Annotated in this window: 61 protein-coding genes and 4 riboswitches (1 of these 65 running past the window's edge); of the genes, 10 read left to right on the top strand and 51 right to left on the bottom strand. The window is 37.7% G+C overall.

All coding sequences use genetic code 11. The features are described 5' to 3' along the window. Window positions 1–22: 22 nt before the first annotated feature. From GSH73_RS03345 to GSH73_RS03330, 4 genes are read right to left on the bottom strand one after another with little or no spacing between them, the layout of a single operon-like run. A complete protein-coding gene (locus GSH73_RS03345) occupies window positions 23–1,342 on the bottom strand; it encodes a PTS sugar transporter subunit IIC (RefSeq protein WP_014759392.1) in 1,320 nt (439 codons plus the stop codon). 11 nt (window positions 1,343–1,353) lie between these two features. Beyond that, the gene (locus GSH73_RS03340; protein ID WP_013787521.1) at window positions 1,354–1,680 is read right to left on the bottom strand and encodes a PTS sugar transporter subunit IIB; all 327 of its coding nucleotides are present in this window, start codon (window positions 1,678–1,680) and stop codon (window positions 1,354–1,356) included. A gap of 6 nt (window positions 1,681–1,686) precedes the next feature. Continuing rightward, window positions 1,687–1,929, bottom strand: a complete 243-nt coding sequence (locus tag GSH73_RS03335) for a hypothetical protein (RefSeq protein ID WP_014759393.1) — start codon at window positions 1,927–1,929, stop codon at window positions 1,687–1,689. A gap of 1 nt (window position 1,930) precedes the next feature. Then, window positions 1,931–4,015: a BglG family transcription antiterminator gene (locus tag GSH73_RS03330; protein ID WP_014759394.1), complete on the bottom strand. Its 2,085-nt coding sequence runs from the start codon at window positions 4,013–4,015 to the stop codon at window positions 1,931–1,933. A gap of 213 nt (window positions 4,016–4,228) precedes the next feature. Continuing rightward, window positions 4,229–4,329, top strand: a riboswitch (SAM riboswitch). Between the two features lie 74 nt (window positions 4,330–4,403). Here GSH73_RS03330 and GSH73_RS03325 point away from each other — a divergent pair. From GSH73_RS03325 to GSH73_RS03315, 3 genes are read left to right on the top strand one after another with little or no spacing between them, the layout of a single operon-like run. After that, window positions 4,404–5,426 carry a methionine ABC transporter ATP-binding protein gene (locus GSH73_RS03325; protein ID WP_014759395.1) on the top strand — a complete coding sequence of 341 codons (1,023 nt, stop codon included), beginning with the start codon at window positions 4,404–4,406 and terminating at the stop codon, window positions 5,424–5,426. Next, window positions 5,413–6,090 (top strand): methionine ABC transporter permease, encoded by a 678-nt coding sequence (locus GSH73_RS03320; protein WP_014759396.1) that lies wholly within the window; start codon window positions 5,413–5,415, stop codon window positions 6,088–6,090. The genes GSH73_RS03325 and GSH73_RS03320 overlap by 14 nt, the downstream gene beginning before the upstream one ends. Window positions 6,091–6,104: 14 nt before the next feature. Next, the gene (locus GSH73_RS03315) at window positions 6,105–6,950 is read left to right on the top strand and encodes a MetQ/NlpA family ABC transporter substrate-binding protein (RefSeq protein WP_014759397.1); all 846 of its coding nucleotides are present in this window, start codon (window positions 6,105–6,107) and stop codon (window positions 6,948–6,950) included. 32 nt (window positions 6,951–6,982) lie between these two features. On the opposite strand, the gene spoVB is transcribed toward GSH73_RS03315, so the two are convergent. The 22 genes from spoVB to GSH73_RS03205 all read right to left on the bottom strand — a co-directional run bounded on the left by spoVB (window position 6,983) and on the right by GSH73_RS03205 (window position 28,697). After that, a complete protein-coding gene (gene spoVB, locus GSH73_RS03310; protein ID WP_014759398.1) occupies window positions 6,983–8,542 on the bottom strand; it encodes a stage V sporulation protein B in 1,560 nt (519 codons plus the stop codon). A 50-nt stretch (window positions 8,543–8,592) separates the two neighbouring features. Next, complete coding sequence (locus tag GSH73_RS03305; RefSeq protein ID WP_014759399.1) at window positions 8,593–9,033, bottom strand: S-ribosylhomocysteine lyase; 441 nt, start codon at window positions 9,031–9,033, stop codon at window positions 8,593–8,595. A 143-nt stretch (window positions 9,034–9,176) separates the two neighbouring features. Continuing rightward, window positions 9,177–9,356 carry a hypothetical protein gene (locus GSH73_RS03300; RefSeq protein WP_014759400.1) on the bottom strand — a complete coding sequence of 60 codons (180 nt, stop codon included), beginning with the start codon at window positions 9,354–9,356 and terminating at the stop codon, window positions 9,177–9,179. A gap of 244 nt (window positions 9,357–9,600) precedes the next feature. Then, the gene (locus tag GSH73_RS03295) at window positions 9,601–10,836 is read right to left on the bottom strand and encodes a M20 metallopeptidase family protein (RefSeq protein ID WP_014759401.1); all 1,236 of its coding nucleotides are present in this window, start codon (window positions 10,834–10,836) and stop codon (window positions 9,601–9,603) included. A gap of 21 nt (window positions 10,837–10,857) precedes the next feature. Next, the gene (gene murI / locus GSH73_RS03290) at window positions 10,858–11,649 is read right to left on the bottom strand and encodes a glutamate racemase (protein WP_014759402.1); all 792 of its coding nucleotides are present in this window, start codon (window positions 11,647–11,649) and stop codon (window positions 10,858–10,860) included. Window positions 11,650–11,757: 108 nt separating this feature from the next. Then, entirely contained in the window at window positions 11,758–13,008 is a 1,251-nt protein-coding gene (gene purD / locus GSH73_RS03285) for a phosphoribosylamine--glycine ligase (protein WP_014759403.1), read from the bottom strand. Window positions 13,009–13,039: 31 nt separating this feature from the next. Continuing rightward, a complete protein-coding gene (purH, locus tag GSH73_RS03280) occupies window positions 13,040–14,566 on the bottom strand; it encodes a bifunctional phosphoribosylaminoimidazolecarboxamide formyltransferase/IMP cyclohydrolase (RefSeq protein WP_014759404.1) in 1,527 nt (508 codons plus the stop codon). Window positions 14,567–14,577: 11 nt separating this feature from the next. Continuing rightward, window positions 14,578–15,186 carry a phosphoribosylglycinamide formyltransferase gene (purN, locus tag GSH73_RS03275; RefSeq protein WP_014759405.1) on the bottom strand — a complete coding sequence of 203 codons (609 nt, stop codon included), beginning with the start codon at window positions 15,184–15,186 and terminating at the stop codon, window positions 14,578–14,580. Next, window positions 15,183–16,193, bottom strand: a complete 1,011-nt coding sequence (gene purM / locus GSH73_RS03270) for a phosphoribosylformylglycinamidine cyclo-ligase (protein WP_014759406.1) — start codon at window positions 16,191–16,193, stop codon at window positions 15,183–15,185. The genes purN and purM overlap by 4 nt, the downstream gene beginning before the upstream one ends. A 16-nt stretch (window positions 16,194–16,209) precedes the next feature. Next, a complete protein-coding gene (purF, locus tag GSH73_RS03265; protein ID WP_014759407.1) occupies window positions 16,210–17,607 on the bottom strand; it encodes an amidophosphoribosyltransferase in 1,398 nt (465 codons plus the stop codon). 9 nt (window positions 17,608–17,616) lie between these two features. Next, window positions 17,617–18,324: a phosphoribosylaminoimidazolesuccinocarboxamide synthase gene (gene purC / locus GSH73_RS03260; RefSeq protein WP_014759408.1), complete on the bottom strand. Its 708-nt coding sequence runs from the start codon at window positions 18,322–18,324 to the stop codon at window positions 17,617–17,619. Beyond that, the gene (gene purE, locus GSH73_RS03255; protein WP_014759409.1) at window positions 18,324–18,815 is read right to left on the bottom strand and encodes a 5-(carboxyamino)imidazole ribonucleotide mutase; all 492 of its coding nucleotides are present in this window, start codon (window positions 18,813–18,815) and stop codon (window positions 18,324–18,326) included. The genes purC and purE overlap by 1 nt, the downstream gene beginning before the upstream one ends. A 79-nt stretch (window positions 18,816–18,894) precedes the next feature. Further along, window positions 18,895–20,343: an NCS2 family permease gene (locus GSH73_RS03250; RefSeq protein WP_014759410.1), complete on the bottom strand. Its 1,449-nt coding sequence runs from the start codon at window positions 20,341–20,343 to the stop codon at window positions 18,895–18,897. A 190-nt stretch (window positions 20,344–20,533) separates the two neighbouring features. Then, a riboswitch (purine riboswitch) is annotated at window positions 20,534–20,635 on the bottom strand. A gap of 144 nt (window positions 20,636–20,779) precedes the next feature. Then, window positions 20,780–21,085: a type II toxin-antitoxin system RelE/ParE family toxin gene (locus GSH73_RS03245; RefSeq protein ID WP_014759411.1), complete on the bottom strand. Its 306-nt coding sequence runs from the start codon at window positions 21,083–21,085 to the stop codon at window positions 20,780–20,782. Continuing rightward, a complete protein-coding gene (locus GSH73_RS03240; RefSeq protein WP_014759412.1) occupies window positions 21,078–21,365 on the bottom strand; it encodes a type II toxin-antitoxin system Phd/YefM family antitoxin in 288 nt (95 codons plus the stop codon). The genes GSH73_RS03245 and GSH73_RS03240 overlap by 8 nt, the downstream gene beginning before the upstream one ends. 73 nt (window positions 21,366–21,438) lie before the next feature. Then, window positions 21,439–22,977, bottom strand: coding sequence for a glutamine-hydrolyzing GMP synthase (gene guaA / locus GSH73_RS03235; protein ID WP_014759413.1), 1,539 nt, complete (start codon window positions 22,975–22,977; stop codon window positions 21,439–21,441). Window positions 22,978–22,989: 12 nt separating this feature from the next. Then, window positions 22,990–24,444, bottom strand: a complete 1,455-nt coding sequence (guaB, locus tag GSH73_RS03230; RefSeq protein ID WP_014759414.1) for an IMP dehydrogenase — start codon at window positions 24,442–24,444, stop codon at window positions 22,990–22,992. 83 nt (window positions 24,445–24,527) lie between these two features. After that, a riboswitch (purine riboswitch) is annotated at window positions 24,528–24,625 on the bottom strand. Between the two features lie 78 nt (window positions 24,626–24,703). Beyond that, entirely contained in the window at window positions 24,704–26,329 is a 1,626-nt protein-coding gene (groL, locus tag GSH73_RS03225) for a chaperonin GroEL (protein WP_014759415.1), read from the bottom strand. A gap of 13 nt (window positions 26,330–26,342) precedes the next feature. After that, window positions 26,343–26,627 (bottom strand): co-chaperone GroES, encoded by a 285-nt coding sequence (gene groES, locus GSH73_RS03220; protein WP_013787499.1) that lies wholly within the window; start codon window positions 26,625–26,627, stop codon window positions 26,343–26,345. A 198-nt stretch (window positions 26,628–26,825) separates the two neighbouring features. Next, on the bottom strand, window positions 26,826–27,830 hold the full coding sequence (locus GSH73_RS03215) for a hypothetical protein (protein ID WP_014759416.1): 1,005 nt from the start codon (window positions 27,828–27,830) through the stop codon (window positions 26,826–26,828). Between the two features lie 372 nt (window positions 27,831–28,202). Beyond that, the gene (locus GSH73_RS03210) at window positions 28,203–28,394 is read right to left on the bottom strand and encodes a hypothetical protein (protein ID WP_014759418.1); all 192 of its coding nucleotides are present in this window, start codon (window positions 28,392–28,394) and stop codon (window positions 28,203–28,205) included. A 117-nt stretch (window positions 28,395–28,511) separates the two neighbouring features. Further along, a complete protein-coding gene (locus GSH73_RS03205) occupies window positions 28,512–28,697 on the bottom strand; it encodes a hypothetical protein (RefSeq protein WP_013787494.1) in 186 nt (61 codons plus the stop codon). Between the two features lie 297 nt (window positions 28,698–28,994). Here GSH73_RS03205 and GSH73_RS03200 point away from each other — a divergent pair, with 297 nt between their 5' ends. After that, window positions 28,995–30,236, top strand: a complete 1,242-nt coding sequence (locus GSH73_RS03200; RefSeq protein WP_014759419.1) for a S8 family peptidase — start codon at window positions 28,995–28,997, stop codon at window positions 30,234–30,236. A gap of 16 nt (window positions 30,237–30,252) precedes the next feature. Here GSH73_RS03200 and GSH73_RS03195 read toward each other — a convergent pair whose 3' ends face one another. The 4 genes from GSH73_RS03195 to GSH73_RS03180 all read right to left on the bottom strand — a co-directional run bounded on the left by GSH73_RS03195 (window position 30,253) and on the right by GSH73_RS03180 (window position 33,528). After that, window positions 30,253–30,771 (bottom strand): hypothetical protein, encoded by a 519-nt coding sequence (locus tag GSH73_RS03195; protein WP_014759420.1) that lies wholly within the window; start codon window positions 30,769–30,771, stop codon window positions 30,253–30,255. A 73-nt stretch (window positions 30,772–30,844) separates the two neighbouring features. Next, window positions 30,845–31,636, bottom strand: coding sequence for an ABC transporter ATP-binding protein (locus GSH73_RS03190; protein ID WP_014759421.1), 792 nt, complete (start codon window positions 31,634–31,636; stop codon window positions 30,845–30,847). Between the two features lie 15 nt (window positions 31,637–31,651). Beyond that, a complete protein-coding gene (locus GSH73_RS03185; RefSeq protein ID WP_014759422.1) occupies window positions 31,652–32,512 on the bottom strand; it encodes an ABC transporter permease in 861 nt (286 codons plus the stop codon). 26 nt (window positions 32,513–32,538) lie between these two features. Continuing rightward, window positions 32,539–33,528 carry an ABC transporter substrate-binding protein gene (locus GSH73_RS03180; RefSeq protein WP_014759423.1) on the bottom strand — a complete coding sequence of 330 codons (990 nt, stop codon included), beginning with the start codon at window positions 33,526–33,528 and terminating at the stop codon, window positions 32,539–32,541. A 306-nt stretch (window positions 33,529–33,834) separates the two neighbouring features. On the opposite strand from GSH73_RS03180, the gene GSH73_RS03175 reads away from it, so the two are divergent. From GSH73_RS03175 to GSH73_RS03155, 5 genes are all read left to right on the top strand, one after another. Next, on the top strand, window positions 33,835–35,016 hold the full coding sequence (locus GSH73_RS03175; RefSeq protein WP_014759424.1) for an ABC transporter substrate-binding protein: 1,182 nt from the start codon (window positions 33,835–33,837) through the stop codon (window positions 35,014–35,016). Between the two features lie 89 nt (window positions 35,017–35,105). Next, window positions 35,106–35,990, top strand: a complete 885-nt coding sequence (locus GSH73_RS03170) for a branched-chain amino acid ABC transporter permease (protein WP_014759425.1) — start codon at window positions 35,106–35,108, stop codon at window positions 35,988–35,990. 9 nt (window positions 35,991–35,999) lie between these two features. Further along, window positions 36,000–36,938, top strand: a complete 939-nt coding sequence (locus GSH73_RS03165; protein WP_160175255.1) for a branched-chain amino acid ABC transporter permease — start codon at window positions 36,000–36,002, stop codon at window positions 36,936–36,938. Next, entirely contained in the window at window positions 36,919–37,719 is an 801-nt protein-coding gene (locus tag GSH73_RS03160) for an ABC transporter ATP-binding protein (RefSeq protein ID WP_014759427.1), read from the top strand. Before GSH73_RS03165 ends, GSH73_RS03160 begins: the two co-directional genes overlap by 20 nt. Before the next feature lie 3 nt (window positions 37,720–37,722). After that, window positions 37,723–38,424, top strand: a complete 702-nt coding sequence (locus GSH73_RS03155) for an ABC transporter ATP-binding protein (RefSeq protein ID WP_014759428.1) — start codon at window positions 37,723–37,725, stop codon at window positions 38,422–38,424. Between the two features lie 128 nt (window positions 38,425–38,552). On the opposite strand, the gene GSH73_RS03150 is transcribed toward GSH73_RS03155, so the two are convergent. The 11 genes from GSH73_RS03150 to GSH73_RS03100 form a co-directional block, all read right to left on the bottom strand. Continuing rightward, window positions 38,553–38,969, bottom strand: a complete 417-nt coding sequence (locus GSH73_RS03150) for a HutP family protein (protein WP_014759429.1) — start codon at window positions 38,967–38,969, stop codon at window positions 38,553–38,555. A gap of 36 nt (window positions 38,970–39,005) precedes the next feature. Continuing rightward, window positions 39,006–39,692 (bottom strand): DUF554 domain-containing protein, encoded by a 687-nt coding sequence (locus tag GSH73_RS03145; protein WP_014759430.1) that lies wholly within the window; start codon window positions 39,690–39,692, stop codon window positions 39,006–39,008. Continuing rightward, complete coding sequence (locus tag GSH73_RS03140; protein ID WP_038069821.1) at window positions 39,693–40,589, bottom strand: DNA-3-methyladenine glycosylase family protein; 897 nt, start codon at window positions 40,587–40,589, stop codon at window positions 39,693–39,695. Window positions 40,590–40,688: 99 nt separating this feature from the next. After that, window positions 40,689–41,537 carry an Asp23/Gls24 family envelope stress response protein gene (locus tag GSH73_RS03135; RefSeq protein WP_014759432.1) on the bottom strand — a complete coding sequence of 283 codons (849 nt, stop codon included), beginning with the start codon at window positions 41,535–41,537 and terminating at the stop codon, window positions 40,689–40,691. A 75-nt stretch (window positions 41,538–41,612) separates the two neighbouring features. Continuing rightward, the gene (locus GSH73_RS03130) at window positions 41,613–41,756 is read right to left on the bottom strand and encodes a hypothetical protein (protein WP_014759433.1); all 144 of its coding nucleotides are present in this window, start codon (window positions 41,754–41,756) and stop codon (window positions 41,613–41,615) included. Window positions 41,757–41,907: 151 nt separating this feature from the next. Further along, window positions 41,908–42,738, bottom strand: a complete 831-nt coding sequence (locus GSH73_RS03125) for a sensor histidine kinase (RefSeq protein WP_014759434.1) — start codon at window positions 42,736–42,738, stop codon at window positions 41,908–41,910. Window positions 42,739–42,769: 31 nt separating this feature from the next. Then, window positions 42,770–43,501 carry a LytR/AlgR family response regulator transcription factor gene (locus tag GSH73_RS03120; RefSeq protein WP_014759435.1) on the bottom strand — a complete coding sequence of 244 codons (732 nt, stop codon included), beginning with the start codon at window positions 43,499–43,501 and terminating at the stop codon, window positions 42,770–42,772. 244 nt (window positions 43,502–43,745) lie between these two features. Continuing rightward, complete coding sequence (locus GSH73_RS03115) at window positions 43,746–45,014, bottom strand: Nramp family divalent metal transporter (protein ID WP_014759436.1); 1,269 nt, start codon at window positions 45,012–45,014, stop codon at window positions 43,746–43,748. Window positions 45,015–45,058: 44 nt separating this feature from the next. Then, the gene (locus tag GSH73_RS03110) at window positions 45,059–45,718 is read right to left on the bottom strand and encodes a redox-sensing transcriptional repressor Rex (RefSeq protein WP_014759437.1); all 660 of its coding nucleotides are present in this window, start codon (window positions 45,716–45,718) and stop codon (window positions 45,059–45,061) included. Between the two features lie 79 nt (window positions 45,719–45,797). Beyond that, the gene (locus GSH73_RS03105; protein WP_014759438.1) at window positions 45,798–46,523 is read right to left on the bottom strand and encodes an OmpA/MotB family protein; all 726 of its coding nucleotides are present in this window, start codon (window positions 46,521–46,523) and stop codon (window positions 45,798–45,800) included. Then, window positions 46,510–47,328, bottom strand: coding sequence for a flagellar motor protein (locus GSH73_RS03100; protein ID WP_013787470.1), 819 nt, complete (start codon window positions 47,326–47,328; stop codon window positions 46,510–46,512). Before GSH73_RS03100 ends, GSH73_RS03105 begins: the two co-directional genes overlap by 14 nt. Window positions 47,329–47,454: 126 nt before the next feature. Here GSH73_RS03100 and abc-f point away from each other — a divergent pair, with 126 nt between their 5' ends. Beyond that, entirely contained in the window at window positions 47,455–49,347 is a 1,893-nt protein-coding gene (gene abc-f / locus GSH73_RS03095) for a ribosomal protection-like ABC-F family protein (RefSeq protein WP_014759439.1), read from the top strand. A gap of 11 nt (window positions 49,348–49,358) precedes the next feature. Here abc-f and GSH73_RS03090 read toward each other — a convergent pair whose 3' ends face one another. From GSH73_RS03090 to GSH73_RS03045, 10 genes are all read right to left on the bottom strand, one after another. Next, window positions 49,359–50,309: a D-2-hydroxyacid dehydrogenase gene (locus GSH73_RS03090; RefSeq protein ID WP_014759440.1), complete on the bottom strand. Its 951-nt coding sequence runs from the start codon at window positions 50,307–50,309 to the stop codon at window positions 49,359–49,361. A gap of 154 nt (window positions 50,310–50,463) precedes the next feature. Continuing rightward, entirely contained in the window at window positions 50,464–51,477 is a 1,014-nt protein-coding gene (gene tsaD, locus GSH73_RS03085; protein ID WP_014759441.1) for a tRNA (adenosine(37)-N6)-threonylcarbamoyltransferase complex transferase subunit TsaD, read from the bottom strand. Between the two features lie 11 nt (window positions 51,478–51,488). After that, on the bottom strand, window positions 51,489–51,935 hold the full coding sequence (rimI, locus tag GSH73_RS03080; RefSeq protein WP_014759442.1) for a ribosomal protein S18-alanine N-acetyltransferase: 447 nt from the start codon (window positions 51,933–51,935) through the stop codon (window positions 51,489–51,491). 16 nt (window positions 51,936–51,951) lie between these two features. After that, window positions 51,952–52,632: a tRNA (adenosine(37)-N6)-threonylcarbamoyltransferase complex dimerization subunit type 1 TsaB gene (tsaB, locus tag GSH73_RS03075; RefSeq protein WP_014759443.1), complete on the bottom strand. Its 681-nt coding sequence runs from the start codon at window positions 52,630–52,632 to the stop codon at window positions 51,952–51,954. Continuing rightward, window positions 52,632–53,090 (bottom strand): tRNA (adenosine(37)-N6)-threonylcarbamoyltransferase complex ATPase subunit type 1 TsaE, encoded by a 459-nt coding sequence (tsaE, locus tag GSH73_RS03070; RefSeq protein WP_014759444.1) that lies wholly within the window; start codon window positions 53,088–53,090, stop codon window positions 52,632–52,634. Before tsaE ends, tsaB begins: the two co-directional genes overlap by 1 nt. A 122-nt stretch (window positions 53,091–53,212) precedes the next feature. Continuing rightward, window positions 53,213–53,797, bottom strand: coding sequence for an ECF transporter S component (locus GSH73_RS03065; protein WP_014759445.1), 585 nt, complete (start codon window positions 53,795–53,797; stop codon window positions 53,213–53,215). Window positions 53,798–53,858: 61 nt separating this feature from the next. Further along, window positions 53,859–53,985: riboswitch (FMN riboswitch) on the bottom strand. 64 nt (window positions 53,986–54,049) lie between these two features. Next, window positions 54,050–54,994, bottom strand: coding sequence for a carbamate kinase (arcC, locus tag GSH73_RS03060; RefSeq protein WP_014759446.1), 945 nt, complete (start codon window positions 54,992–54,994; stop codon window positions 54,050–54,052). A gap of 102 nt (window positions 54,995–55,096) precedes the next feature. Continuing rightward, the gene (argF, locus tag GSH73_RS03055) at window positions 55,097–56,038 is read right to left on the bottom strand and encodes an ornithine carbamoyltransferase (protein ID WP_014759447.1); all 942 of its coding nucleotides are present in this window, start codon (window positions 56,036–56,038) and stop codon (window positions 55,097–55,099) included. A 26-nt stretch (window positions 56,039–56,064) separates the two neighbouring features. Then, a complete protein-coding gene (locus tag GSH73_RS03050) occupies window positions 56,065–57,222 on the bottom strand; it encodes an amidohydrolase (protein WP_014759448.1) in 1,158 nt (385 codons plus the stop codon). 92 nt (window positions 57,223–57,314) lie between these two features. Beyond that, a protein-coding gene (locus tag GSH73_RS03045) for a TVP38/TMEM64 family protein (RefSeq protein ID WP_014759449.1) crosses the window boundary here: on the bottom strand, window positions 57,315–57,671 show its 3' portion. The gene runs 321 nt beyond the window's last position; 357 of the gene's 678 nt are visible here — the last part of the coding sequence; its start codon lies beyond the right edge, outside the window — the gene reads right to left on this strand; its stop codon occupies window positions 57,315–57,317.

Below are 57,671 nucleotides of genomic sequence, written 5' to 3'. Positions count from 1 at the left end.
TTTCATTCTTCTATATTTTTAATTATTTTTCCTCAAGCTCTCTTTCATTCTTCAAAAGCTGTGCTTCATACATTTTGAAGAATGGGTAGTATATGATACCTGCTACAATCAGGTTTACAAGCTGTAGAATCGGTCCTCTCCAGTCAAGACCACTTGATATGAAACCACCTATAAACACAGGAACTGTAAATGGAAGCTGGTACAATGGTCCTGTTACTAAGTGGAAATGGAATGCGATGTAGTTTATCGTCACAACCGCTGCAGGTGCAATTATAAATGGTATCATCAATATAGGATTCAAAACTATTGGAGCACCGAAAATAAGCGGTTCATTTATATTGAATATAGCAGGAATAAGCTCTGCTGTACCTATCGTCTTAAGCTGTTTTGATGCTGAGAACAAGAACATTATGACAAGAGGCCATGTTGTACCTGAACCTCCAAGGTGTGTGAACATGTGGAAGAATGGCTCTGTGACAATACCTGTCATCGGTTGATGTGCATTTAATGCTTTTACATTTGCAGCAAGCTGGCTCATCCAGAAAGGATATGCTATGGATGATACGACATTCATGCCGTGTATTCCAAGCGACCACAAAAGCATCATAAGGATGATTTCAGCTAAAGCTGCCCAGTAGCTATTTGATGCTGCAACAAGCGGCTTAAATAGCTCTATTACCAACTGTGGCAATGTGACTTTGAAGTTAGCCCATACGATCCACTCTACTATCCAAGCTGATACAACCATGACAAACATCGGCACAAGTGCCATAAAGCTTCTTACAACATAAGGTGGTACGGCTTCAGGCATTTTAATGACAAGACCTTGCTTATTGAAGAATCTAACAACAACTGCTGTCAATACACCTATGATTATAGCTACAAATAAACCTTGTCCACCAAGGTAATTTAAAACATCGCCAAAGCTTACCTTTGTAACGTCTGATGCTGGGAACGTCGTAACCAAAAATGCTAACATTGAAATGATACCTGTCATTGCTTCATCAAGATCCCAGCGAGTAGCCAAACTATATGCTGTACCAAAGGCAACCATCAAAGCCATAATGCCAAACGATAAGTTGAAAGGAATCATCAACTGACCAGCAATAGGCTTAATAGCATTAGCCCATGCCACAATAGGGCCCCAATTTGCACCTTCTGCAAGTGGTGGATTAGCTATTATCAGAAACAATGAACCTGTCAATATGACTGGCAATGCAAAACTTGAAAAAGCATCTCTTATAGATTGAAGTATGACATTTTGAGCAATCCTTGCCAGTACAGGCATCAAAGATGACTCCATCCATTTCATAAACCAATTGTTAGTAAGTCTTTCGTTCATCTTATTACCTCCTACGCATCTTTCCCATTTTTCTTAGCAAGCTCGATGATCTGATTCAATATCTTTTTTGCATCCATAAGTGCAAAAGCCTGCATATCAACGATGTCAACAGGAATGCCAAACTTCTCGGCTATTGTCTCTACTTCTTTCTTTAAATGCCTTACCTGTGGCTCTAAAAGAGCAACATCGTATTCTTCAGCTTTCTTCTTGAATTCGCCTGTGCCTCCTGCATCTACTGTCACATCTAAACCTTGTTTTTTTGCTTCATCAGTCACTTTCTTGGCTAATGCGCTTGATGTAGCACCCCAACTGCACAATATAACACCATGTATAGCCATAGTAAATTACCTCCTTTTTTTGTTTTTCTTTTTTATTTCATTTTTTAAATTTTTGTCATATAATTTAAGCATCCTTATCATGTATGCTTGTATAAGAGCAATTCCCGCAATGAAAAATGCACCAAACAAGAGAATCTCTAAGCCATGTGCAAATGTATCATTTACCATAGAATACACAGCAGTTGCAATCCACACTAAAGACAGCATCGTATAGAAAATTTTTCGCTGTTTTACCGAAATACTAAACATTTTAATCACCTACAAGATTTCTTTTTATTTCATCGTAATACTTATCCATCAAGGCTTTCTTGACAATTTCCTTCGCCTCATCAATTTTATCAATCTCATTGAGATTTTTTACCAAGTCTTTGCTTTCAATAAACGAAACACTTAAATCGCCAAGTATTTCTATCCACATCTTGTCATCATCAGGTGCGACCATTAGAAAAGCCGTTTTTATGGTTTCATACTCGTTAATCAAATTTTTCATCTTGACATCGCTTTTCACTTTTCCAAAGATGAGGATTGGCTCAATCAAATCAGATGCTGTACAGTGGTAGATTACAAATCCTTTTCCTGGAAGTATAATCTTTCCGAGGCTTTCTCTACCCAGAAGCTTATCTTCTATCTGCTTTATCTTCTCATTATTAATTCCATCATTACCAGCAAAATCTTCTAAGAAAGAATCTATGATGGCTTTCGAGTTCTTGCCATACACATCTTTAAGCTTAAGGGAATCGCACAGCTCAATTATTCTCTTGCCATACCATGCAATGTGTTCCAACTCTTTGTATCTGTCGCCTATGACTTTTTTCTCCGAAAAGTCCATTATAAAATCTGTGTTTAAGGCGTCTTTCAGCCTTTTCACATCTTCATCTAAAAGAAGCGGATTGACTATTATGGTCTCTTTGTCTTTTACATCTATTGGAATTGTAGATACAATCAAGTCAATATCATCTCTGTCTTTAAAGTCTTTGACTCTCAAGCTTGATACCGTATCTACAATGTTTAATTGCGGAAACATCTGAAGCTTTGACAGAAGCATCCTGGATGTTCCTATGCCGCTGGCACATACGACTAAGATATTGTGCCTTTTCGTCTTGTCACTTTTTCTTGCCATAGATGCACCAAAATGCATCGCAATATAGCCAATTTCGTCATCAGGCACATCAACATTAAGCTTGTCTTTAATCACATTTGCAATAGATATGCATTTTTCAAATAAACCGCTGTACCTTTCTTTGATGTCTTTTATTAACGGATTTCTAATAGCAAGGCCCATGCGAAGTCTGAAAATAGTAGGCCTTAAGTGCGTCTTTAAACCACTTAAAAGCATCGTATCGTCTTTAAAATTAGTGCCAAATTCATCTTCTGCAACACTGATCATTTCATGCAGTATTTCATTTAACAGCTCGTCATTTACGTCTTCGGTATTTGCCCTATATCTTGCGCCCTGTAAATGAATCGTTATATAACCGATTTCATCTTCAGGAATAGAAATATCAAATTCTTCTTCCAGAAATCCAGCGAGCATTTCCGCAAACTTGTACTCATCTGACTTCTTAAGCTCATAAAGGCTTTCAGTACCTATTTTTATCTTTTCGCCTTCTTTTATTCTTTTTAAAGCCAATGCCAAATGCACTGTAAGCCCCATGTAGGAGCTTTCGGCTAACTCGTAATCAAGAGACTTCTCCAATTTCTGTATGGCCTTTTCTATCTTTAGAACCGTATCGTAGTCTATAAGCCTGAGTAATCTATCATTTATGTCTTCACTAAGCTTGTTTATATTATTGTACCCTTTATTTAAAAACTCAATTAGGTCTTTTGTCTCTACATTGTCGTATAAAAAATTTATTATAGCCCTTCTTATATTGCTTTCATCGCCTTTTACGTATATGCCAACGCCAGGTTTAGTTACAATTGTAACATTTTGCTTATTTAGCCACTTATCAATCTCTTTGATGTCATAGCTTATTGTCGCAGTAGTCACATTGTACTCTTTAGCAAAGTACTCAAGCTTTACAGGTTCTTTCATCTGCAAAAGCTCAGACAATATCAATTTTCGCCTTTTGTCAGCATCAATGCTTGGCCTATACCCTATTACGTCAAATTTGAATTTTTCAATATCGCTATCAGTTCCCTCTAAGACTAATATACCATCGTCATTTTTAAGCCTTAAATTGTATCCTTTTATATACTCATTTATGGCATTTATTTCCCTGTAAACAGTCCTTTTGCTTAACTTGTATAAAACGACGATATCGTCTAGACTGGAAACTTCTTTCGAAAGAACCCTTTTGAAAATTTCTAATTGGCGCCTACTTAACTCTTTCATAAATATTTGTCCTTTCGTCTACGACAAATTATTAATAAGTTAACTTATCTTTCATCTTAATTATAACCAATTTATTAACTAAATCAACACAAACTTGTGAATACACTGTCAGATTCATTGTGACAAAAATTTAATACTGTCGAATGAAAATTTTGCTTGACTTTTCAACATCTATCCTATATAATCATTTTAACAACTAAAAACGAAATTATTCTCTTATCCAGAGAGGTGGAGGGACTGGCCCGATGAAACCCGGCAACCGGCACGTATGTGCAATGGTGCCAATTCCTGCAGCGATTGCTGAGAGATGAGAGAGGACGAAACCTCTTTCATTGGAGGTTTTTTTTATTGCTTTTTTAAATTACATTTGTGAAAAGAAGGTGAAGATTTGATCGAAATAAAAAATTTAAGCAAAGTTTACAGCACAAGCGGAAAAGACGTAGTGGCTTTAAAAGACATCAACTTAACCATAAGCGATGGTGAAATTTACGGCATAATGGGTTTAAGCGGCGCAGGAAAATCATCATTGATAAGATGCATCAACATGCTGGAAAAACCCACATCTGGCAGCATATTGATAAACGGCGTAGAAATGACAAAGCTAAAGCCAAAAGAACTGAGAAATATGAGAAAGAAGATTGGCATGATATTTCAGCATTTCAATCTTCTGATGAACTCTACAGTGTATGAAAACATAGCATTTCCTCTTAAGATCTCGAAAGTCAGCGACTCTGTCATAAAAAAGCGCGTTGATGAGTTGCTGGATGTAGTAGATTTAAAAGACAAAAAATACGCATATCCTTCGCAGTTGTCTGGAGGTCAAAAACAGCGTGTAGGCATTGCAAGGGCTTTAGCAAATAACCCAGACATAATTCTATCTGATGAAGCCACATCCGCTTTAGACCCCACCACGACAGAATCCATTTTAAATCTTTTAAAGAACATAAACAAGCAATACGGAATTACAATCGTGGTGATAACTCACGAAATGTCTGTCATAAGAAATCTGTGCGACAAAGTGGCAGTCTTAGAAGACGGTAGAATAATCGAGGAAGGAAATGTAATAGACATCTTTTCAAATCCTTCAACAGAAACGTCTAAGAGATTTTTAAAAGATATGATAGCTGAACTTCCGCCAGATATATTGCTTGATGACGAAAATCCAAACGAGGAAATCTTAAGATTATCGTTTTTTGACAGCAGCAGCAATCAGCCTGTCATATCCCACATGATAAAAAATTTTGATGTTGAAGTTAATATCATTTCTGGAAATATCGAAAGGGTGCAAAACTCACAAATAGGAAATCTCCTAATAAAAATAAGTGGTGAAGAAAACTCCATAAAAGATGCGATAAAATTCTTAGAAAATAATGGTCTTAGAATAGAGGTGCTTAAAAATGGTATCGTCTAATGCATTGCAATATCTGTTAAACTTGTGGCAGCTTATGGAAGAGCCTCTTTGGGAATCTTTATACATGGTATTTTTCTCAACGCTTTTCTCAGTAATCATAGGAATGCCTCTTGGCATAATACTCGTCATAACTGATAAAGGTCATATAAAGGAAAATCTAAAGTTAAATCAGATATTAGGTACTGTGATCAATGTCATGAGATCTGTGCCATTCATAATTCTCATAATCGCGATCTTCCCATTGGCAAGGCTTATAGTTGGCACAACTATAGGACCTACTGCAGCCATAGTGCCACTGTCCATTGCAGCGGCACCATTTGTGGCAAGAGTTATAGAGTCATCCCTAAAAGAAGTAGACTGGGGCGTCATTGAAGCATCTATATCAGTTGGCGCTTCAATACCACAGATAATATTTAAAGTCATGATTCCAGAATCATTGCCATCGCTTGTACTGGGAATAACCCTTACAGTGATAAACATCTTAGGGTATTCTGCTATGGCAGGTGCTATCGGAGGAGGTGGTTTAGGAGATCTCGCTATAAGATATGGGTATCAAAGGTTTCAGACAGATGTGCTTATTGCCACAATCATCGTCTTAATAATCTTTGTAGAAATCGTGCAAAGAATAGGAAACTATCTCGCAAAAAAAGTTGATAAAAGATGAAAGGATGGTATGTAATGAAAAAATCATTGTTATTTCTCACGCTTATATTAACATTTGCATTTATCTTATCAGGATGCACAAAGTCCAACAATGTATCCACCGCATCCAATGCAAACTCAAATGCAGATAGCTCTAATAAAACGACGAAAATAGTCGTTGGCGCAACGCCAAACCCACACGCAGAAATACTTAACGTAGTAAAGCCTATCCTTGCAAAAGAAGGCATAGATCTTGAAATAAAAGAATTTACAGATTATGTGACGCCAAATACTGCACTTGTCGACAAGCAAATCGATGCAAATTTCTTCCAGCACGTTCCGTACCTTGAGGACTTTGAAAAGAAAAATAATGTAAAATTAGTCCCATTAGTCAAAGTGCACGTGGAACCGATGGGCGCATATTCAAAAAAGATAAAATCAAAGGATGAGTTGAAAGATGGCGCAACAGTAGCTGTACCAAATGATGCTACAAACGAAGGAAGAGCACTGCTGCTACTGCAAAAAGAGGGACTAATCAAGCTAAAAGATCCAAATGGCCTTACACAGACTCCCAGAGACATCGTAGATAATCCAAAGCACCTAAAAATTGTAGAGCTTGAAGCACCTCAGCTTCCAAGGACACTTCAAGATGTGGATTTAGCCATTATAAACACTAATTTTGCATTAGAGGCAAACTTAAATCCTCTAAAGGACGCAATTTTTATGGAAGACAAAAATTCTCCTTATGCTAATGTATTAGTCGTAAGGGAGGACAATCAAAACGATCCAGCGATACAAAAGTTGGCAAAAGCCTTAAATTCTGATGAGGTCAAGAAATTTATCGAAGACAAGTACAAAGGCGCTATAGTTCCAGCTTTTTAACATGAGAAAAAACCCGTTTTAAGCGGGTTTTATTATTTATTTCTGGAAAATATCAGTCTGTTTAAGTCCTCCAAGTATGGAAGCTTCACAAGTTGACATGATATAATGTACACTAAAAATCCCGATAATACTGTAATAGACATTGTAATCCATTCGTTCGCAATTGCTGCAGTCAGATTAAAATAAACGATCGTGTCATAAATGCCCATTATAAGTGCAGCTATAAGTGGTTTTAAGAACCAATTGTTAAAATCAATTTCTAAATTAGTAAGCTTAACTAATGCTTTAAAATTTAAAAAGAAGACAAAGGCATCAGCGAATATGAAGCCGTAAATGTACCCGAAAAGCCTTAAACTTGGTATAGGCACTAATAAATACATGGCAATCACAGAGATTGCAGTCCATATAGCAGAATTTCTCAAAACTAAATTTTGCATTCCAAGCCCATTTAATATGCTTGTGACTATTGATTCAAGATACGCAAAAATGCTTCCTGCAGCTATAAGCTTAACAAGTACGCCGACGCCTGGACTTTTAGGGTAAAGCAGTGAAGCTATTTCATCAGGCAACATTACAAACAATACGGCTGCCGGTATGCCTATCATAGTAGTATACCCTATCGCTTGATTTATCCTCTGTCTTACTGTATCCCATCTTTTTAAAGATGCCGCTTCTGAAACGGCAGGAAGCACTGTAACTGATAAGCTCATTGTTATAACTGCAGGCATGTATGCAAGAGGATAAGCCATCCCAGACAGCTTACCAAACTCAGATATAGCTTCTTTGTGTGAAAGTCCCGATTTAACAAGTTTTGAAGGTATAATTAGAGATTCAAACAAGTCCAAAATGTTTACAATCATTCTTGAGATGGTAATTGGAAAAGATGTCTTTATTACTGTCTTTGCAATATCTGCCTTCTTCCATATTGTACCTTCATTTGGCATTTCCTCGTTTATGTATTTTAATTCGCGCCTGTAGTAAAATATATACATGATAAAACTTGTTACTTCTCCTATGGCTATTCCAAATACGGCTATTGCTGCAGCATACTCCAGCTTCATTCCTGTAAATACGCTGAATAAATACAATGTCAAAAAAACTCTCACTATCTGCTCAACAATCTCAGACACCGATGCAGGAACCATGTTAATTAAACCTTGGAAAAAGCCTTTGAATATAGAAGATGATGAAACCACAATCAGTACAGGTGAAAAAATCAATATTGATAGATACGCTCGTGGCTCGTGAAGCAAGTTGTTTGATATGTACTTGGCATTAAAAAATATTATAGAAGAAATTGCTATACCCATTACAATTACGATAAAAAAAGAAACTTCCATTATGCTGAAAATATTTTTTTTGTTATTTTTGGCTCTTTCTTCAGACACAAACCGGGACGTAACTGCCGTAATGCCTGATGTTATAAATGTTATCGATACAAAATAAATTGGCAGGGCTATTTGATATATGCCGGTTCCTTCAGAGCCCAGCAGATTAGAAAGAATGATTCTGAATACAAACCCAATAGTCCTATCAACTATATTGGCTATAGTTAAAATAAAAGCACCGCGAACAAAAGATCTATTGCGCATACATGACACCTCACAATAGTTTATTCGCGGCTTTTAATATATATTACTCATCAAAGTTTTTCCAAAACAGCCTTCGCATATTCTTTCGCTGTAAAAAGAGAATGGTCTCTATAATTTCCGCACTGAATCTCATTTGTAGCAGGCACATCTTCTTCTTTTGTAGCTAAGACCCTTTCCAAGACTTTTTTCAAGGCATCTTTTATCTCGTCAATTGATGTGTCTCCAAACTTTGTAAGGTAAAATCCAGTCCTGCACCCCATAGGTGAAATATCTATTATGTCGTCGAAATAATCTCTAAAGTAAGTAGCAAATAAATGCTCTAATGTATGAATGCCACCTGTAGGTATTGAATCTACATTTGGCTGTGTCAACCTTATGTCGTATTTGGTTACAACATCACCGTTAGGTCCAACTAAAGTGCCTGATTTTCTCACGTACGGTGCTTTCACCGTTCTATGATCTAATTTAAAGCTTTCAACTTTTATCTCCATTATATCACCTCGTTGATTGTTGATACATTATATTTTATCATTTTTCTTCACATTTACCAACATTAAGCCAATGGGTTCGGGGCAGAAAATAAAAATATCCGGCATAGCCGGATGTAGTGTTTTAAATGGGAGGAATCTTTCATCTATCTTAACTTGTAACTATACGCTAATTCACTGAAATCTTCATTTTTAATTGCTGTATCAACCGTATCTTTGTAGCCAAACTCACTTCTTAAAAATTCTTCGTACTCAGTATTGTCTTTCTCTATCGTTGCGGGTACAAATATCATTATAAATGCCATCAATGTAATTATAAATAACATCTTTCATCACCCACCCTTCAATACATATTATGCATCAAAAATCTAATTTTGTCAAGATTTACTTCATATAAATTATTTTTGCAAGATTTCCTGTATTTTTGCAAATATATAAACCTATTCTCAAAATTATACATCAGCATGGCTATATATGGCAAAAAATTATGCATAAATATGTATCAAAGGCGTTTTTGATTTCCAATTTATTTTTATTGGTTACAAAAATTTTTTAATAAAATTGCTAATTCTATAAAGAGTCGCTGTAATTAAACATATTTTTAAGCGTCCTCTTTTGCTTAACTGCATCTTTTGAGTCATTTTTTAAATAATTTATGGCAGTCAATACATGTATAGCTATGCCATAAGGAATGCAGCTTTCATCAACGTCAAACATGTTGTTGTGAATGGGCTTATCTATTCCCTTCTCCTTATTTCCACATCCTAATTTATAAAAGCATCCGGGAACTTTCTTCAAGTAGTATGCAAAATCTTCAACGCCAAGCGTCGGCAATACGCTTATTACATTGCTATCACCTACGATTGATGCAGCACTTCTTTTCATTATGTCTATCATACTGCTATCGTTTATAAGGCACGGATATCCTTCCACGCGATTAAATTCGGCTTTGCCTCCCATCGCTTCTGCAGTATTTTTAGCTATGTCTTCAACCCTTGAGGCTATCTTGTGGCGGTTTTCCTCATTTAGCATCCTTATTATTCCAGACATGCGCACTTTGCTGGCAATGACATTTCTGGCGTATCCGCCTTCAATGCTGCCGATAGTTATGACAAGAGGCTCTAATGGATTTGATTCTCTGCTTACGACTGCTTGAATCATGTTGATTATGTTTGCAGATATTACTATAGGGTCTACAGATTTGTGGGGTTCCGCTCCATGGCTGCTTTTGCCTATTACGTTTATGTCAAACATATCCGATGACGCGTAAGCTTTTCCATATGTGTAGCCAATTTGTCCAACATTGAGGTCTGGGTCTACGTGCAAGCCTATGATCGCATCTACTTTTGGATCATCAAAAACACCTGCATCAAGCATAGGCTTAGCTCCTCCTGTAGTCTCCTCAGCAGGTTGAAAGATAAATTTCACATTGCCATCAATTTTATCTTTCATCTTAGATATAAGCTTAGCTGCTCCAAGAGCAATTGCCGTATGCACATCATGTCCACAAGCGTGCATTTTGCCAGGTACAGCCGAAGCATAAGGCAAATCATTTTCTTCCTGTATTGGAAGTGCATCCATATCAGCTCTAATAGCTATAGTTTTCTGCCCATTGCCGTAAATCGTCCCTACAATGCCGGTCTTTGCAATTGTCCTTGTTTCGATTCCTAAACTGCCAAGATACCTCTTTACAAGCTCAGACGTCTTTGTCTCCTCAAATCCAAGCTCCGGCTCTCTGTGTATTTTTCTCCTTATCTCTACGATTTCCTCTTGAATCTTTATGGCTTCTTTTAAAATTTCATTCATGTTTCTCCCCTCTTTATAATTTTAATATTTCTCTATGTCAACGCAGCTTATGTTCTCGATATCTTCATTTAGTATGAGTTTCGCAACATCTGCAAATTTTTTCGCATCGCCGCTTACAAAATAATGAGTTTCACCGCCAGTCAAATTAAGCATATCATTTTCTTTCAAATAATTCATCACATCATATGACAATCTAATAGCCGGATCAACTATTAGCACATCTTCCCTTACGGCATTTTTGATGGCATTTAAAAGTATCGGATAATGGGTACACCCTAAGACAAGCGTGTCAATTCCCTCATCGTTTAAATTTTTTAAATATTCCTCAGCCAATTTAAACGATTCGTCACTTTCTGATAGCCCTTTTTCCACCAATGGAACAAATCCTGGACAAGCTTTTTGGAAAATGTCTGCATCTTTATTTTTAAGTTTTATAGTTTTAGCGTAGCTACCGCTTTCTACTGTCCTTGTAGTAGCTATTATACCAACTTTATTGTTCCTTGTAATGCCGGCAGCGCTTTCGGCCCCAGCTTCCAAAACACTAAAAAGAATCTCGTTATATTCACTCTTATCGATTGAAGCACACGTAGTATTGCAAGCAATAACTATTATCTTAGTGTTTTTCTCATTCATAAAATTGATTATCTGCTTTGCATACATTTCTATTTCATCTTTAGGCTTATCACCGTACGGCACTCTTTTTGTATCACCAAAATATATGTAATCCTCATTTGGCAATAGTTCCTTTAATTTCTTCAATACTGTAAGTCCGCCTACACCTGAGTCAAACACTCCTATCGGTCTTCTATCCATTTCACCACATCCTATTTTGTTGATATTCTATTATATAATATCACAAAAAGTGTGGATTGATAACAAAGATGCAAAAAACCCGCATGGCAAAACCATACGGGTTCACTTTCAAATGATGCCTATATCGCTTCTAAAATACATTCCTTCAAAGTGTATCTTCTTAAGCTCATCATACGCTTTTTCTCTTGCTTCTTCGTAAGTATTTCCCAGCGCTGTGACTTCCAAGACTCTCCCACCAGACGTTTTGTACTTGCCGTCTCTTTTTACAGTTCCTGCATGGTAGACAAAAACTCCATCTGTATTTTCAACACCTGTTATATCATGCCCTGTATCAAACTCACCAGGGTAACCTTCTGACGCTGCCACTACGCAGACAGCTTTTTTATCCTCCCATTCTATTTTCATATCACTAAGCCTTTCATCGATTATAGCCTCTACTATGTCAATAAGATCTGTCTTTAAAAGCGGAAGGACAACCTGTGTCTCAGGATCTCCAAACCTTGCATTGAATTCTAAAACTTTCGGTCCATCTTCTGTAAGTATTAGCCCAGCGTAAAGGACTCCTTTGTATACTATCCCTTCTTTTTTCAGAGAAGCTATGACTGGTTTTAATATGGTTTCCACTACAACACTAAGCAGTTTATCACCAAAGTAAGGATTTGGAGCTATGTTGCCCATGCCACCTGTATTTGGCCCTTTATCCCCATCGTAGATTCTCTTATAGTCCATAGCAGATACCATCGGGACTATCGTATTTCCATCAGTAAATGCCAACACAGAAACTTCTTTTCCGAAAAGCATCTCTTCTATTATCACTGTATCGCCAGATGTTCCAAACCGTTTTTCCTTCATAAGTATATCTAAAGCTTCTTTTGCCTCTTTATAGCTGTATACCAAAAATACTCCTTTTCCTTGCGCTAATCCGTCAGCCTTTATGACAACAGGATACCATACATCCTTTAAAAAGTTTAATGCCGCATCATATCTGTCAAAAGCCTTAAATCTGGCAGTAGGAATGTTGTACTTATGAAGCAGCAGTTTTGTAAAATATTTGCTGCCTTCTATAGCAGCGGCATCTCTTCTCGGTCCAAAAATTCTAAGTCCGCTGCTTTCAAATTCATCAACTATGCCTTTCATCAGAGGAACTTCAGGACCCACGATCGTCAAGTCTACATTGCTATCAATAGCAAATTTCTTAAGCTTCTCCACATCAGATACATTTATATCAACACATTCTGCTATATCAGAAATACCACCATTTCCGGGGGCACAATATATTCTATCTACCTTTTCGCTTTCCCTGATCTTTTTAACTATGGCATGCTCTCTGCCACCGCCACCTATAACAAGAACATTCATACTCTCTCCTCCAAACAATCGAGGCATCCATTTAATGTTTAAAATGCCTTATACCTGTGAATATCATTGAAATCCCAGCTTTATCTGCCGCATCAATGGATGCATCATCATTTATAGACCCACCTGGCTGGATAATTGATGTAATGCCTGCTTTTGATGCTTCTTCCACAACATCAGGAAATGGGAAAAACGCATCTGAAGCCAACACACTTCCCCTTGCTTTTTCACCTGCTTGTCTTATGGACTGCTCTGTAGGCCAAATGCGGTTCACCTGCCCTGCTCCAATTCCAACAGTCATGCCGTCTTTAGCCAAAACGATGGCATTTGATTTCACATGCTTCACGACTTTCCAAGCAAACCTTAAATCCTTAAGCTCCCTTTCACTTGGAGCATTTTTTGTGACGACAGTCAGTTTATCATCGTACAGGTCAACTTCATCTTTTTCCTGAACCAATATTCCGCCTTCTACCTTCTTCAAATCGTACTCTTTTACATATCCATCTGAAAGTTTGAGAATTCTAACATTTTTCTTTTTCTCAAGAATCGCCAACGCTTCTTCCTCAAAGTCAGGAGCTATTATTATCTCTAAGAATATCTTCGAAAGCTCTAAAGCCGTATTTGCATCTAATTTGCGGTTAAACGCCACAATGCCGCCAAATATTGAAACTGGATCGCATTCGTAAGCTTTCTTGAAGGCATCGTATATATTGTCTGCAACTGCAACGCCACATGGATTTGTATGCTTTACTGCCACTGCGGCAGGTTCATCAAACTCTTTAAGTAGTTCAATCGCAGCATTTGCGTCGTTTATATTGTTGAAAGAAAGCTCTTTCCCATGCAGCTTTACGCATTCAGATATTCCAAAAGATTTCAATGAGTTTTTGTAAAATGCAGCTTTTTGATGTGGATTCTCGCCATATCTCATGTCCTGCGATTTCTCAAAAGAAAAGGTTATTGTATCAGGAAACTCTACGCCATTTTTATCTAAAAGGTAATTGTATATAAGTGAATCGTATGATGCGGTGTGTCCAAATGCTTTCATCGCAAGGTAAAATCTGGTTTCTTCCTTCGTATTGCCGTATTCTTTTATCTCCTCAACAACTTTATCGTAGTCGTCAGGATCAACTAAGACTGTCACGTATCTGTAGTTTTTAGCCGCAGCTCTAATCATGGAAGGTCCGCCGATGTCTATATTCTCTATTGCATCTTCCAGCGTAACATCGTCTTTTAATATCGTCTCTTTAAAAGGATACAGATTTACTGCTACTATGTCGATAGGCTTTATACCATTTTCCTCCAACTGCCTTCTATGGTTTTCATCGTCTCTTATGGCTAAAAGTCCTCCGTGTATCTTAGGATGCAGTGTTTTGACTCTGCCATCTAAGATCTCAGGAAAACCTGTAACATCTGAGACTTTTACGGCGTTTATGCCCATATCCTTTAATAGCCTGTACGTGCCGCCAGTCGATAATATCTCATATCCCATCTCATCTAACTTCTTTGCAAAGTCCACAATTCCATCCTTTTTAGACACGCTTATCAATGCTCTCTTTGACATCATCATACCTCCTATTTTATATAAACCTTTCTTCCTTCAACTTTAAGCCTTCCTTCAGTAAACAGCTTTACAGCATAAGGCAGCAATCTGTGCTCCAGCTTCAAGACTTTAGATGCTACCGTTTCAGGTGTATCGTCATCTTCAACCTTTACCACATCTTGCATTATGATAGGCCCCGTATCTGCGCCTGAGTCAACAAAATGAACTGTGCAGCCAGTGTATTTTACACCGTAATCAACGACAGCCTTGTGGACATTTATGCCGTAGTACCCTTTGCCACAAAACGATGGTATTAAAGACGGATGTATGTTTATTATCCTATTATGATACTTATTTACGATCTCTTCGTTCAATATCGTTATGAAACCTGCCAAGATTATTCCATCTGGATTTATCTCATTGATAACATTGGCAAGCTCATTATAAAACTTGTCTTTTAACTTCTTTTTAGGGATACAATAAGCAGGTATATTGTTCATTTCAGCCCTTTTCAAAGCGTACGCTCCTTCTTTATCGCTAATAAGAGCCACAATTTCAGCGTTGATATATCCGCTTTTAATGCCATCTATGATAGACTGAAAGTCAGTGCCATTTCCTGACGCCATAACCAATAATCTCATAGCAATACCTCTTTTTCACCATTTACAATTTCTCCTATTATAAATGGTTTCTCACCCGCAGCTTTTAACCGGCTTACTGCATCGTCACATTGATGATTTGGAACAATAATGATCATCCCGATTCCCATGTTAAACGTCCTGTACATTTCTATGTCATCAATGTTTCCAATGTCTTTTATTAGGCTAAATATGTGCGGGACATCCCACGATTTTTTGTCTATTCTGGCAGATACGCCGTCTTTTAACGTCCTCGGTATATTGTCTACAAATCCTCCGCCTGTTATGTGGGCCATCCCTTTAATGTTTATGCCTTTTAAGGATTTAAAAGCTTTCACATATATTCTTGTAGGTTTTAAGATGACTTCCCCTAACGACAGTCCGTATTCTTCTATATAATCATCAGTGCTCATTTTGCCTACATCAAACAAGACTTTTCTCACCAATGAATATCCATTGGAGTGTATCCCTGATGATGCAAGTCCTATTATTACATCACCGACTTCAATATTTCTGCCGTCGATTATCTCGTCTTTTTCAACAGCGCCTACTGCAAAACCAGCAAGGTCAAATTCGCCTTCATTGTACATACCTGGAAGCTCTGCTGTCTCTCCTCCTATCAATGCACACTCCGCTTCACTGCATCCTGCTGCAATGCCTTTTATAACTTCAATGCCTACATCGCTTTGCAACTTCCCAGTAGCAAAGTAGTCAAGGAAAAATAAAGGTTTTGCACCACTGACGATTATATCATTAACACACATGGCAACTAAGTCTACACCTATAGTATCGTACTTTTTCATCATAAAAGCAATCTTTAGCTTTGTCCCAACCCCATCTGTGCCTGAAACCAGAACAGGATTCTTATAATCTGTCAGTTGGTAAAGAGCTCCAAAACCGCCTATTCCATTTAAAACACCGCCTTTTATAGTGGCTTTCGCAATAGGCTTTATCATTTCTACAAATCTATTTCCCTCATCTATATTTACACCAGCATCTTTGTAGTCCATGGCATCCTCCTTAAATTTACTTTTTTTCAAAAAGGTATTTGCTGCCTTCTTTTGGGACTTCCATAGGATACTTTCCATCAAAACATGCTGCACAGATGCTTTCTAAGCCCACACTTTCTTTTAAACCTTCTAAGCTTAAAAAGCTTAAGCTGTCTGCTCCAATGTAATCCCGGATATCCTTCACTTCCATGTATGAACCTACCAGCTCTTTCTTAGTAGGAGTATCTATTCCAAAATAACAGGAATACTTGACAGGAGGAGAACTTATCCTTACGTGTACTTCTTTTGCACCGCCTTTTTTCAAAAGCGACACAAGCCTTTTCATAGTAGTGCCTCGTACAATAGAATCGTCAATCAATACGATTCTTTTATCCTTTACCAGCTCTTTTAAGACATTTAATTTGACTCGCACACCGATTTCCCTGTCTTTCTGTTTTGGACAGATAAAAGTTCGTCCTATATACTTATTTTTAATAAGCCCCTCTCCTATTGGAATACCTGATTGAAAAGAGTATCCTCGCGAAGCCGGTACTCCAGAATCAGGAACGGGTACCACCAAATCAGCATCTACACTGCTTTCTATGGCTAATCTCTTTCCCATTTCATACCTTGCCTTATAAACGCTAACTCCTTCTAATACGCTGTCAGGCCTCGAAAAGTATATATACTCAAAAACACATGGCATCTTTTTTTCAAAAGTGTCGACTTTCACAGAGTTTAAACCATTTTTATCTATTATAACTATCTCTCCAGGCTCTACATCTCTAATAAGCTCTGCTCCAATCACATCCAGTGCGCACGATTCAGATGATAGATAGTAATTTCCATCCTTTACGCCTATGCAAAGTGGTCTGATGCCATTTTTGTCTCTTATTCCTATTAGCTTGTCTTCCATCAATATAACCAATGCGTACGAGCCTTTAATCTTTTCTATCGTCTTTACGAGAGATTCCACCAGTCCGTTGCGATAATACTTAGCTATCAAGTGAAGTATGATCTCGCTGTCAGATGTGGTCTGAAGAATCCTGCCTTCCTCTTCCAGCTCTTTTCTAAGCTCTAATGCGTTTATCAAATTGCCGTTATGCGCCAAAGCCATATATCCACTGCTAAAATTCGCAACAAATGGCTGCGCATTGCAGGCATCGCTGTTTCCAGTAGTCGAATATCTTACATGACCTATTCCTACATTTCCTTCAAGGTCATCTATGTTTTCTTTAGAAAACACTTCTAATAGAAGCCCCATACCTTTTATGCAGTTTACATAAGAGCCTTTTAGCACAGCAATTCCTGCGCTTTCCTGACCACGATGCTGCAGTGCTTGAAGTCCATAGTATATATGGTGATGTATCGGATTATTTAAGCTAAATGCTCCAAATACTCCACATTCTTCTTTTAACTTTACAGTTTCAATCATAATTTTACCTCACTGTTTTTCAAGTCGATTCAATACTTCCACATAAGCTCCTTCTACATTTCCGAGATCTCTTCTAAACCTGTCTTTGTCCAGTTTTTCCTTCGTTACGCTGTCCCAAAATCTGCACGTGTCTGGTGAAATCTCATCAGCCAAAACTATGCCATCTTTAGATTTGCCAAATTCCAATTTAAAATCTACTAAAATGATGTTTTTCGATGTGAAAAATTTTGAAAGTATATCATTGATCTTAAAAGAATATTCTTTTATAGTATCTACTTCTTCCTTTGTGGCTAATTCCATCGCTTCTATGTGGTACTCATTTATGAAAGGATCTCCAAGCTCATCGTTCTTGTAGCAGAATTCTAAAACCGTCCTTTTAAGTTTTGTTCCTTCTTCTATCCCTAATCTCTTTGATATGCTTCCTGCTGCATAATTCCTTATTAAAACTTCAATAGGATAGATTTCTACGCTTTTAACAAGCATTTCTCTGTCACTAAGTTTTTTTACAAAATGTGTTGGAATGCCTTCTTTTTCAAGTAGCTCAAACAAAATAGCAGATATTTCATTGTTTAACACGCCTTTGTTTTGAATAGTGCCTTTTTTTATGCCGTTAAATGCTGTAGCATCATCTTTGTACTCAATAATGTAATAATCTTCATCTGTAGTCTTATAGACCTTTTTCGCCTTACCTTCGTACAACATGCTTAACTTTTCCATTATAAAATCTCCCCCTGTAATTTTTTATCTTTCTCAATAACTTCCTCTGCTAAATTGTTTTTGTATTCAACGACTTTTTCCATAATCTCAGGATACTTTACCCCAAGTATCTCTACTGCCAACAACGCCGCATTGTATGCTCCGTCTATGGCAACAGTGGCAACTGGTATGCCCTGAGGCATTTGAACAGTAGACAAAAGCGAATCCAAACCATCTAATGTAGATGATTTTACAGGAACTCCAATGACAGGAAGCGGCGTCATAGATGCCATGACACCAGCTAAGTGAGCTGCTTTCCCTGCTGCCGCTATTATGACTTCGTATCCTCTATAAGCTGCATTTTTTGCAAAGTCGTGCGCCACATCTGGTGTCCTATGTGCTGAAATAACCCTTACATCATAGTCAATTCCAAACTGCTTAAAAACATCTAATGCTTTCTTCATCAATGGAAAGTCTGAATCGCTTCCCATGACAACTGCAACTTTCGCCATAACGTTAGACTCCTCCTCTATATTTGTTTTATTTGCAAAATGCAGAAAGGAATTTCTTCCTTTCTGCATTTTATCTGCTTTACCCCATAAAGAATGCAAATCTCAATAAGAACAAAAGTCCAATTATATACATTAATGGATGAACTTCTTTAGCCTTACCAACAACTATCTTCGTGATCGGATAGAAGATAAATCCTGCAGCTATGCCATTTGATATACTGTAAGTAAATGGCATGAAAGCAATTGTCATAAAAGCAGGAAATGCTTCACTAAAATCTTCAAAATTCACCTTCGTCACAGAGCCTATCATCAATGCCCCAACGATGATGAGGGCAGGAGCTGTGGCTTGCGAAGGAACTATTCCTATTATTGGCGCAAAGAATAATGACACCAAGAAAAGAATTGCAACGACAGTTGATGTCAAACCAGTCTTTCCGCCTTCACTTATGCCTGAAGCACTCTCAACATAAGTAGTTATAGTGCTTGTACCCAAGAAAGAACCTAACGTTGTACCTATGGCATCTGCAAATAATGCTCTTTCAAATTTCGTCTTAAAACCGCCATTTGACTTTTCAAAATCATCTTCTTTAAAAATCCCTGTCTTTGTACCTGTGCCAATCAATGTGCCTATTGCATCAAACATGTCAGCCAAGCTAAACGCCAGTATTACAGTTATAAGGCCTGTAAGTATCGAAATGATATTTCCATCAGTGCCAGGCTTTAATAATCCAGCAAAATCCAGCTTCATAAATGTTGGTGCCAAGCTTGGAGGCATCTGCACAATCGTCTTAAGATTAGAAACGTTCGTTATTCCCATCGGTATACCTATAATCGTCGTGGCAATTATACCTATCAGTATAGCGCCTTTAACGCCTCTGCTCATAAGTATAGCAATTATTGCAATGCCGATTACAGTAAGTATTACGCCAGGATCCTTGAAATTTCCTAAAGTTATCAAAGTATCGCTGCTTTTCGTTACAATACCGCCATTTTCCATGCCTATGATTGCAATGAAAAGCCCAATTCCTGCACCAATAGCGCTTCTCAATGACTGCGGTATCGCCTTTATTATAAGTATCCTTAACTTAGTGGCGGTAATGATGATATTTATTATGCCGCTTATAAGTGCAAGTGATAGTGCCGCTTGCCAAGAATAGTGCAATGTCAATACAACATAGAATGTAAAAAATGCGTTCATGCCCATTCCTGCTGATAAAGCAAAAGGAACATTTGCAAACAATCCCATGACTAAAGTAGCAGCTACAGACGATAATATAGTAGCGACAAAAACCGCGCCTATTACAGGGTCATTTGCTATAGACAAACCTGCTTTTACTGCTTGAGTGCCTAAAAGGCCTTTCGCATTCATACCAGCTTGCATAAGTATCGATGGATTTACAAAGATGATGTAAGCCATCGTGATAAAAGTCGTAATACCAGCAATGACCTCTGTCTTTACTGTAGTGCCATTCTCTTTAAGTTTAAAGAAGTTGTCAAGAAAGCCTCTCTTTTCATTGTTTTTTACCATTATAATCCTCCTTATGATTGAAATAAAAACGAATTTTAAAAATAAACAAGCCCGGAATGATAGATTCCAACACATAGAGTGAAACCTATCCTCCCGGGCTTTTATCCCACAGGTGTGGCAATACAATGCCTGTACCGCTCGGTCCGAACGCCTTTACTGTTTTCTACACATGGACAATAAGGCTGGAACCCTCAGGTACACTTTCACTCATAGTCAGACAATTTACGGTTGTCTGGTAGAGACTTCTGAGCCGTATTCTCAGAATTATATGAGCTATTATTTACTTGTCCTGACACAATTATAATATCAAGTTTTTCAATTCAAGTCAATAATTTTACGAATATTTTTTTGATATTTTTAAAAAATGTTCGTGTTACTCCCACTGCGTGTTTAGGTCTTTTTCATAAAGCTCATCTATTCCGCAATGTCAATCATATTATTTTATGAGCTTTGCTAAATCCATTTTAGCATATATAATCCTGTGAATCTCGACAACATCTTCTCTAACTACATAAAACACCAAATAGTTCTTTACAGGCAATACTCTATATTCATTTTTAAGAGGTTTTTCAGGTTGATACACCTTGCATGAATAGGGAAACTGTGCAAGCCTTGATATAGAAGTATCCAATTCATTAATTAGATCCATTGCTGCATTTGGTGCTTTTAATTCATCTACAATATAAGATACAATATTTGATAAATCTCTACTTGCCAAAGGTAGGTATCTAATATCATGCATTATCAGATTTCATCCTATCAGAAATTTTTGCCTTTAATTCATCAAAAATTTCTTTATGCGAATATCTCTTTTTAGTTATTTGGGCTTCCAGTTCCGCTTCCTTCAACTTAAAGTAAATTTCACTTTCAAACAGTTTTCGTTCATAAGCTTCCATGCTCATTACGACCATATCTCCATAGCCATTCTTGGTTAAAAAGACTGGCTCCCCAGTTTCATGGACGACTCTTGATATATCTGCAAAATTATTTCTCAAATCTGATACCGGTCTAATATATGGCATACAATCATCACCCCTTTATTAGTTTAGCATAATTTTATCATAATTATGCTAAACTATCAACAAGGCTTAAACCTTACTCCCATTCGATTGTAGCTGGTGGTTTCGATGTGATGTCATACAAGACTCTGTTTACACCGTACACTTCATTTACAATGCTTGTAGATATGTCTTCGAGAATGTCGTATGGCATCTTCACCCAGTCTGCCGTCATCCCATCGTTGCTTTCTACAATCCTTAAAATTATCGGGTATGCATACGTTCTGTCATCACCCATGATACCGACGCTTTTTATATCTGGCAATACAGCAAAAGACTGCCATACATTGTTGTACCAGCCGTATTTTTTCATCTCTCTTAACACGATGCTGTCGGCTTCTCTCAATATGTTTAATTTTTCTTCTGTCACTTCTCCGAGTATCCTGACTGCCAGTCCCGGTCCAGGGAAAGGCTGCCTATTTAAAATCTCATCAGGCATACCCAGTTCTCTTCCAACCTGTCTCACCTCGTCTTTAAAAAGCATTCTCAATGGTTCAATAAGCTCAAATCCTACATCTTCAGGCAATCCGCCTACATTGTGATGGCTTTTTATCGTTGAAGCGACAGGGCTTCCGCTTTCAATGACATCTGGGTAAAGGGTACCTTGCACTAAATATTTCACATCGCCGATTTTTTTTGCTTCTTCCTTGAATACCTCTATAAACTCGTTTCCTATTATCTTTCTCTTTTCTTCAGGATCTTTGACTCCCTTTAGCTTCTCTAAAAATCTGTCCTTTGCATCTACTTTTATTATCTCCATATCAAAATTGTTTTTAAAAGTGTCGACTACCTTTTCAGCTTCGTTTTTCCTGAGAAGACCGTTATCTACAAAAATACATATTAGCTGGTCGTGTATTGCTCTATTTACCAAAACTGCGGCAACAGATGAATCAACACCACCGCTCAGCGCACAGACAACCTTGTCATTTCCGACTTTTTGTCTTATCTCTTTTACAGTCTGCTCTATAAGTGAATCCATTGTCCAATCTGCAGAGCAATCACATACTTCAAACAAGAAATTCCTGATTATCTCAGTACCTCTTGGAGTATGTACTACTTCTGGATGGAATTGTACCGCGTACTGCTTTCCTTCAACGTTGGCGATTGCTGCAATAGGGCAATTCGCTGTCGATGCAACGACTTTAAAATTTTTAGGAGGTAATTCTATTTGATCCGTGTGGCTCATCCAACAACTTGTCTCTTTTTCGATCCCTTTAAACAAAGGAATGTTGTTGTTTATCACAACATCAGTTTTCCCATACTCTCTTACAGGTGCTTCCGCAACCTTGCCGCCTTGTATCATCGTCATAAGCTGTGCACCGTAACAAATGCCGAGTATAGGATATTTTAGCTTAAATATACCTTCATCACACATTGGCGCATTTTCTGTGTAAACGCTGGCAGGTCCTCCTGACAGCACCAAACCCTTAGGCTGTCTTTTATCAATTTCTTCTGGCTTTATATTGTACGGAACAATTTCGCAAAACACATTTGCTTCCCTTATTCTCCTTGCAATAAGCTGCGTATATTGGCCGCCAAAATCAAGTATCAATATGACTTCTCTATTAATTCCCATCAAAATCCTCCTTTATTTAATACTATAATTTGGAGCTTCCTTCGTAATAATTATATCATGTGGATGGCTTTCAGTTAATCCCGCATTCGTTATTTTTATAAATTTTGTCTTCGTCCTGAGCTCCTCAATATTGTGGACACCGCAGTAGCCCATTCCAGCCCTTAAGCCTCCAATCATCTGGTAAACAGTATCCTTCAAAGGTCCCTTGTAAGGCACTCTACCTTCTACACCTTCAGGAACAAGTTTTTTCATGCCTTCCTGGAAATACCGATCAGAGCTTCCGCTCTTCATTGCTGATATTGAGCCCATTCCTCTGTATACTTTATAGCTTCTTCCTTGGTATATTTCTACTTCACCAGGGCTTTCCTCGGTCCCTGCAAAAAGACTTCCAATCATCACTGTAGATGCACCAGCAGCAATCGCTTTGACGATGTCTCCACTGTACTTTATGCCGCCATCTGCGATTACAGGTATACCATATTTATCGGCTTCCTCCGCACAATCATAAATTGCTGTAATCTGAGGAACTCCGATTCCTGCTACGACTCTCGTTGTGCAAATTGAACCAGGCCCAATGCCTACCTTAACGCAATCAGCACCTCTTTCTATCAGATCTCTTGTAGCCTCTGCAGTCGCCACATTTCCAGCAATGATCTGAAGATCAGGAAATCTATTCTTTATCTTTTCCACCGTATTTAAGACACCGACAGAATGTCCATGAGCCGTGTCAACAACCACAACATCTACATTGGCATCTACCAGAGCTTGAACTCTTTCCATGACATCCGCAGAAACACCTACAGCAGCACCAACAAGCAATCTTCCTCTCGAATCTTTTGCAGAATTAGGATATTCTACAGCCTTTTCAATATCCTTAATGGTAATCAATCCTTTTAAATTGTTGTCATCATCCACAAGAGGCAACTTCTCTATCTTATGCTTTTTAAGTATTTCCCGAGCCTCATCTATAGTAGTCCCAACAGGTGCAGTGACTAAATTCTCTTTTGTCATGACTTCTTTAATCGGCCTGTCTAAATTGCTTTCAAATCTTATGTCTCTGTTGGTGATTATCCCCACAAGTTTGTTATCAACCGTTATAGGCACTCCAGATATCCTATATCTTTCCATAAGCTCTACAGCGTCTTGTATCTTGTGTTCTGGTGACAAATAAAAAGGATTTGTTATAACACCGTGTTCCGACCTTTTAACTCTATCTACCTCTAAAGCCTGTCTTTCTATAGGCATATTTTTGTGTATTATGCCAATCCCTCCTTCTCTTGCTATTGCAATGGCAAGAGAAGATTCTGTCACAGTATCCATCCCTGCGCTAATCAACGGTATATTTAACATTATACTATTTGTAAGGCGTGTTTTAGTGTCAACCTCCTTTGGCAGCACATCAGATTTTGCCGGTATAAGCAGTACATCGTCAAACGTCAGTCCTTCTTTAACAAATTTATCAGCCATTTTTATCCCCTTCCTCTAAAATTTATTATGCCTGAGTTTATAATAAAAATGCCCGAACAGAGAATTTCGTTCAGGCAAAAAAGAGTACAACAATAACTCCCCATAGTAAAGAGTTACGGCTCTTTGTAGATACTCCAGTGCCTATTCACCAGATTATATGCGGATAAGATTTTATTATTAAATTACTAAACAATATAACAAATTTAGATGTCCATGTCAACAGTACAAAAAAATAACCGGGGATACCCGGTTATTTTCATTACATCATGTCCATGCCTGCCCCTGCTGCTGGAGCTGGTGGATTCTTTTCTGGTATGTCTGCCACAACTGCTTCTGTTGTCAATATCATTGACGCAACAGATGCAGCATTTTGAAGTGCTGACCTTGTAACCTTCGTTGGGTCAACTATACCTGCTTTTAACATGTCTACAAATTCTTCTTTGTATGCATCATAACCAAAAGCAGGGTCTTTTGATTCTTTTATCTTCTCAATGATTACTGAGCCATCAACACCAGCATTTCTTGCTATCTGCCTTACTGGTTCTTCTAATGCTCTCAGCACGATCTGAGCACCTGTCCTGAAGTCGCCTTCTAATGAATCAACTACTTTTTGTACTTCTGGTATGACATCTAACAGTGCTGTGCCACCGCCAGGAACTATACCTTCTTCTACAGCAGCTCTCGTAGCTGAAAGAGCATCTTCTATTCTGTGTTTCTTTTCTTTAAGCTCTGTCTCTGTAGCAGCACCAGCTTGAATTACTGCAACACCGCCAGAAAGTTTAGCCAATCTTTCTTGCAGTTTTTCTCTGTCATAATCTGATGTAGTCTCTTCGATCTGAACTTTTATCTGATTTATTCTGTTCTTTATGTCTGCAGCATTTCCTGCACCATCAACTATTGTAGTGTTTTCTTTTGTCACTTTTACTTGTCTTGCGCGACCAAGCATGTCTATTTTAGCTTCTTTGAGATCAAGACCTACTTCTTCAGATATTACTTGGCCACCTGTCAAGATAGCTATGTCTTGCAGCATTTCTTTTCTTCTGTCGCCAAATCCTGGAGCTTTTACTGCAACGCATGTAAATGTGCCTCTTAATTTATTAACTACTAATGTTGCAAGTGCTTCACCTTCAACATCATCTGCAATTATCAAAAGCTTCCTGCCTTGTTGTACTACTTGCTCAAGCAATGGCAACAAGTCTTGGATATTTGACAACTTCTTGTCTGTGATGAGTATTAAAGGATCGTCCAAAACTGCTTCCATCTTATCTGTATCAGTTACCATATACTGTGAAATATAGCCTCTGTCAAACTGCATTCCTTCAACTATTTCAATAGTCGTATTCATTGACTTTGATTCTTCTACTGTTATTACGCCGTCTTTGCCGACCTTATCCATTGCTTCAGCTATTAAGTTGCCGATTTCCTCGTCAGCCGCTGAAATTGATGCAACATGTGCAATAGAATCTTTTCCCTCTACCGGTTTTGATATGTTCTTTAATCCTTCAACAGCAGCATCGACAGCTTTTGCCATACCACGCCTTAAAAGCATTGGATTTGCACCAGCAGCTAAGTTTCTTAAACCTTCCAATACCATAGCTTGTGCCAATACAGTAGCCGTTGTTGTACCATCACCAGCAACGTCATTTGTCTTTGTTGCAACTTCCTTTAAAAGCTGCGCGCCTTGATTTTCAAAAGGATCTTCTAATTCAATCTCTCTTGCAATTGTGACACCATCGTTTGTAATCGTTGGTGAACCGTATTTTTTATCTAAAACAACATTACGGCCTCTTGGTCCTAATGTGACTTTCACTGTGTTGGCAACAGCATTTACGCCTCTTTCCAAAGCCTTTCTTGCATCTTCACCGTACAAAATTTTCTTTGCCATTTCTTCTACCTCCTTATTCTACTACAGCTAATATATCGCTCTGCCTCAAGAGAAGATATTCTTCTCCATCAAGTTTTACTTCTGTGCCAGCGTATTTTGAGAATATTACTTTGTCTCCGACTTTTACTTCCAGCTCGACTCTTTTTCCATCTATGTATTCACCAGAGCCGACAGCAAGTACTTCACCTTGTTGAGGTTTTTCTTTCGCAGTGCCAGGCAATACAATGCCGCCTTTTGTTACCTCTTCGGCTTCAGTAACCTTTACTACAACTCTGTCACCAAGTGGTTTTAATCTCATAATATCCCTCCTCGAAATTTGTTAGCACTCATTCATGACGAGTGCTAATCATCACACTTTTTATATTAGTTTAATTACAAGTTCATGGCAAACTCCAAATTTCTCTAATTTTTGCCGTTTTAGACGATTATTATAGATTTTTCCCATTTATCTTCTAATTATACGATTAATATTGAATTTACGCAAAAAATGCAGGCTTTAGCTGCCTGCAACATTATTTACATTGCCATTTGAACTTTGTTGTTTTAGATAATTTATCATGTTGTACATAAATTGCTGCTGTTCCTTTGTAAGCATTGATTTAAGACCGTTTACGACTTCCGACTGCTGCTCTGTAAGTCCAAGACTTTTCGGCACATCATCCTCTTTTGTTTCCTTTTCTGAATCATTGCTTTTTACATCTTCCACCATTTCATCACTTGCGGCGTTTTCTGCAACTTTAACTTCTTCTATATTTTTATCTTCTTTAGATCTGTCAAATAAATCATTCTTCACATCGCCTTTATCGCTTTCTTCCACCTTCTCGTGCCTTGATTCGCTATTTTTTGAATTCATAATGCTTTCAGCCTTGTTTAAAGCTTCTACAAGCTTTATATTCTTTATGATTTTCTCTGCCATGTCCTTTTTATCATCCGGAATAACAGGTTTTATCGCTTCAAAAATGTCCAAGATTTTATCTATGATGTTATTTTTATCTCCTTCAACTTCGTATTTTTTCATTTTCTCGTTTAGGTTTTGTATTCCTTCGTGAAGTTTTATAAATTTATCTATGATTATCTGTTTATCTTCTTTCATATACGGTTTTACTGCTTTTAGCATTCCAATCTGATCGAAGTCGTCTTCTTGCACTTCAGCTTCTTGATTAAATTCCATCAACTGTCTGTGGCATTCAAGTATTTCGGCAATTTTTGTGAAGATATCTATGTAGTACTGTTCCTTCCTGTGTAGATATGGTTTAACGCTTCCCATAAAGTTTTTGCTTTTCTCTATTATCTCAAATATATCCAAATCGTTTTTCTTCTCATCGTCCTTTTTGCCTTCTGTTTTATCATCTTTACCATGATCCACAATCTCTTCGTCTTCTTTTTTCTTTAAAAGCCGCCTTTCACCTTCAAGACTTAAGCCATCAAAAATTTGAAACCTTATAAAAAATATTATGAAAAGTTCAATTATCAATACCTTTAGTAATTTTTCTCTATCCACAGCAAATCCCCCACTTCTATAAATACTTCTTAAATAATATATGTATAGGGCAGGTTTATTATCACCTGCCCCATGCTTTTATTTCTTATCCACCACAAAAATACCTGGGACAAACAAGAAGATTATAAGGATCACTATTATGATCCAAATCCATCCACCGCCCCATGCTGCTCCTTTTCCCTCAGGCATATGAAAACCCCCTTCACATTATTTATCGACCACAAATATTCCAGGTACAAAGAGGAAAATTATTAGTATTATGATTATGATCCAGATCCATCCGCCGCCCCATGCTGCTCCTTTCCCTTCAGGCATACTAAAAACCTCCTTTATTTTTTGGCCTCAAGGACCTAATACATTATACGTGATGTGTTAAATATTGTTACTGAAATTCATGGTGGCCAGTGACCACAAAAAGCGCCTTGCTTTTTTCCGCGGTTTGTCTTGCTGTAAGACGACTAACAGAAGAAAGAAAAACAGCAAATCTTCGAATTCAAACCTCACATCCATTACGACAGTCAATATGACAAAAAAGAATAGAAGCGTATTTCCAGATATATTCATAAGATCAGCTCCATTTTAATTTACTTTAATTCATTATATTCTCATTTCTGATTATTGATATTGATTTCGTCTTTTATGTAATATAAATGGTCCTACCGCAAGATAGGACCATTTGCTTTATTTGACTTGATTTAAGAATAATCCCATTCCACCGTCCATGATTATGACTAAAAGTACGAAGAAGAACAGCAATGTTTCCATTGACCATGCTCCGCCAAACCATCCGCCGCCCATAAGGACAACGAGAATTAAGAAGAAGAACAGCAAATTGCTTTCGCCAAATACTGAACTTGTTCCTGCCATAATAATCCTCCTTTTAAAATTTTAAATTTAATCAAGCTTTAGGCTCTTCGACTATGAAGCCAGGTACAAACAAGAAGATAAGAAGTATTATAATTATAATCCAGAACCATCCACCGCCTATCCATGATGCACCTTTCTCTGTGGGCATATAAATATCCCCCTTTCGCAAGATTTATGTCAGGTCTTTTTGACCTAATACATAATATGACACCGCCAATATTTGTGACACTTCCAATTTAAAAACTAACAAAAATTTACCTTAAACATATTCTGATATAAGAAAGGGGGATTTAATTTATGGATATAATTTCTGCGCTGATTTTATCGAGTGTCATTCAAAGCCTTTATCCCAAAAGCAAAATAGATTCAAGGTTATTGAGAAAAGCTTCTATATATAGGAGTGAATGTGTTAGCGCTATTGTGTATTCCAATTTGCCATATGATGCGCTTAAAAAAAAGATAGAATCAATTGGAGGAACGATAAAATACGAACTGCCTATCATCAACGGTTGGGCTGTAAACATACCGTGCAATAAGCTGAACATCATCGCAAAAAATAAAGGCATAAAATTTATAGCTGAAGATTCAACTGTAAAAACACAGCTTAACATTGCCACACAGGAAATCAAATCAAGAGAGGCAAATGATCATGGATACACTGGTAAAGGCGTAACAATAGCTTTTTTAGACACAGGAATTTACCCTCATCCAGACTTCACTAAACCCAAAAACAGGATAATTGCATTTCACGACATTGTAAACGGAAAAAAAAGTCCATACGATGACAACGGCCACGGTACCCATGTGGCAGGCGATGCCGCATCCAGCGGTTATTTATCAGATGGCAAGTACAAAGGTGTAGCACCTGAAGCAAATATAGTATCAGTAAAAGTTTTGGATTCCAGAGGTAGCGGTTCAACATCAGATATACTGTCAGGTATGCAGTGGATACTTGACAACAAAGATAAATACAATATAAGAATTGTTTCACTTTCCATCGGTGAAACACCATCATTGCCTCCTTTTTTAGACCCTCTTGTCAAAGGAGTAGATAGGCTTTGGAGAAGTGGATTGGTTGTTGTAGTAGCGGCTGGCAATTCGGGGCCGTCTATGAATTCTATAACATCTCCGGGAAACAGCATGAATGTTATAACAGTTGGTGCAGTTGATGACAAAAGAACTGTTGACACTTCAGACGATGAGATTGCCAATTTCTCAGGAAGAGGATCCGCTTTCTTGCCAAAACCTGATGTAGTAGCACCTGGCGTAAAGATCGTTTCAGCCGCATCAGGAAATGTTCCAATAGGAACTGACGACAACATCCTTCTTAACAAATCATACAGAACGGCATCTGGTACATCAATGGCAACACCAATTGTAGCCGGAGCAGCAGCACTTCTTTTGGAAAAAAATCCTTCACTGACAAATTACCAAATAAAAAACATCTTAAAATCTACTACCACAAATGTAGACCACTACAGGTACTATTCACAAGGATATGGGATGATAAATGTAGAAATGGCATTAAAAAAAGTATGAGGCAATACCTCATACTTTAATCTTTTTTCACATCATTTTTATCCATTGGAGTAGGCGTCGGCAAGCCTCTTATCAAGTTAGCCGTAGCACCTGGTATGAATGTATACGTCAGTGCCGCATAAATCGCATATAGATACTGAAGATTTGAAAAGCCTAATAGCGTAAAAATGGAAAGCAATGTAAAACCAAAAAAGGTATCCATACTTATGCCTGTTGGCGGAGGAAATACAAGCTTCGGAAGTTTGCTGTTTTCATCTGGCGCCTCGAGGGAAATCGGCTCAGCAGAATAAATATTGTATATGGCTGGGAAAAACGAAACAATATCCGAAGCAGCCAAAAGTGCATTCAGTGCAATGGCAGAAAATTTTGTATCATTAATTAAAATAAGTAAAAAAACAAAAAGTACGAACTTTGCTATATATATAGGCTGTGTATCTGTTTCCATCTCCTTCAAAATCGGAGTTATCGCATCCATCAATTTTTCTAATTTTTCTTCATCCACCGCATCAAAATTCTTAATCTCTCCATTTTCCATTAAAACACCTCATTTCTCGTTGAATCCTTATAATCACATTATATTCACAACGAGAAACGGGTGTGAGTAAATCCTAAGCCAACATCACTCTATCGTCTACAAATTCAGCGCCATTGACTTCATTAAACATCTTCAAAAGCTTATCTACTGTAAGATTCTTCTTTTCTTCCTTTAAATCAAGCACTATACGTCCTTGATGCATCATTATTATCCTATTCCCAAACTCCAAAGCGTGCTCCAAATTGTGAGTAACCATAAGCGTAGTCAACTTGTTTTCGTAAATGATCTTATTTGTAATTTCATTTATTATATTGGCAGTCCTTGGATCTAAAGCAGCAGTATGCTCATCCAATAAAAGCAACTTAGGTTTTGCAAATGTAGCCATAAGAAGTGTCAATGCCTGCCTCTGTCCTCCAGATAAAAGCCCAACTTTTGTCTTCAACCTGTTTTCCAGGCCTAATCCTAATTCAGCCAGCTTTTCCTTGAAAAATTCCCTATTTTTCTTGTTAAGCCCCATTTTAAGGTTTAGCCCAGCACCTTTTGAATACGCAATTGACAAATTTTCATCAATAGTCATGGATGGAGCTGTTCCTAAAAGAGGGTTTTGGAAAACTCTGCCAATGTATCTGGACCTTTTATATTCAGGATACGATGTCACATCCAAATCATCGATGACAACAGAGCCGCTGTCAACAGGATATGCTCCAGCTATCAGATTGAGGAGCGTAGATTTGCCTGCGCCATTGCTGCCCACAATCGTTATAAAATCACCGTCATCTACTTCAAGATTCAATTTATTGAATACTTGAATCTCATTAGGGGTATTTTTATAAAAATATTTATCAACATCTATAAGCTTTAACATAGCAAATCCCCCTTTTCAGTTAGAGCTTAAAACAATTTTCTTCAACCCAGGCAGTGACAATGCCACAACTACTAATATGGCAGTCAAAAGTTTTAGATCTGTCGGATTAAATCCTATTGTAAGCGCTATCGCTATTGCGCTCCTGTAGACTATCGATCCTACAACGGCAGAAATCACTGCCCACAATATATTTCTCTCTCTTATCAATACTTCACCGATAATGACAGAGGCAAGTCCTGCGACAAGTGTTCCAATGCCCATGCCAGCATCGGCAAAGCCTTGATACTGCGACACAAGAGAGCCTGCCAAGGCAATATACGCATTTGATATTACAAGTCCCAGCGTAATCGTAGCATTTGTGTTTATTCCCATGCTGCGAACCATCTGCTGGTTGTTTCCTGTAGCTCTTAACGCAAATCCAGTCCGCGTCTGCAAAAAATAATTTGTCAAAAGCAATATAAAAACGACAATAAGTCCAAAAAATAATATGTTTTTATAGCCTCCGGCAAAATCAAAGTAGTCAAATATGGATTTATTGCTAAGCATAGGTATGTTTGACTTTCCCATTATGCGCAAGTTTATAGAGTAAAGAGCAGTCATCGTAAGTATCCCCGCTAATAGCTCCGTAATTTTAAGCTTCGTATTCAAAAATCCCGTGATTAAACCGGCCAATCCCCCAGCAATGATGGAAATAAAAATAGAAAAAACAGGGTTTGCACCGCTTGTTATGAGTTTTGCTGTGACGGCAGCTCCTAAAGTGAAGCTGCCCTCTACAGTCAAATCAGCAAAATTTATTATCTTAAAAGATATATAGACACCAAGTGCCATTATGCCATAGACAAGCCCCTGCTCTAATGTAGAAATGGCAAAAGACATTGTATAGACCCCCAATTATATCTATATTATTTGATGACCTCTTGTGCTTTCTTCATGATAGAATCCGGTATTTTAAACCCAATTGCATCTGCTTCTTTTTGGTTTAGTATAAGCTGCAGATTCTTGGTAGTTTCCACTTTTATATTTGCAGGCTTTTCACCCTTTAAAATCTTAATAGCCATCAAACCTGCTTGATAGCCTAAATCGCTGTAGCTTATGCCAAGCGTAGCCAATGAGCCGCCTTCAACCATCCCTTTTTCTGCTGCTATTACAGGTATCTTCGCTGAATTAGTGACCTTTATTATAGCTGCAACAGAAGAAGCAACAGTGTTGTCTGTCGGAAGCCATATAGCATCTACTTTCCCTACTAAAGATTGTGCCGCTTGGCTGACTTCGCTGCTATTTGATACAGTAGCTTCTTTTACGCTAAAGCCTAATTTCGCTGCGTCATCTTTCGCAATCTTCACCTGAACAGTAGAGTTAACCTCACCTGCATTGTATATTATACCTATTCTTTTAGCATCTGGAACTAAGTCCTTTATCAATTTTAACTGATCGTTTATCGGCTCCATATCAGAAGTACCTGTCACATTGCCGCCAGGGTTATCCAACGATTTTACAAGTCCAGCAGCGACAGGATCTGTAACAGCGGTAAACACGATTGGAATAGTAGAAGTAGCTTTTTTAACTGCCTGTGTAGTAGGCGTCGCTATGGAAAAAATTAAATCGACATTTTTATCAACGAACTTTTTGGCTATTGTCTCAGCCGTCGACATATCACCTTGAGCATTTTCCTTGATATAGGTGACATTCTTTCCTTCTTCGTACCCATTGTCTTTCAAAGCTTTTATAAATCCTTCCCTGGCACTGTCAAGTGCTGGATGTTCAACTATCTGGGTGATGCCAATTGTTATCATCTTTCCCGTACTACCAGTAGATGTTGCCTTGCTCTGGCATCCAGAAACAGCAAAAGATATTATAAAAAAAGCTGCCAAAGCAAAAAGATACCTTTTCATAAAGACTCCTCCCCTTGCATGGCAACAACAAAAATCCTACCGTGCTACCATGCTAAATTTCAAATGACACTTTTGATAAATTTTTCATTAATTAATAAAATAGTAAGATAAAAACATTTATTAGTCAATAAAAGTTTTTTGTAATATTTATTAGAAAATTTGAATATGAGTTAAAATAATTAATCTTGATGTAAATACGATTAATAAAGTATAATTATAGTAAATTTATCGTCTGTTTTCTTTAATTTTCCTACCGGTAGAGAAAAATTTTAATTTTATTAAATTTAAAAAATGGGAGGATTATCTATGAGAAAATCGTTAAAAAGAGCATCAATGCTTTTGGGCATCGTAATGGCAGCTTCACTTTTGTTTTCTGGCTGCAGCAAAAATACCAGCGCTACAAGCAGTGATAAAATAAACGTAGGAGCCCTTTTTGAATTGACAGGACAAGTAGCCTCATACGGAACTTCTGAGTACAATGCGGTAAAGCTGTATATAGATGATGTCAATAAGAACGGCGGCGTTCTTGGCAAGCAGATTAACCTCATTAAAGCTGACAATAAATCTGCAACAGATGAATCAATAAATCAGGCCACAAAGCTTATCGTTGAAGACAACGTAGTGGCAATATTAGGACCTGCCACAACAGGCAATACGAAAGCGGCTTCTTCGATAGCATTAAGCAAAAACATACCTCTTATAACTCCATCTGGCACGTCTTTTGATGTTACTGTCGATCCAAACACAAATAAAGTAAAAAGTGAAATATTCAGGGCATGTTACACAGACCCATATCAAGGTAAAGTAATGGGCGAATTTGCCGCAAAAGATCTAAGCGCAAAAACTGCTGTAATATACATTGACGACAAAAGCGATTACAGCAAAGGCCTTGCTCAAAGCTTCAAAGATCAATTTGAAAAACTTGGAGGAAAAGTCATAGATCAAGAAGCCTATGTAGCAGGGGATCAAGATTTCAAATCGACGCTTACTAAGATAAAAGGATTAAACGCTGACGTCATATTCATACCAGGATACTATCAAGACACAGCAAAGATAGCAAAGCAAGCAAGAGAAATGGGCATAAATACGCCTTTACTTGGTGGCGACGGTTGGGATTCACCTGATCTATTAAAGATAGCAGGAGCATCTGCATTAAACAACGTTTATTACAGCAACCACTTTATATCGACAGATCCTGATCCAACTGTTCAAGACTTCATAAAGAAGTACAAAGATGCTTACGGTACAGAACCTGATGCTTTTGCCGCTTTGGCATACGACTCAGCAGGCATGTTGGTACAGGCAATAAAAGATGCAAATTCAACTGACCCAGCAAAGATAACGGAAGCCTTGGCAAATCTTAAAAACTTCAAAGGTGTTACAGGCAATATTTCCATAGATGCGCAACACAATCCTATAAAGCAGACAGTAATCATAGAATTGAAGGACGGTAAACAGACACTTAAGAAAAAAGTAAGTGCTGAATAAAAATCGTAAGATAACTATAGAAAAACACGGCAATGCGGTCACCTTGTGGCCGCATATATTTTAATATATTTAAACTTGAGGTGATGTTGATGAAGACATTTATTGAACAGCTTATAAATGGTTTATCATTAGGCAGCATATACGCACTTATCGCCCTTGGATATACCATGGTTTACGGCATAATGAAACTTATAAATTTTGCTCATGGCGATATATACATGGTAGGTGCTTTTACAGGATTTTTCGCATCCACATACTTTCACCTTGGATTTATACCATCTCTCCTATTGGCAATGTTAGTAAGCCTTTTGCTTGGCGTTACAATAGAGCGTGTAGCATACAGGCCCTTAAGAGATAAATCAAAAATATCAATATTGATTACAGCCATCGGCGTCTCTCTTTTGCTGGAAAACGGAGGCATAATCATTCTATCCCCACAAGTCAGGACGTATCCGCAGATTTTTCAGCAGCACATGTACTCATTTTTCAATGGAATAATCACCATATCAAATCAGCAGATCGTCATATTTGTCGTATCCATAATCATGATGGTAGGACTTCAGATAATAATCTATAAGACAAAGATCGGAAAAGCCATGAGGGCCGTCTCTACAGACCCTGACGCTGCAAGGCTTATGGGCGTAAATGTAGATAGGACCGTTTCATTTACATTTGCCATAGGCTCTGCCCTTGCCGCTGTTGCAGGCGTATTAGTTGGCATATACTACAACTCCATAGATCCCCTAATGGGTATAATGCCAGGCTTAAAAGCATTCATAGCAGCAGTATTAGGCGGAATAGGCATAATACCAGGTGCTATGGTAGGAGGGCTTTTGATGGGCGTCATAGAAGCGCTTGTTTCAGGCTATGGCAGCTCACTATACAGAGATGGCGTTTCATTCGCAATACTCATAATCATATTGCTAATTAAGCCAACAGGGCTCTTTGGCAAAAATGTAAGAGAGAAAGTGTAGGTGGTAAAGTTGAAGCAGATATTGAAAAACAGATTACTTATATTCTTAGGGCTGTTAGTCTTTTACGCCATAATACAAATCTTGCTGTCTACAAACATATTAAACGACGTTCTCATGGGTATAAACGTAATACTTGCTGTAAGCCTTAACCTTATAAATGGATTTACTGGACAGTTCTCCTTAGGACACGCAGGATTCATGTCAATCGGTGCATACACATCAGCCATCATAACGTACAAATTAGGGCTTCCATTTCCATTGGCATTGTTAGTTGGAGGCATATCAGCAGGCATAGCAGGAATCTTGATAGGGATACCATCTCTAAGATTAAAAGGCGACTACCTCGCCATAACAACTCTTGGATTCGGAGAAATAATAAGGGTAATATTTTTAAACACCGAATACGTAGGCGGAGCCAGCGGCTTATCTGGAATACCGAAGTACACAAACTGGACATGGGTATTCTGGATAGCAGTCATAACTGTCGTCCTAATAAAAAACTTCATAAACTCCAGCTACGGCAGATGTTGTGTCGCAATCAGAGAAGATGAGACGGCAGCAGAATCGATGGGCATAAACACGACGTACTACAAGACATTGGCGTTCACAATAGGTGCATTCTTCGCAGGAATAGGCGGTGCCCTTTACGCCCACAACTTCTACATCATACAGCCGGAGACATTCAACTTCATGAAGTCATTCGATATATTGACGATGGTTGTATTAGGCGGACTTGGCAGCATAACAGGATCAATACTATCAGCAATTTTCCTGACTTTTGTATACGCACTCTTGCAAGATTACGCTGCACTAAGAATGGTCATATACGCCATCCTCTTAATCATCGTAATGCTATTTAGACCAGAAGGATTGATGGGTACAAAAGAATTTTCCCTCAAAAAACTATTCAAGAAAGGGGAGAAAAGCAGTGAGTTTACTGTCAATTAAAGACGTATCTATAGACTTTGGCGGCATAAAAGCCTTGATAGACGTCAATATAGAGCTGGAAAAAGGCTCCCTTACGGGGCTTATAGGCCCAAATGGTGCAGGAAAATCAACAGTATTCAACATAATAACCGGTATATACAAACCTACATCAGGGAAAGTGACGTTTGACGGAAAAGCCATATCTCAAAAGCCGTACAGCAACACGAAGCTTGGCATAGCAAGGACATTTCAAAACATTCGGTTATTTAAAAATCTAACCGTACTTGACAACGTCAAGATAGCTGAGCACATTCACGTACAATACGGACTTTTAAGCTCATTTCTGCAGTACAAGAAATACTTAGACGGCGAAAAAGCGCAAGATGATGAAGCAATAAACTTACTCAAAATCTTCAATCTCGATAAACACGCCTTAAACCTTGCCAAAAATCTGCCATACGGCGAGCAGAGAAGGCTGGAAATAGCGAGGGCACTAGCGACAAAGCCAAAGCTTTTACTTTTAGACGAACCTGCAGCAGGAATGAATCCACAAGAGACGAAAGAGCTTTCAGATACAATACGATTCATAAGAGACAAATTTGACATAACGATTCTCTTGATAGAGCACGACATGTCGTTGGTGATGGATCTTTGCGAAGACATATACGTCATGAACTACGGGAAAATAATCGCCCATGGCACACCAGATGAAATAAAGAAAAACCCAGAAGTAATAGCAGCATACCTTGGAGAAGAAGACATTGATGAAAGCGAAATTTTATCAATAGAAGGAGGTGCTTAAATCATGTTAGAGATAAAAGATCTAAACGTATCATACGGAATGGTAAACGCCCTAAAAGGCATAGACTTAAAAGTAAATGACGGAGAGATCGTTACGATAATAGGCGCAAATGGTGCAGGCAAAAGCACTACATTAATGACAATATCGGGCATATTGAAGCCAAAAAAAGGCTACATCAAATTCGACGATGTAGACATAACAAAAAAACCTGCTCAAAATATAGTCGATATGGGTATCTGCCAAGTGCCAGAGGGAAGAAGAATATTTGCCAACATGACTGTAATGGAAAACCTTGAGATGGGGGCATATCTTAGAAAAGACAAAACGGTAAAAAACGACATGGAAAAAGTATTTCACCTTTTTCCCCGTCTAAAAGAAAGGCATAAGCAGATTGCAGGCACTTTAAGCGGTGGTGAGCAGCAGATGCTGGCAATAGGGCGCGCATTGATGTCAAAGCCAAAAGTGCTTTTGCTAGACGAACCATCAATGGGGCTTGCGCCAATTGTAGTACAAGACATATTTAAGACCATAAAAGGCATCAATGAAGACGGAACCACCATCCTTCTGGTAGAGCAAAACGCAAAAATGGCTTTGTCCATTGCAGATAGAGCATACGTACTTGAAACAGGCAATATCTCCCTTGAAGGTGCTGCATCCGTCTTAAAAGACGATGAAAGGGTTAAAAAGTCGTATTTAGGAGGCTAAAAAAAGGGTTCGCAATGAACCCTTTTTTAATGGCAATTTATTATCTATGCCAGACAAAGCTTTCCTTTAAAATTCAAAGCTTCGACATATTTCCTGTCTACTATCTATTTTAAGGGAAGCATATCACATCAATATTTAAGAGATCTATGCCCAAGTCCAATGGCGACTTCGTTTAAGTTTAGCATTCCAACGGCGAAAAATGCACAGACACAAAGGTGTTCGCCGTAAAATGCTATTCCAATCTTGCCACCTATATTAAGCCCCATTGCTTTATCTTTTAGCTGCATTATCGCTTCATGTGTTGCACCTGCAACAGCGCCTTCTCCCACATGATTGTCCTCCACAACACCTTCTCTTTTTGCCGCCACAACTGCCCTTTCTATTATCTTTGAAATTGAATTAATGTATTCGCCGCCATAATCCACAGCCGCTACCTTGATGCCCTCTTTCCCATACTTCTCCTTTAATACGGCTTCGTCTTCTCTCCTTGACATAGCCATTCTTATGGCTACTCTTGCAACATCTATGCTCCTTATTTCTTTCATATTCACAGCCCCTTTAAAGTGCACCTCCTTTATGATTTAAAATACTTTCAGCATTATTTCGTATACGATAGGTATAAATATTGACGGAAGCAGATTCCCAATCTTTATCTTTGTCAAATTCAGCATATTTAATGATATGCCTATTATCAAGACGCCGCCAATGGCAGACATGTCCGCTATCACGTTAGCATTCAATAAATCTTTAAGAAGCGATGCGCACAAAGTTATAGAACCTTGATATAAAAGGACGCTTACGGATGATATCATAACACCAATCCCTAAGGTAGATGCAAATATTATAGAAGATATGCCATCTAACATAGATTTGGCAAATAAAATACTGTGATCTCCTTGCAAACCATCCTTTAATGCACCTACAATCGCCATCGCTCCAACGCAGTATATGAGGCTTGCTGTTACAAAGCCTTCGCTTATCTTATTTTCACCATTTCTCGATAATTTTCTCTCTAAAAAGTCGCCAAATTGGTTAAGCTTTTTCTCTATGTCCAGCAGTTCACCTAAAATGCCGCCTATAGCCAAACTTATTATCACCAGCAACAAATTTTTGTATTTCAATGCACTGTCAAATCCTATTATCAAAACGCTTAAAGATATGGCTTGCATAACCGTTGACTTTATTCTATCCGGAATTCCAATTTTAAATAAAGTGCCAACAAAACTACCCACGACAATTGATGCTGCATTTACAAAAGTCCCAATCATCTAATTTTTCCTCTCTTTAAACACGTCTTTTGATACATGATCTTTTGCATAGTTAAAAAGATATTGCTGTGCAAATCCGGACAAATCGCCAAACTTCTCTTTTGCAAAACTCTGCACGTCAGAATTATTCGTCTTTCTTTTTAAGTATAAAAATTCTACCACACGCTTTATCCACACGTCTGTCGGAAATGCCTCATATCTTCCGATGGAATAAAGCATGACACAGTCTGCAACTTTTGGCCCAACGCCTCTTATGCTCATGAGTATATTACGTACATCGTAAGTATCGTAAAGCTGCAACTCAAAAAGATTTACTTCGTCATTAAATACTTTTAGCGCTGCATCGATTATATACTTCGATCTGAATCCACATTTGCTTTTACTTAGCAATTCCAGATCTGCCATTATGAAATCCTGAACTTTCGGAAATGTGTAATAAGTCTTATCCCTATATACAATAGGATGGCCCAATAACCTGCTTAAATTCTCTATGACCTTTTTTATCTGTGGAATCCGATTGTTCTGAGATATGATAAATGATATAAGCGTCTCCCACGTGTCTTGCCGCAAAATCCTTATGCCTTCGCCATACTTTATGGCTGCTTTTAAAATCTCGTCCTGCGAAAGCGTCTCTTTTATCTTGCCGTAGTCTCTTCCCAAGTCAAAGTAATCATACCATATATCATTAAAATCTGCCAAAGTGGTATTATCAATCGTCAATATATCTCCATCTAATTTTACATTTATTACCCTGTCAAATGCGACCCCCGTATAACTTCCATCATCTTCTTCATTCCATCTGAAACATTGTCCACATTCTAATGTCTCTTTAAGGTTAAAATCCTTGATTCCATGCACTATAACCTTAGAACCGGACTGCTCAACTAAATATCTCATTCTCCTCATCACCCACATATAGGTTTTTTACTGCCTTACTACATAATATTTACTGACCTCTACAATTATTATATAATTTTTTAAAGATAAAAAAAAGGCTTATTTGCCTTTATCAAGTATTTCTCGGGTTTTAAGTATCTTGTCATTTCCCTTTATATAAAGTGATTTAACGTAAATCTTTATGTCCAACACATTTAAAGATGTCATGTATTCTACGACACTTTTTATCTTCTTTATCGCTCCTCTTAAAACGCTGTTTATAGGCGTACCGTGCACCATTACAATCTCTATTTTTATTATTATTCCTTCTGTGTAGTTCTCTGTTACGACTTTATTTATTTTATAGATGCCTTCAAATTTCTTCGCCTCATTCAATACAATAGAATTTATTACATTTTCAGAGATTGTGTATTTGCCAAGATAGCTGTAGTATGGCCTCACTACCGTCTTCTCAAAATCTATCTCCTTTCGTCTAAATATCCTCAATGGATCTATAAAATACCCTGAAAAATGCTTTTTGACTTCAAACGTCGGTACAGGTATTACATGCATCCCTTCCTCATATCTTTTCTTTCTTGCAAGCTCTATCTCATCATGAGATAATATATCTTCTATATATATTCGCTCAGTAACAGGCGGTAGATTAAGCCTTTCAGCGATTTTATCCACCATCTTATCCGACGTTCCTATTATCAATATCTTGTCCGGATTTATCTCCTCGATCGATTTTTTAACCTCTCTGACGTGAGCATCGTCTGTAAAAATAGCTCTTCTTATAGCTGACAATTTTGTCTTTTCTCTTTTAGCCGAAAATCCCGATACGATCCTGTTTTCACATATCAAAAGGCCGTCATCTATGATGTACTTTATACCGTATTTCCCTGCAACAAACGACGCATGATGACTTTTGCCGCTTCCACTGGCTCCAACAAAAGAATATACCTTCAATTGATACCCTCCATGATTAAAAATGATGACTATAGGTTATATTATACGGCAACAATCAGATTTTGCAATAAAAATTTAATTCTTCTTTTTTATGCTTAGTTTTACTAATGTCTGTAAAAATTTAATGGCAAATTCCATGTCGATATTGCTTTTAGAAAATGTTATTATAAACACTAAGATGACTATGCTTACAGCTATGAAAGTCAACTGCATATCCATCTTTTCACCTCACCTTCACATGAGTTATAATGGCCTCAATGAAAGTGAATCAAAATATTTTGTTGTGCCATCACATATAAATTGTACAACTTTTATCGATAAAAATGTGGACTTAGGAATCAAAATGTCATTTTAAGGAACGAAAAGATTATCATTCGTTTATCTCATGAGACGGTATTAAGACAGTCACAGAAAAATATTCATCATCGATATTTATGTTTACATCCCCATCATAGCTTTTAACAATATCTTTTACGATAGATAGCCCATTGCCTCTTCCGGCGCCTTTCGTTGTAAATCCATCACACAAGATGTTTTGTTTAACATAGTCGCTGACATCGCAGGTATTTTTGACAACAAAGATGTAGTCAACTGGATCTGAATTTAAAATTATCTCTATCTTTCTATCCCTTTTTAGTCTTTCACATTCTTCTGTAGCATTATCTATCAAATTTCCCAAAATAGAGCATACATCATTAACCGCTTTCTGCCTAATCTTTAAATCAACCGTACAAATAAATCGAACGGATATATCCTTTTTCATCGCCTTGCTTATTTTAGAATACAACAGAAGATCTAATATGTCATTTCCAGTGTCAACTTTTATAAGGCTGCTGCTTATGTCGTCAATGTAAGTCTTTAAAAATTCTTCAGCGTCTTTGTACTTCATTTGTCTTATCAATTCGTATAAGATCAGTATGTTGTTCTTCAATTCATGTTTATTTTTTCTATATAAATTATTTTGTTCCTCTACAAACCTAAGCTTAAAATCATTAATGATATTTTGGTACTCGTTTTTCCCATTAGTATATATCATCCTTATTATGGTAAAAACCAAAATATTTATGATAAAAATTGTAAAGAATAAAAACAATTTAAAGTCAGCCGGCATGAAATATCCTTGCTTATAGTAAATGCTGTTGCTTACCGTAATTATGACAAAAATCATATACACAAAAAACAGTGCAATTATCTTATTCAAACTTTTCCTTACCATGTCATCACCAAGCAACCTAATTTGCTTTCATATCATCCGGCTGGCTTAATATGTCTTTCAATCTATCTCTAAATTCACTGTATAATTTCTTTGATAAATATGCCTTTTTACTTTTATCTCTAAAACTTATTTCAAGTGATGTTCTACTTACAGATTTAATAGAATAAACTTTATAGAGATTTACTATATAAGATCTGCTGGTCTTAAAAAATACCTTTTTATTGAGGAGTTTGTAGACATCGCTAAGAGAAGTGTTTGACATAAAATCTTCAAACGCAGTGCAGAAAAAAGTTTTCTTCCTGTTGGCCTCAATAAAGTATATATCATTTGTATTGATTAGCCTTACGTCTTCACCGCATCTTACTTCTATAACAAGAGATGAATCGCTAAATTTTCTCTTTACCCTTTCAATAGTATTAATCAATCTGCTGTAATTTATAGGCTTTACTATATAATCAGCGGCATATAGCTTTACGGCATCTTTTATATATTCATCGTAAGACGTTATGAATATGACCTCCGTATTGGGTAGTACGTCCCGAATGTTTTTAACGACCTCTATTCCTGTCATTTGTGGAAGTTTTATATCTAATATAGCCAAATCAGGTTTCACCCTTAGTATAGCATTTAATAAATCTCTTCCTTCGTTTGTGATGTATTCAACTTGAACATCGCTTATCTCCATGACTTTTTTGCTTATCTCTTTTCTAAGCGAATCTTCATCTTCAGCGATTATAGCTTTTAACATAACATCACATCCCTTTATGATTTTCCAACAATATAAATATTCGATATAAAAGAGAGAATTCCTTCAAAAAATGATAATCAATAGAAAAAAGAGAATAAGATGTCCTCATTCCCTATGCAAAAATTAAAAATGCCTATTCAATTACACTGCTAATATGTTCTACATTAATTATACAACAATTTTTGAAACTAAGGTCGATCTGGAACGAAAATGTCAAAATAGAGAACGAAAATGCAGAATGCCATCAAATCAATGTGTCGATTAAAAGTTTTACGTTCAGTGCAGTTATTATCACCGCTAAAATAATTAAAACAGCTTTACTTGCTTTGCTATTTGCATAATCACCCATGACCTTCTTCGATGATGTCAGATAAATTTGAGTAAACACCGTAATCGGCAATTGTATGCTTAGTATCATCTGAGAAAATATCAAAACCTTAAATGAGTCTTTAAATAAAAATACGACAACAAGCGCTGCAAAAAGTGAGATAAATATTCCTGTAATCGTATGTTTGTCTTTTATATTGTAAGGTTCTTTAAAAATCCCAGCGTATATGGAACCACCTGCAATTCCAGATGTTACCGTTGATGAAAAGCCTGAGAACAACAAGGCTATCGCAAAGACCAAAGATGCCTTTCCTCCAACGATAGGCTTCAAAAGCTCTCCTGCCTGTTCCAGCATATCCACAGCAACGCCTTTAGTGTAGAATGCAGCAGCCGAAAGAAGAACCATTGCACTATTTATGGCCCAACCTATAAGCATCGAAAACAATGTATCAAGAAATTCGAATTTAAGCTGCTTTTTAACAACTGATTCATCTTTAAGATTCCATTGGCGGCTTTGTATTATCTCCGAATGAAGGAACAAATTATGTGGCATTACGACAGCACCTAAAACGCTCATGATTACAACCATTGCATTGTGAGGTATTGATGGATTTACCCAGCTTACAGCAGCCGTCTTCCAATCGATCTTAACCATGTATATCTCAAACAAAAATGAAAGCCCTATAAGTGACACAAAACCGATTATGATTTTTTCCAATCGCTTGTAAGAATTTGTATAAAGCACTAAAGATATGACTAATAGTGCTAAAACCGCCCCGATTTTTACAGGTATATTGAAAAGCATCTTTAAAGCTATAGCCGTACCTAATAGTTCTGCTGTAGATGTAGATACAGATGCAGCAACAGCCGACAGCAGTATAAGCTTCGAAAGCCTATTGCCTATATATATGGATGTAGCTTCAGACAGACAGTAGCCTGTGACGATTCCAAGGTGCGCTGCATTGTGCTGCAATATAATGAGCATTATTGTTGACAACGTTATAACCCACAGCAGCTTATAGCCATATATTGATCCTGCAGAGACATTCGTGGCCCAATTTCCCGGATCTATAAATCCTACCGTAACCAATATCCCTGGCCCGACGTATTTCAGAAAGTTGACAAAAGGGACGACGTTTCTATCTTCCTTAAAAAAATCTCCGATGAACTTTATAAATCTTTTCATCTTTGCCTCCAAAGCAATACAAAAAAATAAATGGATTATACCATTTATTTTTCTTCGACTTTAGCTTTAAGCAGATTTTCTTCATTTATGCGATACGACAAGGTCAATAAGCTATCGCTTAAATGAACATTTTCCAGTATTACGTCATCAGGAACCTTTAAATCTATAGGAGAAAAGTTCCATATGGCTTTTATGCCTGCTTTCACCAATCTGTCGGCCATAATCTGCGAATTATCCTTTGGTATGCAAAGTATAGCAATATCTATCTTGTTTTTAGACAAAAAATCCTCTAATGTCTCTACATCCATTATCTCTATATCTCTTATTTTAAGCCCAAACAGCCTTGGATTAATATCAAAAATCCCTTTTAAGCTGAATCCAGTTCGCTCAAAATTTGTGTAATTGGCTATAGCCTGTCCAAGATTACCTGCACCAATGATAATAGTGCTGTATGTCTTATCTAAACCTAAAATCTTTGTCAAAGTATTGTAAAGCTCTTCTACGTTGTAACCATATCCTTGCTGTCCAAATCCACCGTAATTATTGAGATCCTGCCTTATTTGCGAAGCAGTCACGCCCATCCTTTCGCTTAATTCTCTGGATGAAATCCTTTTTACATCGTTCTTCAACAATTCTTCTAAATATCTATGGTATCTAGGCAATCTCCTTATCACAGGCATCGGCACTATCGTTTTTTTAGTCATAAAATCACCCCAGACAAAATCCTAATAAAAAAATTATATTACATTGTAAATAATATGTCAACCTGGAAATATCTATTTTTTACTGAGCAGGTTCCCACTTGTTGTAGTCGCTGTTCATTATCACTATGTCAACTCTCCTGTTAAGCTGCCTATTTTTATCGCTGTCGTTTGGCACTATTGGACGATACTCACCATACCCTACAGCCGAAATTTTTGCCGGATCCATCTTTACATCATTCACCAAAATTTCAACCACATTTGTGGCTCTTATGACAGAAAGCTCCCAGTTTGAATGAAATTGATTATTGTTTATTGGCACATTATCTGTATACCCCTCGACACGAATGTAATTAGGCATCGATTTTAATATATTTCCTATTTTTATCAATGTCTCTTTCTGCTCAGGCTTGACATCTGCTGAACCAGTATCAAATAGCAATGTATCATTTAGGCTTATGACGAACCCTCTTTCGTCAACTTTGTAAGTCACCATGTTTTGAAGGTTGTACTGCTTTATAAGCTTGTCAAGCTGTGATGCAATCGAATTGTCGTTAGTGCCATTTGTACCTGCAGTCTTGATGCTGTCGAGTATGCTGTTTCCGCTTTGCTGCCCTATGACATAATTTGTACCATCAAAAGTTTTACCAAGCGACGCAGCAATCTGCTGAAATTTCTGCGAATTAACCGTACTTATGGTATAAAGCACGATAAAGAATATCATAAGCAGCGTTATCATGTCAGAATAAGTAAGCAACCATCTTTCACTGTTTTCTTTTTTCCCTTCATCATCTTCATGCCTTATCATCAGCGATTTCACCTTTCACACTTTGTTCTTTTGCTTTAGCGACTGACTCTCTTTCCACCACAAATGTCAGCAATTTCTTCTCCACGATCTTAGGGTTCTCACCAGCCTGCAGTGAAAGACTGCCTTCTAAGATTATCTCCTTTTCTGTCTTTTTGATCTGCGCTTTGTTCTTAAGTTTATTGCCTATAGGCAGCCATACAAGGTTGGCCATGCTTACACCGTAAAGTGTAGCTATAAAAGCAACAGCTATAGAAGGCCCCAACTTGTCCGGTTCGCTTAGATTTCCCAAGACGTGGACAAGCCCCATAACCGTACCTATGATGCCCATTGTTGGAGAGTATCCTCCAGCAGCTTCAAAGATGCTGGCTTCTCTTTTTAGCTCTTTATCCTCTATGTATATCCTATTTTCCATAGTAGTCCTTATAAGCTCAATATCCGCACCATCTATGACAAGCTCAATGCAGTCTTTCAAAATAGGGTCGTAGTTTTTGATTTCATCTGACTGCAATTCCTGCTCAAGGCTTAGAAGTCCTTCGCTTCTGGCTTTTTGAGCGAGATACACAAAATACTTGATTATGTCACCGTATTTGTTGCCTTCTTCCTTAAATGCTTTCCCAATCAGTTTTGGAAGTTTCAACATATCTTTCATCGAAAAAGAAGTCATAGTAGCACCTATCGTTCCACCTAAAACTATAAGTGCCGCTGATACACCTATTAAAGACGCAACGCTTCCACCTTCCATGACAAATGCTAAGATGAGAGAGCCAAACCCTAACAAAATCCCCAGTAACGTCGAAAAATCCATACACATTCACCTCGTTAATTTTGACATATATAATATCGGCAACAAAACCATAAAAATTAAATATCAATTGTACTTTAAATAGGACATAATCTTTGATATATTATATTATAACAGGAGGAGTATTAAATGGCTATAATATCGGCAAATAACGTAAATTTATCATACGGAATAAATAGCATATTAGAAAATATATCTTTCATTGTAAATGAAGGAGATAAAATAGGTGTTGTAGGAGATAATGGCGCTGGAAAATCAACTTTATTTAAACTTATAGTAAAAGATCTTCAGCCTGACAGCGGAAATATATCGATGCCACCAATAAGCGTAGGATATCTTGAGCAAAACGCTTATATAATAAGCGATAAATCTATTTACGATGAAGTCAAAACGGTATTTCAAGACATTGAAAATCTCGAAAATGAGATAAAGAAGTTAGAAAAATTGATAGCTGATACAAAAGATGAACCGCGGCTGAATAAGCTTCTCGATGAATATTCAAAGTTGACAGATGAATACAACAAAAAAGAGGGGTATTCAGTTGACAGCAAAGTACGAGGCGTGCTTATAGGATTAGGTTTTAGCCAAGAAGAATTTGATAAACCTGTTTCTACTTTAAGCGGTGGTCAAAAGACAAGGTTAATGCTGGCAAAGGCGCTTTTAAAAAATCCCAACCTTCTTCTTTTAGATGAGCCTACAAATCATCTTGATATACCTTCAATAGAGTGGCTTGAACAGTATTTGAGATTTTTTAGAGGGACTGTCATGCTCATATCACATGACAGATTTTTTCTCGACAGAATCGCAACACGAATATTTGAGATAGAAAATAAGACATTGAAATCTTACGACGGAAATTACACACAGTACGTAAAGAAAAAGAATGAAGAAATAAGCATAATGATGAAAGCTTACGAAGAACAGCAAAAGGAAATCAAAAGAATACAGGAAATGATAATGATACAGAAAAACCGCCGTCGTGAAAAATCAGTGAAAATGGCTGAAAGCAAGCAAAAACTTCTGGACAAGATGGAGAAAATAGATAAGCCTTCTATGAACAATGAAACAATTAAGCTTTCGTTTGATTTCATAGAAAAAAGCGGAAATGACGTCTTAAAAGTATCTGACCTCTCGTTATCCTTCGATAAACCTGTATTTCACAATATAAGCTTTGAAGTCTACAAGGGAGATAGAATAGCTATTTTAGGGCCTAACGGCGTAGGGAAAACTTCTCTCCTTAAAACCATCGTAGGCGAGATTGTAAATTACGAAGGAAGCATAAGCTTAGGCACAAATGTGGCAATAGGCTATTATCAGCAAGAGTTTTCAAATCTAAACGACGAAAAAACCATAATCGATGAAATATGGGACGAAAATCCTTATCTGACTCAGACGGAAGTAAGGACAATGCTGGGCTCTTTTTTATTCAGCGGTGATGATGTCTTTAAGCAAATAGGCAAGTTGAGCGGCGGTGAAAAGGCAAGAGTTTCCCTCTTAAAGCTTATCCTATCGAAGGCTAACTTTCTGCTTTTAGACGAGCCTACAAACCATCTCGACCTAAAGTCAAAAGAAGTACTGGAGAAATCATTGTTGGATTTTGGTGGCACTCTTTTATTCGTGTCACACGACAGGTATTTTATAGACAAAATAGCCACAAAAGTATTGGAAATGTCTTGTGATTCTATAAGAGAATACTATGGAAATTATTCGTACTACGTAGAAAAGAAAAATGAAAATAATAAAGAAGAAGACGAAGAAGAAAAAAAGACAAAGACACAGCTTAAAAATGAAAAAATGCGAGAAAGGCTAAAGCAGAAAGAAGCCAAAAAGCAAAGGGAATACATGTCGCGGATAGAAAACGAGATAATAGAAACTGAAGACGCCATAAAAGATCTGGAAGAAAAGATGTGCAATCCTGATATATACAAAACGGGAGAAATCGTAAATACACAGTCAAAGTACAATGAACTAAAAGAAAAATTGGAAAAACTATATGAAGAATGGGAAAGTTTAAGCGGGTAAATTCACCCGCTTTAATACTGTTTCTTCAAATCGATGACGTTTATGTAATCACCATCCCCCATATAAGCCTTAATGTTGTGCTTCAATATCTGCATTGCCCTTTCCATGTACCGAGGCGATATACCGGCAGTATGTGGCGTAATTATCACATTTTCCATATCCCACAAAGGACTGTCTTTCGAAAGTGGCTCATTTTCAAATACGTCTAATGCAGCACCTCTTATGGATTTTTGCCTCAACGCATCAATGAGGGAAGCTTCATCGACAACGCTTCCTCTGCCGATGTTTATGAATACACTATCGCTTTTCATGCTCTTAAAAAACTCAGCATCCAAAAGATGGTATGTATCATCAGTCAAAGGCAGCGCACATATTACGTAATCAGCATTTGAAACTGCAGATAACATATTTTCGTCAGTGTACATCTCATCTATAAAAGGACTTATCTTGCCTGATTTTCTTACTCCAACGGTTTTCATCCCAAATTCCCGTGCAATCCTGGCTATTTCTTCCCCAATGCTTCCAACGCCAAGTATACAAACTATCTTTCCGTACAATTCAGAAACCCTTACAGACTTATCCCATTCTCTATTGATTTGTTTTCTTATGAAGTAATTTAATCCTCTCTCAAACAAAAGCATGTATCCTAAAACTTGCTCAGATATCTGATACTTGTGAACACCTTTTGAATTAGTCAAGATTATATTCCTTTGCTTAAGCATATCAAACGGCATAGCATCAGCACCAGCGCTTAAAAGATGAATCCACCTTAAGCTTTTAGCTTTTTCTATCAATTCCTTTTGAACATCTCCATCAAAGCAAACAAGCACTTCCACCTCATCAACATGCTTAGATATGTCTTCTACATCGTCTTTGCTTATAACATTAAAATTCGGTGCAATGCTTTGTATCTCCTCAATATAATTTTTGCCTACCTTAGAAAGAAAAAGCATGTTTTTCATATAAAAAGCCCCTTTCTATTTTCCATTTGATTACATAATATCCAAACTATTAAAGTTAGTCACAGTATCCACAAAGTTATCCACAGACATATAACAGCATCATGATAGATTTAAAGACAATTTTCCACAATATGCACAGATTTTTCGCCAACAATCAAAAAAGTTTTAAATACGGAACAGCATTTAAGTCTAATCCTGAAACTTTTCCGCGAATAAAGTCAAAGTATCCAGCGCTTGCTATCATGGCACCATTGTCGGTACAGTATACTTGCTTTGGAAAATGAATCACAAACCCTTCTTCGTCAGCCAACCTTTTTAATCTTTCTCGAAGAAGGCTGTTAGAAGCCACACCGCCTGCTATGGATATTTTTTTTATATTTTTAAACTTAGCAGCCTCAATAAGCTTTGATGAAAACACATCCACCACATTCATCTGAAAGCTTGCAGCATAGTCTGCCACATTTACCTCAATGCCATTTTGCCTTTCTTTGTGCAGTTGATTTATGACTGCTGTCTTCAATCCGCTAAAGCTGAAATCAAAATTGTCCTTTTCCATAAAGGACTTTGGAAAGCTATACCGGTATGGATCGCCGCTTTTTGAGATCTCATCTATTTTAGGACCACCAGGGTATCCAAGTCCCAATGCTCTTGCTACTTTGTCAAATGCTTCACCTGCAGCATCATCCATCGTCCTCCCTAAAACCTCATACCGTCCATAGTCTTTTACAAAGACGATGTGGCTATGTCCTCCTGATGCTATAAGACAAATAAACGGGGGTTCAAAATCGCTGTCAAGGTAATTTGCGGATATATGCCCCTCGATATGGTTTACTCCTACAAATGGTATGCCTTTCCCATAAGCCAAAGCCTTACCGTACGAAAGACCTACTAACAGCGCGCCTACAAGGCCCGGGCCGTATGTAGCAGCAACAACATCGATGTCATCAAGCGTCACACCTGCTTTAATCAGTGATTCTTCCACCACATTTCCTATGGCTTCAATGTGGTTTCTTGATGCTATCTCAGGGACAACACCGCCAAATTCCTTGTGTATATTAATCTGCGAATATATGACATTAGACATCACGATTTTCCCGTCTTTTACGACACTGGCCGACGTCTCGTCGCATGATGTCTCGATCCCTAATACAATCGTGTTTTCCCTCATACAATCTCTCCTTACATATCGTATTTCCACATTATGACTGCATCTTCATTGTTATCCTGATAGTACCCTTTTCTTTTGCCAACAGGTTTAAATCCGTATTTTTTATAAAGCGATTGTGCCACAAGGTTAGATTCTCTAACTTCCAGCGTCATAGACGTTATGCCTTTTGTCTTAGCAAGTTCAATAAGGCCTTCAACGATGGCAGAGCCTACACCTTGCCCGCGAAAATCCGGATGAACGGCAATATTAGTTATGTGTCCTTCATCAACAACCACCCAAAAGCCACCGTATCCAGCCACCTTACCGTCTACTTCGGCCACAATATAGTGTGCACATCTATTTTTCGTAACTTCCATCACAAACGATTCAAAAGACCAAGGCACAGAAAAGCTTAAATACTCAATTTCCATGACCTTGTCTATATCGCTTTTTACCATAGGGCGAATCTTTATATCCATAAAACCCTCCAAAACATCATTTTAAATTTTCCAGCGGTGCAGGCTTTCTAATATAATACGGTTTAAAGTCAAGATATGTGCATAACTCGCCCTTTGATATTTTTTTAAGTGCTATCATTCCAACAGATGACGCTCTTGATATGTTGTTAATAGGCGATGCAAAAATGGCATCTGGCAATGCAATTTTTAATGTGTCTTTATAAGCAATGGTGCCATCTCCAACGAATAAGACTTCTTCACTGTATCCTTTCGCTGTACTTATTACTTCACTTACTTCTTCTAACGACACATCTTTAAGCCTATTTATCTCATATCCGCCTCTATAAAAAGCCGTATATACGTTTCCTCTTAAAGCATCAATCATAGAGCAGATGATGCCTTTAAATTCTCCTACATTATATGCAAGGGCATCTAATGAAGAAACGCCAACAATTGGCACATCAAGAGATTGAGCCAACCCTTTCGCAGTAGCAGCGCCTATCCTTAAACCTGTAAAAGACCCTGGCCCTTCACATACGGCTATATGCGTTATTTCCTCTTTTTTTACCTCCGCCATTTTTAGAAGTTCATCCATCATCGGCATCAATATAACAGAATGTCTCAAATGATTTATAGAAAATTCACCTATTAAGCCACTTTCATCAACTAAAGCGACAGTAGCCGTCTTTGACGATGAGTCTATTGCAAGTACTTTCATCACTTCATCTCCTTAATCACTTCATCGTATTTTACACCATGTGATTCTATATCTATTATCCTCTCATCGAAAGAATCACCCATGGAAATATGTACAAATATATTTTCCTCCGGGATGAGAGGCATTATCTTTTCAGGCCACTCGATGACACAAACACCGTCGCCGTAAAAATACTCCTCATAGCCTATATCGTACAATTCCCTGTAATCATCAATCCTGTACACGTCAAAATGATAAAGTGGAATTTCACCTATATGTTCATTTACAATCATAAATGTAGGGCTTGTGATATAGTCGTAGATGCCCATACCTTTGGCAATGCCTTTTGTAAAAACTGTCTTACCTACACCTAAATCTCCAGATATAAGCACGATACTTCCTCTTTTTAGTAAACTGCCTAACTTAATCCCTATCTTTTCCGTTTCACTGAAGCTTTTTGTCTTAAAATTAATTTTCATTGAAAACACCACCGTGAAATTTATACAAATATTATATACCAAGTATACCACAAAACAAACGCCTAATGGTCCAATAAAAAAGCGCAAAAAAATAACGGAACGCTGTCCGTTATTTTAATCGGCTATATCTTCAACATTGGTGATAACTTCTTGTAAATTAAGAATGTTATAAGCGATATTACAAAACCCTTCAGTATATTAAATGGGAAAATACCGTACGCTATCAATGTCTTTAAATCAACTATATGGCTATTTACCGCCTTTCCCATTCCAACGATGGCGCTTAACGGCCAACCCATTATCTTCTGGTATAATGGCAAAAATACATAGTAGTTCAATACTGATCCTGCGATAGCCATGACAATAGTCCCTAAAATCATGGCAAATAGCGCCGATTTTTTAGATTTATTCCTCATGTAGATTACGCCAACAGTAAATACGTAAATAGATCCTACCACGAAATTTGCCACTTCTCCTATACCTGCAGATTGGCTAACTGGAAGATGTATCACGTTTTTTACTATCTCCACAAAGATGCCGTATACAGGCCCTAATGCAAATGCCGCTAAAAGAGGCGGTATATCGCTAAAATCAAATTTTAAGAAGCTTGGAAATAATGGCAATTGAAACTCTAAGTACATAAGCACAAATGCTATTGCGGAAAGCAACCCTACAGTCACAATCACTTTTGTCTTGCTGTGTTCCATAAATGACACCTCCAAATTTAAAAATCCCGAAGAAACATCTTCAGGATGAAAGCAAACAAAAATAAATCTTCTTCCATCCAGACTTTACTGTCGGCCTTGGAATCTCACCAAGTCCACCGCATCTGCGGGTCGCGGGCTCGCTTACGCTTACCGCCGGTCGGGAATTTCACCCTGCCCTGAAGACATTCTCCATTGGTTTATTCAATTCTAAATACTATAATGTCACAAATGTATCAATTTGTCAAGTATTTTTTAATCGTCAACTACAACAGTGCCTGTATTTCCTGATAAAGCATCATGAGCCCTTTCTAAAGACGTAATTATAGCCCGCCTTCCCTTTCTCGATCTGGCAAACCTTATTGCAGCCTTGACTTTCGGCATCATTGAGCCTTCTGCAAAATGGCCTTCGCTTAAATACTTCTCTATATCATGGCTTGAAATCACATCAAGAGGCTTTTCATCAGGCTTTTTGTAGTTGATGTACACTTTTTCTACAGCAGTCAATATCAACAAAATATCCGCATCCAAATCTTCTGCCAATTTTTCAGATGCCAAATCTTTATCTATCACAGCCGCCACACCCTTTAAGCTGCCATTTTCCCTTACTACAGGTATTCCTCCTCCACCTGCCGTTATGACCACAACACCGTTTCTCTCCAAAAGCTTTATTGTGTTTAATTCCACTATCTCTTTAGGCTCTGGCGATGCTACGACTCTCCTGTATCCTCTTCCGCTGTCCTCTACCATCTGATACCCTTTTTCCTTTTCCAATAGCTCTGCTTCTTCTTTAGAGTAAAAGGGCCCTATTGGTTTTGTAGGATGTAAGAATGCTTCATCATCTTTGTCTACCACAACTTGTGTGACAATAGTGGCAACATCCTTTTGTATGTTTTTCTCTTTAAAAACCTCACCTAAACATTGCTGAATCATATATCCTATCATTCCCTGACTTTCCGCGCCACAAACATCAAAAGGCATGGCTGGTATTATGTTAGAAGCCGTCTCATTCTGTATCACGATGTTTCCTACCTGTGGCCCATTTCCATGTGTCACAATGACAGAATACCCTTCTTTTATAATGTCTGCAATGTACACAGCCGTCTTTCTAACTGTATTCAATTGTGATTCGGCTGTAGGCACCATATCCTTGTCTTGCAGTGCATTTCCCCCAAGCGCAATTACTACTTTCCCTTTCATTGTATCCTCCTACTTATGCAAATAATGACATTCTACATTATATCATTTTATTCGCGATTTGAATAGTATGTGAAAAAGTCAAGGCAATTTGCCTTGACTTTTTTAGAGAATCGTCGCTATCATGACAGCCTTAATGGTATGCTTTCTGTTCTCAGCCTCGTCCCACACCCTCGACTGTTTTCCTTCGATCACTTCGTATGTTACTTCCTGTCCCTTTACAGCAGGTAGGCAGTGCAAAAATATCGTGTCAGGTCTATTTGTCTTTTTCATAAGCTCATCATTCACTTGGAAGGGCCTTAACAGCATTTCTCTCTCTTTTTGTTTTGCCTCTTCTCCCATGGACGCCCATACGTCTGTGTAAATTGCATGTGCCCCTTCTAAGCCTTCTCCAGGCACATCTGTCAGAGTAAATGTCCCGCCATTTTCAGCAGCCATTTCTCTAATCTCATTTATGTAGTCCTCTTGAGGCCAAAGCTCTCTTGGTGAATTAATCACGTAATCCATGCCCATTTTTGCACAGCCGATAGCCAGCGTATTTGCCATATTGTTTCTTCCATCGCCGACAAACACCAATTTTGTGCCTTTTAAGTGTCCAAACTCCTCTTCTATCGTCATTAAATCAGCCAAAACCTGTGTAGGATGGTATTCGTCTGTAAGTCCATTGTATACAGGCACGCCTGAATACTTTACAAGTGCTTCTACAGTGCTTTGACTGTATCCTCTGAATTCGATGGCATCAAACATCCTGCCAAGAACTCTCGCAGTGTCTTCTATGGATTCTTTCGCCCCAAGCTGAATATCATCTGTCGACAAGAAAACCGGGTGTCCTCCTTCTTCGCCAAATGCTGTCTCAAATGCACACCTCGTCCTTGTTGAGCGCTTTTCAAATATCAATGCGATTGTCTTTCCTAAAAACCTTTGATGAACTATTCCTGCCTTTCTTTCCGCCTTAACCTGCTTTGAAATGTCCAGAAGATACCTTATCTCCTGCGGCGTATAATCTTTTAAAGATAATAAACTCCTGCCTTTTAAATTAAATCCCATTTACTTTACTCCTTTCAAAATACTGTTTATCTTTTAAATACCAATTGTCCATTTATGAATACAAATTTTGTCTTGGTTTTTATCTCGATTGGATTTCCATCAAAGACAGCTATATCAGCATCTTTTCCCTTTTCGATGCTGCCAACTCTATCATCTATGCCGACGATCTTAGCTGGATTTATCGTAATTGCCCTTAATGCCTCCATCTCATCCATGCCTTCTCTTACCGCAAGGCCTGCACAAACCGGCAAGTAATTAAGCGGGATGACAGGATGGTCTGTCATGATGGCTACATCTAACCCTGCTTTTGATAGAATACCCGGCGTCTTAAAAGTAAGATTTGCAAGCTCCACCTTTGATCTTTCAGACAATGACGGACCAACGATGACTTTTGCATTTTCCATGACAAGATAATCTGCGATAAGATGGCCTTCAGTGCAATGGTCAATGGTTATGTCCACATTAAATTCTTTTGCTATCCTCAAAGCAGTAAATATGTCATCAGCCCTATGGGCATGTGCCTTTAAAGGTATCTCTCTTTTTAATACTTTAACCAAAACCTCAAGGCCCAGATCTCTTGATGGCTTTTTCTCGTCATCAGAAGGATCCTTCTCCATGTCCTCCATGTACTCCTGAGCCTTTATAAGCTCCTGTCTAAGCAGCGCAGCAATGCCCATCCTGGTCATAGGCATCTTGTGCTGTTCATTGTATACAGATTTAGGATTTTCTCCAAAAGCCACTTTAACTGCCACAGGTTCTTTTACTATCATGTCGTCGATGCGTCTGCCATAAGTCTTGATAGCTACAAATTGTCCACCTATGACATTAGCACTGCCAGGACCTGTGACAGCCGTAGTCACGCCTGCCTCGTACGCTTCTTGAAAATACTTATCCATAGGGTTTATGCCATCAATCGCCCGCAACTGTGGTGTGATAGGATCTGTCTCCTCATTTCCATCTGCCCCTTCAAACCCTACGGCATTTTCCCACATGCCCAAGTGACAATGAGCATCTATCATGCCTGGCATCACTGTAAGACCAGATACATCTATGATTTCCGCATCAAGCGGTGCTATTATTTCCTCACCTACATCTAATATCTTTCCATCTCCTATAAGTACATCAGCTTTTTCATAGTTTTTCCCTGCCATAGTCAATACTTTACCGCCTTTTAAAAGATACATCGTAAAACCCCCCGTCTTTAAAATTTTTCAAATGAAAAGAACCTAAAAGATATTATACTACACTGATAAAAATTGTAAACAGAGTAGCAAGTCTAATTTATCTTTTTGATTATCTTGTCTTTATTTAAAAACCCAATGATGAACAGAAGAACCGCTATAGCTGAAACAACGGCAGAAACCAAGTAATTTTTATGCTCAATGTTTGAACCAATATACGAGGAAATTACTATTCCAGGAAGCCGAGCCAAAGCCGTTATGAGAAAATAGTTTACAAATTTAACTGGTGTTAATCCCGCCACATAAGACAAAGCATCCTTTGGAAGCCCTGGCATCAAAAATACAACAAAAAGTCCCATCTCACCTTTTTTGTTGTTTATGATGTAGTCAAACTTTTTTAGCTTATCCTCTGAAATCATTCCCCTCACAAACTCATATCCCAAAAACCTTGC

The sequence above is a fragment of the Thermoanaerobacterium aotearoense genome (genome assembly GCF_009905255.1).
Taxonomy (GTDB): Bacteria; Bacillota; Thermoanaerobacteria; order Thermoanaerobacterales; family Thermoanaerobacteraceae; genus Thermoanaerobacterium; species Thermoanaerobacterium aotearoense.
The sequence above is the reverse complement of the archived record's forward strand: the minus strand, read 5'-3'. Positions and strand labels throughout refer to the sequence as shown.

Excerpts from the sequence above, each read along its gene's own strand:
- GSH73_RS03110 (WP_014759437.1), bottom strand. The coding sequence starts at position 45,718 with ATGACTAAAAAAACGATAGTGCCGATGCCTGTGATAAGGAGATTGCCT.
- GSH73_RS03180 (WP_014759423.1), bottom strand. The coding sequence starts at position 33,528 with ATGAAAAGGTATCTTTTTGCTTTGGCAGCTTTTTTTATAATATCTTTT.
- guaA (WP_014759413.1), bottom strand. The coding sequence starts at position 22,977 with ATGGGAATTAATAGAGAAGTCATATTGATACTTGATTTTGGCGGCCAA.
- purM (WP_014759406.1), bottom strand. The coding sequence starts at position 16,193 with ATGGACTACAAAGATGCTGGTGTAAATATAGATGAGGGAAATAGATTT.
- GSH73_RS03150 (WP_014759429.1), bottom strand. The coding sequence starts at position 38,969 with ATGAAAGAAATAAGGAGCATAGATGTTGCAAGAGTAGCCATAAGAATG.
- GSH73_RS03105 (WP_014759438.1), bottom strand. The coding sequence starts at position 46,523 with ATGATAAGGCATGAAGATGATGAAGGGAAAAAAGAAAACAGTGAAAGA.
- GSH73_RS03320 (WP_014759396.1), top strand. The coding sequence starts at position 5,413 with ATGGTATCGTCTAATGCATTGCAATATCTGTTAAACTTGTGGCAGCTT.
- spoVB (WP_014759398.1), bottom strand. The coding sequence starts at position 8,542 with ATGCGCAATAGATCTTTTGTTCGCGGTGCTTTTATTTTAACTATAGCC.
- murI (WP_014759402.1), bottom strand. The coding sequence starts at position 11,649 with ATGGATAGAAGACCGATAGGAGTGTTTGACTCAGGTGTAGGCGGACTT.
- GSH73_RS03140 (WP_038069821.1), bottom strand. The coding sequence starts at position 40,589 with ATGAGATATTTAGTTGAGCAGTCCGGTTCTAAGGTTATAGTGCATGGA.
- GSH73_RS03340 (WP_013787521.1), bottom strand. The coding sequence starts at position 1,680 with ATGGCTATACATGGTGTTATATTGTGCAGTTGGGGTGCTACATCAAGC.
- guaB (WP_014759414.1), bottom strand. The coding sequence starts at position 24,444 with ATGGCTGATAAATTTGTTAAAGAAGGACTGACGTTTGACGATGTACTG.
- GSH73_RS03295 (WP_014759401.1), bottom strand. The coding sequence starts at position 10,836 with ATGAATGAAATTTTAAAAGAAGCCATAAAGATTCAAGAGGAAATCGTA.
- groES (WP_013787499.1), bottom strand. The coding sequence starts at position 26,627 with ATGAGATTAAAACCACTTGGTGACAGAGTTGTAGTAAAGGTTACTGAA.
- GSH73_RS03195 (WP_014759420.1), bottom strand. The coding sequence starts at position 30,771 with ATGGAAAATGGAGAGATTAAGAATTTTGATGCGGTGGATGAAGAAAAA.
- tsaE (WP_014759444.1), bottom strand. The coding sequence starts at position 53,090 with ATGAAAATTAATTTTAAGACAAAAAGCTTCAGTGAAACGGAAAAGATA.
- rimI (WP_014759442.1), bottom strand. The coding sequence starts at position 51,935 with ATGGATATAAAGATTCGCCCTATGGTAAAAAGCGATATAGACAAGGTC.
- GSH73_RS03300 (WP_014759400.1), bottom strand. The coding sequence starts at position 9,356 with ATGTTATTTATAATTACATTGATGGCATTTATAATGATATTTGTACCC.
- GSH73_RS03050 (WP_014759448.1), bottom strand. The coding sequence starts at position 57,222 with ATGTATCTTTTAAAAGGCGGTAAAGTATTGACTATGGCAGGGAAAAAC.
- GSH73_RS03115 (WP_014759436.1), bottom strand. The coding sequence starts at position 45,014 with ATGAAAAGATTTATAAAGTTCATCGGAGATTTTTTTAAGGAAGATAGA.
- GSH73_RS03170 (WP_014759425.1), top strand. The coding sequence starts at position 35,106 with ATGAAGACATTTATTGAACAGCTTATAAATGGTTTATCATTAGGCAGC.
- GSH73_RS03065 (WP_014759445.1), bottom strand. The coding sequence starts at position 53,797 with ATGGAACACAGCAAGACAAAAGTGATTGTGACTGTAGGGTTGCTTTCC.
- GSH73_RS03205 (WP_013787494.1), bottom strand. The coding sequence starts at position 28,697 with ATGGCAGGAACAAGTTCAGTATTTGGCGAAAGCAATTTGCTGTTCTTC.
- purN (WP_014759405.1), bottom strand. The coding sequence starts at position 15,186 with ATGAGATTATTGGTTATGGCGTCAGGAAATGGCACTGACTTTCAGTCT.
- GSH73_RS03330 (WP_014759394.1), bottom strand. The coding sequence starts at position 4,015 with ATGAAAGAGTTAAGTAGGCGCCAATTAGAAATTTTCAAAAGGGTTCTT.
- argF (WP_014759447.1), bottom strand. The coding sequence starts at position 56,038 with ATGGGATTTAATTTAAAAGGCAGGAGTTTATTATCTTTAAAAGATTAT.
- GSH73_RS03240 (WP_014759412.1), bottom strand. The coding sequence starts at position 21,365 with ATGCCATATATTAGACCGGTATCAGATTTGAGAAATAATTTTGCAGAT.
- GSH73_RS03145 (WP_014759430.1), bottom strand. The coding sequence starts at position 39,692 with ATGATTGGGACTTTTGTAAATGCAGCATCAATTGTCGTGGGTAGTTTT.
- GSH73_RS03305 (WP_014759399.1), bottom strand. The coding sequence starts at position 9,033 with ATGGAGATAAAAGTTGAAAGCTTTAAATTAGATCATAGAACGGTGAAA.
- GSH73_RS03185 (WP_014759422.1), bottom strand. The coding sequence starts at position 32,512 with ATGTCTTTTGCCATTTCTACATTAGAGCAGGGGCTTGTCTATGGCATA.
- GSH73_RS03130 (WP_014759433.1), bottom strand. The coding sequence starts at position 41,756 with ATGGATATGCAGTTGACTTTCATAGCTGTAAGCATAGTCATCTTAGTG.
- GSH73_RS03250 (WP_014759410.1), bottom strand. The coding sequence starts at position 20,343 with ATGGTAAAAAACAATGAAAAGAGAGGCTTTCTTGACAACTTCTTTAAA.
- purF (WP_014759407.1), bottom strand. The coding sequence starts at position 17,607 with ATGATTGAAACTGTAAAGTTAAAAGAAGAATGTGGAGTATTTGGAGCA.
- GSH73_RS03245 (WP_014759411.1), bottom strand. The coding sequence starts at position 21,085 with ATGCATGATATTAGATACCTACCTTTGGCAAGTAGAGATTTATCAAAT.
- GSH73_RS03155 (WP_014759428.1), top strand. The coding sequence starts at position 37,723 with ATGTTAGAGATAAAAGATCTAAACGTATCATACGGAATGGTAAACGCC.
- GSH73_RS03315 (WP_014759397.1), top strand. The coding sequence starts at position 6,105 with ATGAAAAAATCATTGTTATTTCTCACGCTTATATTAACATTTGCATTT.
- abc-f (WP_014759439.1), top strand. The coding sequence starts at position 47,455 with ATGGCTATAATATCGGCAAATAACGTAAATTTATCATACGGAATAAAT.
- GSH73_RS03120 (WP_014759435.1), bottom strand. The coding sequence starts at position 43,501 with ATGTTAAAAGCTATAATCGCTGAAGATGAAGATTCGCTTAGAAAAGAG.
- GSH73_RS03090 (WP_014759440.1), bottom strand. The coding sequence starts at position 50,309 with ATGAAAAACATGCTTTTTCTTTCTAAGGTAGGCAAAAATTATATTGAG.
- GSH73_RS03100 (WP_013787470.1), bottom strand. The coding sequence starts at position 47,328 with ATGGATTTTTCGACGTTACTGGGGATTTTGTTAGGGTTTGGCTCTCTC.
- GSH73_RS03345 (WP_014759392.1), bottom strand. The coding sequence starts at position 1,342 with ATGAACGAAAGACTTACTAACAATTGGTTTATGAAATGGATGGAGTCA.
- GSH73_RS03200 (WP_014759419.1), top strand. The coding sequence starts at position 28,995 with ATGGATATAATTTCTGCGCTGATTTTATCGAGTGTCATTCAAAGCCTT.
- purE (WP_014759409.1), bottom strand. The coding sequence starts at position 18,815 with ATGGCGAAAGTTGCAGTTGTCATGGGAAGCGATTCAGACTTTCCATTG.
- purD (WP_014759403.1), bottom strand. The coding sequence starts at position 13,008 with ATGAATGTTCTTGTTATAGGTGGCGGTGGCAGAGAGCATGCCATAGTT.
- GSH73_RS03190 (WP_014759421.1), bottom strand. The coding sequence starts at position 31,636 with ATGTTAAAGCTTATAGATGTTGATAAATATTTTTATAAAAATACCCCT.
- arcC (WP_014759446.1), bottom strand. The coding sequence starts at position 54,994 with ATGAAAGGGAAAGTAGTAATTGCGCTTGGGGGAAATGCACTGCAAGAC.
- GSH73_RS03335 (WP_014759393.1), bottom strand. The coding sequence starts at position 1,929 with ATGTTTAGTATTTCGGTAAAACAGCGAAAAATTTTCTATACGATGCTG.
- GSH73_RS03175 (WP_014759424.1), top strand. The coding sequence starts at position 33,835 with ATGAGAAAATCGTTAAAAAGAGCATCAATGCTTTTGGGCATCGTAATG.
- purC (WP_014759408.1), bottom strand. The coding sequence starts at position 18,324 with ATGGAAAAGTTAAGCATGTTGTACGAAGGTAAGGCGAAAAAGGTCTAT.
- tsaB (WP_014759443.1), bottom strand. The coding sequence starts at position 52,632 with ATGAAAGTACTTGCAATAGACTCATCGTCAAAGACGGCTACTGTCGCT.
- tsaD (WP_014759441.1), bottom strand. The coding sequence starts at position 51,477 with ATGAGGGAAAACACGATTGTATTAGGGATCGAGACATCATGCGACGAG.
- purH (WP_014759404.1), bottom strand. The coding sequence starts at position 14,566 with ATGTCAAAGAGAGCATTGATAAGCGTGTCTAAAAAGGATGGAATTGTG.
- GSH73_RS03210 (WP_014759418.1), bottom strand. The coding sequence starts at position 28,394 with ATGAATATATCTGGAAATACGCTTCTATTCTTTTTTGTCATATTGACT.
- groL (WP_014759415.1), bottom strand. The coding sequence starts at position 26,329 with ATGGCAAAGAAAATTTTGTACGGTGAAGATGCAAGAAAGGCTTTGGAA.